This is a genomic window from Planococcus sp. BI3 (assembly GCF_056680115.1).
This window is the reverse complement of sequence record NZ_CM155266.1, coordinates 574927-632597: the sequence shown is the minus strand read 5'-3', so window position 1 is coordinate 632597 and position 57671 is coordinate 574927. Positions and strand designations below refer to the sequence as shown.

Annotated in this window: 54 protein-coding genes (2 of these 54 only partly in view); 20 read left to right on the top strand and 34 right to left on the bottom strand. The window is 43.8% G+C overall.

What is annotated here, in order from left to right; genetic code table 11:
- Nucleotides 1-515, top strand: the 3' portion of a protein-coding gene (locus AC1MEO_RS03180; RefSeq protein ID WP_480334276.1) for a proline dehydrogenase family protein. The gene continues 457 nt to the left of window position 1, outside the view; only the last 515 of its 972 coding nucleotides appear in the window; the start codon falls outside the window, past its left edge; it ends in the stop codon at nucleotides 513-515.
- An 86-nt stretch (nucleotides 516-601) separates the two neighbouring features.
- Entirely contained in the window at nucleotides 602-910 is a 309-nt protein-coding gene (locus AC1MEO_RS03175; protein WP_480334275.1) for a monooxygenase, read from the top strand.
- A gap of 67 nt (nucleotides 911-977) precedes the next feature.
- Here the strand turns inward: AC1MEO_RS03175 and AC1MEO_RS03170 are convergent, their stop codons facing one another.
- From AC1MEO_RS03170 to AC1MEO_RS03110, 13 genes are all read right to left on the bottom strand, one after another.
- Nucleotides 978-1529: a DUF488 domain-containing protein gene (locus tag AC1MEO_RS03170; RefSeq protein ID WP_480334273.1), complete on the bottom strand. Its 552-nt coding sequence runs from the start codon at nucleotides 1527-1529 to the stop codon at nucleotides 978-980.
- A gap of 80 nt (nucleotides 1530-1609) precedes the next feature.
- On the bottom strand, nucleotides 1610-2413 hold the full coding sequence (locus AC1MEO_RS03165; RefSeq protein WP_480334272.1) for a metallophosphoesterase: 804 nt from the start codon (nucleotides 2411-2413) through the stop codon (nucleotides 1610-1612).
- Nucleotides 2414-2436: 23 nt separating this feature from the next.
- On the bottom strand, nucleotides 2437-2979 hold the full coding sequence (locus AC1MEO_RS03160; RefSeq protein WP_480334270.1) for an NADPH-dependent FMN reductase: 543 nt from the start codon (nucleotides 2977-2979) through the stop codon (nucleotides 2437-2439).
- A 628-nt stretch (nucleotides 2980-3607) separates the two neighbouring features.
- Nucleotides 3608-4576 carry an NAD(P)-dependent alcohol dehydrogenase gene (locus AC1MEO_RS03155; RefSeq protein WP_480334269.1) on the bottom strand — a complete coding sequence of 323 codons (969 nt, stop codon included), beginning with the start codon at nucleotides 4574-4576 and terminating at the stop codon, nucleotides 3608-3610.
- 29 nt (nucleotides 4577-4605) lie between these two features.
- Nucleotides 4606-5325 (bottom strand): DUF4386 domain-containing protein, encoded by a 720-nt coding sequence (locus AC1MEO_RS03150; protein WP_480334268.1) that lies wholly within the window; start codon nucleotides 5323-5325, stop codon nucleotides 4606-4608.
- A gap of 493 nt (nucleotides 5326-5818) precedes the next feature.
- Nucleotides 5819-6889 (bottom strand): ABC transporter ATP-binding protein, encoded by a 1071-nt coding sequence (locus AC1MEO_RS03145; protein WP_480334267.1) that lies wholly within the window; start codon nucleotides 6887-6889, stop codon nucleotides 5819-5821.
- Nucleotides 6886-8628 (bottom strand): ABC transporter permease, encoded by a 1743-nt coding sequence (locus tag AC1MEO_RS03140; protein ID WP_480334265.1) that lies wholly within the window; start codon nucleotides 8626-8628, stop codon nucleotides 6886-6888. Before AC1MEO_RS03140 ends, AC1MEO_RS03145 begins: the two co-directional genes overlap by 4 nt.
- 35 nt (nucleotides 8629-8663) lie before the next feature.
- Nucleotides 8664-9692, bottom strand: a complete 1029-nt coding sequence (locus AC1MEO_RS03135) for an ABC transporter substrate-binding protein (protein ID WP_480334262.1) — start codon at nucleotides 9690-9692, stop codon at nucleotides 8664-8666.
- Between the two features lie 555 nt (nucleotides 9693-10247).
- Complete coding sequence (locus AC1MEO_RS03130; protein WP_480334260.1) at nucleotides 10248-11192, bottom strand: Ltp family lipoprotein; 945 nt, start codon at nucleotides 11190-11192, stop codon at nucleotides 10248-10250.
- A gap of 234 nt (nucleotides 11193-11426) precedes the next feature.
- Nucleotides 11427-11717, bottom strand: a complete 291-nt coding sequence (locus AC1MEO_RS03125; protein WP_480334258.1) for a hypothetical protein — start codon at nucleotides 11715-11717, stop codon at nucleotides 11427-11429.
- 121 nt (nucleotides 11718-11838) lie between these two features.
- Nucleotides 11839-12438 carry a DUF5412 domain-containing protein gene (locus tag AC1MEO_RS03120; protein WP_480334256.1) on the bottom strand — a complete coding sequence of 200 codons (600 nt, stop codon included), beginning with the start codon at nucleotides 12436-12438 and terminating at the stop codon, nucleotides 11839-11841.
- Nucleotides 12384-12707: an IDEAL domain-containing protein gene (locus AC1MEO_RS03115; protein ID WP_480334255.1), complete on the bottom strand. Its 324-nt coding sequence runs from the start codon at nucleotides 12705-12707 to the stop codon at nucleotides 12384-12386. The genes AC1MEO_RS03120 and AC1MEO_RS03115 overlap by 55 nt, the downstream gene beginning before the upstream one ends.
- Before the next feature lie 458 nt (nucleotides 12708-13165).
- Nucleotides 13166-14149 carry a beta-ketoacyl-ACP synthase 3 gene (locus tag AC1MEO_RS03110; protein WP_480336011.1) on the bottom strand — a complete coding sequence of 328 codons (984 nt, stop codon included), beginning with the start codon at nucleotides 14147-14149 and terminating at the stop codon, nucleotides 13166-13168.
- A gap of 766 nt (nucleotides 14150-14915) precedes the next feature.
- Between AC1MEO_RS03110 and AC1MEO_RS03105 the strand changes: the two genes are divergently transcribed.
- Entirely contained in the window at nucleotides 14916-15650 is a 735-nt protein-coding gene (locus tag AC1MEO_RS03105) for a Bax inhibitor-1/YccA family protein (protein ID WP_480334253.1), read from the top strand.
- A gap of 97 nt (nucleotides 15651-15747) precedes the next feature.
- Here the strand turns inward: AC1MEO_RS03105 and AC1MEO_RS03100 are convergent, their stop codons facing one another.
- The 3 genes from AC1MEO_RS03100 to AC1MEO_RS03090 all read right to left on the bottom strand — a co-directional run bounded on the left by AC1MEO_RS03100 (nucleotide 15748) and on the right by AC1MEO_RS03090 (nucleotide 18024).
- A complete protein-coding gene (locus tag AC1MEO_RS03100; RefSeq protein WP_480334251.1) occupies nucleotides 15748-15900 on the bottom strand; it encodes a hypothetical protein in 153 nt (50 codons plus the stop codon).
- A 213-nt stretch (nucleotides 15901-16113) separates the two neighbouring features.
- Nucleotides 16114-16521, bottom strand: a complete 408-nt coding sequence (locus AC1MEO_RS03095; RefSeq protein WP_480334250.1) for a hypothetical protein — start codon at nucleotides 16519-16521, stop codon at nucleotides 16114-16116.
- A gap of 720 nt (nucleotides 16522-17241) precedes the next feature.
- Entirely contained in the window at nucleotides 17242-18024 is a 783-nt protein-coding gene (locus tag AC1MEO_RS03090) for a DUF4240 domain-containing protein (protein WP_480334248.1), read from the bottom strand.
- 305 nt (nucleotides 18025-18329) lie between these two features.
- Between AC1MEO_RS03090 and AC1MEO_RS03085 the strand changes: the two genes are divergently transcribed.
- The 3 genes from AC1MEO_RS03085 to AC1MEO_RS03075 all read left to right on the top strand — a co-directional run bounded on the left by AC1MEO_RS03085 (nucleotide 18330) and on the right by AC1MEO_RS03075 (nucleotide 21485).
- The gene (locus tag AC1MEO_RS03085) at nucleotides 18330-19925 is read left to right on the top strand and encodes an ABC transporter substrate-binding protein (protein ID WP_480334247.1); all 1596 of its coding nucleotides are present in this window, start codon (nucleotides 18330-18332) and stop codon (nucleotides 19923-19925) included.
- A gap of 212 nt (nucleotides 19926-20137) precedes the next feature.
- On the top strand, nucleotides 20138-20461 hold the full coding sequence (locus AC1MEO_RS03080; RefSeq protein WP_480334246.1) for a PadR family transcriptional regulator: 324 nt from the start codon (nucleotides 20138-20140) through the stop codon (nucleotides 20459-20461).
- Nucleotides 20454-21485 carry a DUF4097 family beta strand repeat-containing protein gene (locus tag AC1MEO_RS03075; protein ID WP_480334245.1) on the top strand — a complete coding sequence of 344 codons (1032 nt, stop codon included), beginning with the start codon at nucleotides 20454-20456 and terminating at the stop codon, nucleotides 21483-21485. Before AC1MEO_RS03080 ends, AC1MEO_RS03075 begins: the two co-directional genes overlap by 8 nt.
- Nucleotides 21486-21628: 143 nt before the next feature.
- Here the strand turns inward: AC1MEO_RS03075 and AC1MEO_RS03070 are convergent, their stop codons facing one another.
- Together AC1MEO_RS03070 and AC1MEO_RS03065 are read right to left on the bottom strand one after the other, a co-directional pair.
- Nucleotides 21629-22105 (bottom strand): cupin domain-containing protein, encoded by a 477-nt coding sequence (locus AC1MEO_RS03070; protein ID WP_480334244.1) that lies wholly within the window; start codon nucleotides 22103-22105, stop codon nucleotides 21629-21631.
- A gap of 100 nt (nucleotides 22106-22205) precedes the next feature.
- Nucleotides 22206-22682, bottom strand: coding sequence for a cupin domain-containing protein (locus tag AC1MEO_RS03065; RefSeq protein ID WP_480334243.1), 477 nt, complete (start codon nucleotides 22680-22682; stop codon nucleotides 22206-22208).
- Nucleotides 22683-23006: 324 nt separating this feature from the next.
- On the opposite strand from AC1MEO_RS03065, the gene AC1MEO_RS03060 reads away from it, so the two are divergent.
- Nucleotides 23007-23699: an AIM24 family protein gene (locus tag AC1MEO_RS03060; protein ID WP_480334242.1), complete on the top strand. Its 693-nt coding sequence runs from the start codon at nucleotides 23007-23009 to the stop codon at nucleotides 23697-23699.
- Nucleotides 23700-23712: 13 nt separating this feature from the next.
- Here AC1MEO_RS03060 and AC1MEO_RS03055 read toward each other — a convergent pair whose 3' ends face one another.
- Together AC1MEO_RS03055 and AC1MEO_RS03050 are read right to left on the bottom strand one after the other, a co-directional pair.
- The gene (locus tag AC1MEO_RS03055; protein WP_480334241.1) at nucleotides 23713-25014 is read right to left on the bottom strand and encodes a TolB family protein; all 1302 of its coding nucleotides are present in this window, start codon (nucleotides 25012-25014) and stop codon (nucleotides 23713-23715) included.
- Nucleotides 25015-25189: 175 nt separating this feature from the next.
- The gene (locus AC1MEO_RS03050; RefSeq protein WP_480334240.1) at nucleotides 25190-26029 is read right to left on the bottom strand and encodes a nucleotidyltransferase domain-containing protein; all 840 of its coding nucleotides are present in this window, start codon (nucleotides 26027-26029) and stop codon (nucleotides 25190-25192) included.
- A gap of 445 nt (nucleotides 26030-26474) precedes the next feature.
- Here AC1MEO_RS03050 and AC1MEO_RS03045 point away from each other — a divergent pair, with 445 nt between their 5' ends.
- The 5 genes from AC1MEO_RS03045 to AC1MEO_RS03025 all read left to right on the top strand — a co-directional run bounded on the left by AC1MEO_RS03045 (nucleotide 26475) and on the right by AC1MEO_RS03025 (nucleotide 31407).
- Nucleotides 26475-27149: a response regulator transcription factor gene (locus AC1MEO_RS03045; RefSeq protein ID WP_480334239.1), complete on the top strand. Its 675-nt coding sequence runs from the start codon at nucleotides 26475-26477 to the stop codon at nucleotides 27147-27149.
- Nucleotides 27146-28516 (top strand): sensor histidine kinase, encoded by a 1371-nt coding sequence (locus AC1MEO_RS03040; protein ID WP_480334238.1) that lies wholly within the window; start codon nucleotides 27146-27148, stop codon nucleotides 28514-28516. The genes AC1MEO_RS03045 and AC1MEO_RS03040 overlap by 4 nt, the downstream gene beginning before the upstream one ends.
- 118 nt (nucleotides 28517-28634) lie before the next feature.
- Entirely contained in the window at nucleotides 28635-29669 is a 1035-nt protein-coding gene (locus tag AC1MEO_RS03035; RefSeq protein ID WP_480334237.1) for an ABC transporter permease, read from the top strand.
- A gap of 1 nt (nucleotide 29670) precedes the next feature.
- Complete coding sequence (locus AC1MEO_RS03030; protein ID WP_480334236.1) at nucleotides 29671-30348, top strand: ABC transporter ATP-binding protein; 678 nt, start codon at nucleotides 29671-29673, stop codon at nucleotides 30346-30348.
- A gap of 495 nt (nucleotides 30349-30843) precedes the next feature.
- Nucleotides 30844-31407: a cysteine hydrolase family protein gene (locus AC1MEO_RS03025; protein ID WP_480334234.1), complete on the top strand. Its 564-nt coding sequence runs from the start codon at nucleotides 30844-30846 to the stop codon at nucleotides 31405-31407.
- A gap of 65 nt (nucleotides 31408-31472) precedes the next feature.
- On the opposite strand, the gene AC1MEO_RS03020 is transcribed toward AC1MEO_RS03025, so the two are convergent.
- The 4 genes from AC1MEO_RS03020 to AC1MEO_RS03005 all read right to left on the bottom strand — a co-directional run bounded on the left by AC1MEO_RS03020 (nucleotide 31473) and on the right by AC1MEO_RS03005 (nucleotide 35307).
- Complete coding sequence (locus AC1MEO_RS03020) at nucleotides 31473-32546, bottom strand: NAD(P)-dependent alcohol dehydrogenase (RefSeq protein ID WP_480334233.1); 1074 nt, start codon at nucleotides 32544-32546, stop codon at nucleotides 31473-31475.
- Between the two features lie 424 nt (nucleotides 32547-32970).
- Nucleotides 32971-33396, bottom strand: a complete 426-nt coding sequence (locus AC1MEO_RS03015) for a DUF4064 domain-containing protein (RefSeq protein ID WP_480334232.1) — start codon at nucleotides 33394-33396, stop codon at nucleotides 32971-32973.
- A 41-nt stretch (nucleotides 33397-33437) separates the two neighbouring features.
- Nucleotides 33438-34394: an ABC transporter permease gene (locus tag AC1MEO_RS03010; protein ID WP_480334231.1), complete on the bottom strand. Its 957-nt coding sequence runs from the start codon at nucleotides 34392-34394 to the stop codon at nucleotides 33438-33440.
- Nucleotides 34387-35307, bottom strand: a complete 921-nt coding sequence (locus AC1MEO_RS03005) for an ABC transporter ATP-binding protein (RefSeq protein ID WP_480334230.1) — start codon at nucleotides 35305-35307, stop codon at nucleotides 34387-34389. Before AC1MEO_RS03005 ends, AC1MEO_RS03010 begins: the two co-directional genes overlap by 8 nt.
- 264 nt (nucleotides 35308-35571) lie before the next feature.
- Between AC1MEO_RS03005 and AC1MEO_RS03000 the strand changes: the two genes are divergently transcribed.
- Nucleotides 35572-36291 carry a MerR family transcriptional regulator gene (locus AC1MEO_RS03000; protein ID WP_480334229.1) on the top strand — a complete coding sequence of 240 codons (720 nt, stop codon included), beginning with the start codon at nucleotides 35572-35574 and terminating at the stop codon, nucleotides 36289-36291.
- On the opposite strand, the gene AC1MEO_RS02995 is transcribed toward AC1MEO_RS03000, so the two are convergent.
- On the bottom strand, nucleotides 36283-38304 hold the full coding sequence (locus AC1MEO_RS02995; RefSeq protein ID WP_480334228.1) for a HelD family protein: 2022 nt from the start codon (nucleotides 38302-38304) through the stop codon (nucleotides 36283-36285). The genes AC1MEO_RS03000 and AC1MEO_RS02995 overlap by 9 nt on opposite strands.
- A 250-nt stretch (nucleotides 38305-38554) precedes the next feature.
- The gene (locus tag AC1MEO_RS02990) at nucleotides 38555-40633 is read right to left on the bottom strand and encodes a sensor domain-containing protein (RefSeq protein ID WP_480334227.1); all 2079 of its coding nucleotides are present in this window, start codon (nucleotides 40631-40633) and stop codon (nucleotides 38555-38557) included.
- A 1126-nt stretch (nucleotides 40634-41759) separates the two neighbouring features.
- On the opposite strand from AC1MEO_RS02990, the gene AC1MEO_RS02985 reads away from it, so the two are divergent.
- The 3 genes from AC1MEO_RS02985 (at nucleotide 41760) to AC1MEO_RS02975 (ending at nucleotide 43660) form a co-directional block, all read left to right on the top strand.
- Nucleotides 41760-42437, top strand: a complete 678-nt coding sequence (locus AC1MEO_RS02985; RefSeq protein ID WP_480334226.1) for an NAD(P)H-dependent oxidoreductase — start codon at nucleotides 41760-41762, stop codon at nucleotides 42435-42437.
- Nucleotides 42438-42782: 345 nt separating this feature from the next.
- Nucleotides 42783-43049, top strand: coding sequence for a SunI/YnzG family protein (locus AC1MEO_RS02980; protein WP_480334225.1), 267 nt, complete (start codon nucleotides 42783-42785; stop codon nucleotides 43047-43049).
- Nucleotides 43050-43288: 239 nt separating this feature from the next.
- Entirely contained in the window at nucleotides 43289-43660 is a 372-nt protein-coding gene (locus AC1MEO_RS02975) for a hypothetical protein (RefSeq protein ID WP_480334224.1), read from the top strand.
- A 349-nt stretch (nucleotides 43661-44009) separates the two neighbouring features.
- Here AC1MEO_RS02975 and AC1MEO_RS02970 read toward each other — a convergent pair whose 3' ends face one another.
- The 4 genes from AC1MEO_RS02970 to AC1MEO_RS02955 all read right to left on the bottom strand — a co-directional run bounded on the left by AC1MEO_RS02970 (nucleotide 44010) and on the right by AC1MEO_RS02955 (nucleotide 48972).
- The gene (locus tag AC1MEO_RS02970) at nucleotides 44010-44975 is read right to left on the bottom strand and encodes a carbohydrate kinase family protein (protein ID WP_480334222.1); all 966 of its coding nucleotides are present in this window, start codon (nucleotides 44973-44975) and stop codon (nucleotides 44010-44012) included.
- A gap of 32 nt (nucleotides 44976-45007) precedes the next feature.
- A complete protein-coding gene (locus AC1MEO_RS02965) occupies nucleotides 45008-46477 on the bottom strand; it encodes a glycoside hydrolase family 32 protein (RefSeq protein ID WP_480334221.1) in 1470 nt (489 codons plus the stop codon).
- Between the two features lie 461 nt (nucleotides 46478-46938).
- Complete coding sequence (locus tag AC1MEO_RS02960; RefSeq protein ID WP_480334220.1) at nucleotides 46939-47925, bottom strand: aldo/keto reductase; 987 nt, start codon at nucleotides 47923-47925, stop codon at nucleotides 46939-46941.
- A gap of 189 nt (nucleotides 47926-48114) precedes the next feature.
- Nucleotides 48115-48972, bottom strand: coding sequence for an SRPBCC family protein (locus AC1MEO_RS02955; protein ID WP_480334219.1), 858 nt, complete (start codon nucleotides 48970-48972; stop codon nucleotides 48115-48117).
- A gap of 277 nt (nucleotides 48973-49249) precedes the next feature.
- Between AC1MEO_RS02955 and arr the strand changes: the two genes are divergently transcribed.
- Nucleotides 49250-49666 carry an NAD(+)--rifampin ADP-ribosyltransferase gene (gene arr / locus AC1MEO_RS02950; protein ID WP_480334217.1) on the top strand — a complete coding sequence of 139 codons (417 nt, stop codon included), beginning with the start codon at nucleotides 49250-49252 and terminating at the stop codon, nucleotides 49664-49666.
- 101 nt (nucleotides 49667-49767) lie between these two features.
- On the opposite strand, the gene AC1MEO_RS02945 is transcribed toward arr, so the two are convergent.
- The 4 genes from AC1MEO_RS02945 to AC1MEO_RS02930 form a co-directional block, all read right to left on the bottom strand.
- The gene (locus AC1MEO_RS02945; RefSeq protein ID WP_480336009.1) at nucleotides 49768-50619 is read right to left on the bottom strand and encodes a glycerophosphodiester phosphodiesterase; all 852 of its coding nucleotides are present in this window, start codon (nucleotides 50617-50619) and stop codon (nucleotides 49768-49770) included.
- Between the two features lie 352 nt (nucleotides 50620-50971).
- A complete protein-coding gene (locus AC1MEO_RS02940; protein WP_480334216.1) occupies nucleotides 50972-52048 on the bottom strand; it encodes a stage II sporulation protein P in 1077 nt (358 codons plus the stop codon).
- A 78-nt stretch (nucleotides 52049-52126) separates the two neighbouring features.
- The gene (locus tag AC1MEO_RS02935; RefSeq protein ID WP_480334215.1) at nucleotides 52127-53536 is read right to left on the bottom strand and encodes a murein hydrolase activator EnvC family protein; all 1410 of its coding nucleotides are present in this window, start codon (nucleotides 53534-53536) and stop codon (nucleotides 52127-52129) included.
- A gap of 568 nt (nucleotides 53537-54104) precedes the next feature.
- On the bottom strand, nucleotides 54105-54437 hold the full coding sequence (locus AC1MEO_RS02930; RefSeq protein ID WP_480334213.1) for a hypothetical protein: 333 nt from the start codon (nucleotides 54435-54437) through the stop codon (nucleotides 54105-54107).
- Between the two features lie 709 nt (nucleotides 54438-55146).
- On the opposite strand from AC1MEO_RS02930, the gene AC1MEO_RS02925 reads away from it, so the two are divergent.
- From AC1MEO_RS02925 to AC1MEO_RS02915, 3 genes are all read left to right on the top strand, one after another.
- Nucleotides 55147-56598, top strand: coding sequence for a UDP-N-acetylmuramoyl-L-alanyl-D-glutamate--2,6-diaminopimelate ligase (locus AC1MEO_RS02925; RefSeq protein ID WP_480334211.1), 1452 nt, complete (start codon nucleotides 55147-55149; stop codon nucleotides 56596-56598).
- Nucleotides 56599-56631: 33 nt separating this feature from the next.
- A complete protein-coding gene (locus tag AC1MEO_RS02920; RefSeq protein WP_480334209.1) occupies nucleotides 56632-57006 on the top strand; it encodes a hypothetical protein in 375 nt (124 codons plus the stop codon).
- A 488-nt stretch (nucleotides 57007-57494) separates the two neighbouring features.
- A protein-coding gene (locus AC1MEO_RS02915; protein WP_480334207.1) for a multicopper oxidase family protein crosses the window boundary here: on the top strand, nucleotides 57495-57671 show its start. Its footprint extends 1338 nt past the window's final position; the window shows 177 of its 1515 coding nt (coding positions 1-177); its start codon is at nucleotides 57495-57497; its stop codon lies beyond the right edge, outside the window.

The following is a 57671-nucleotide window of genomic DNA, read 5'->3' as shown; positions in this document are numbered from 1 at the left end:
ATATCGGCACGGTCATCCAATCCTATTTCATCAGAGCTGAAGACGATATCAAGAAATACAGCAATTACCGCCTGCGCATTGTCAAAGGTGCTTACAAGGAGCCCGAAGAAGTTGCTTACCAAAGCAAAGAAGAAATCGATGCAAACTTTATCGAGTTGATTGAATACCATTTATTGAATGGCAAGTTCACTTCCATTGCGACACATGACCATAATGTCATCGAACATGTAAAGCAATTCGTGGTTGACCACAACATCCCTAATGACAAATTCGAATTTCAGATGCTGTATGGCTTCCGTAAAGAAATGCAGTTGGAACTGGCGGAACAGGGCTATAATTTCTGTACTTATATTCCTTTTGGTACAGATTGGTATGGCTATTTCATGCGCAGATTGGCCGAGCGCCCTCAAAACTTGAACCTGGTCGTTAAACAAGTCTTCACCAAAAAGACCAATGCAGCAATCGGCATGGTGGCCGGTGCATTCCTGCTTGGCCGTCTGAGCAAAAAATTGTAACCCCTTAAATAATGGCTGTATGATAAAGAAGAGCTGAAATTCAAGAGCTCAGATTGATCAAATCTCCATCAGAAAGGAATTACAATATGGCTTATGTATTGCAGGTAGACTTCCCTATGGACGGTCCTTTTGGAACTCAAATGGCGGAAGCATTCAAAGAACTAGCCCAAAGCATCAATGAAGAAGCAGGATTCATCTGGAAGATTTGGACAGAAAATCCTGAAGCCAAAGAAGCAGGCGGTATTTATTTATTTGAGACAGCAGAAACAGCAGAAAAATATCTGCACATGCACTCTGCCCGGTTAGCGGGTTTTGGCATCTCTAAAGTCAACGGAAAAATCTTCGCGGTCAATTCAGCTTTAACAGAGATCAACCACGGAACAACAGCGAAATAAGTAAAACCTGCAAGCCATTTGATGGCTTGCAGGTTTTTTTAGCAATTAAAGTCATTTCGGCTTTTCTTTACCCATCCGCAGGATAAGTCACCGTGCCATCGTCGTCCACGGATGCCTTGGCTCCCCACATGCCCAGTTCATGCTCAACGATGTCAACCACTCCTTTTTTGCCATCGATAATGTGCAACACACGGTGGCCATTCGCGGTCAGGCAATTGCTGATCAGCAAACGGTGGCACCGCGAAGGATGGCGTTCCGAGCAACAATAGGCAGTTCGTTGGGCCGCTGCTTTTTCCAGCAGTTCGGTGATGCCTTCTTGAAACTCTTCCATCAGCGTAAAGTCCGCATAGTTATGAAAGGATTGGTTACGCCAGCCGGCATTCCTGTCATCCTGGACATCCTTCGACTTTCGGCGCCTGCCGCTCAGTTTAGAAAAATGCTTATAAGCAATCCCTTCGGCTTCAAGCCAAACCGGAAATTCATCCTTTGAAAACTGCGGCCATTTCCGGCTGCCCGGGAATGCCCGAACATCTGCCAGAAGCTCGATGCCGGCTTCTTTCAACATCGCGCCGAAAACATCCTGTGGATGGCTGGAATGGCCGATGGTATAGATATCCATTTAGAAAAACCGCCTCCCCAATTCGTTCTTTCTTCCCTATTCCTTTGGCTAGAAGCAATTAAACATGGAGAGGCGATGCATCAGATTTCGATGACTTTTATCGCGGAACCGATTTCTTCTTGTGCTGAATCATGGACCCATTCATGCGGAAAATAGCCAAGCGGATTGCAGATGCAGTCGATGCCTTTGTAGTCCTCGTGATACCTGGTATGGATATGGCCAAAAATTATTTTTTTCACGCCATATTTTTCAGCCAGCTCCCCGACGCCTTTACTTCCCATCATGGCATTGAAGAAATCCCAAGCCGGGTCATTTTTAACTTGGACAAACCGTTCAAACGGCACAAAGTGGCTGACCAGGATGATGTTCTTTTCCTGATGCTCCACCAGCCAGTTTTCCAGCTGCGACAAATACCGTTCGGTGACAGCCCCATCATCCGCCGGCCAATGCGCATGGACTTTGTCCGGCCAGGTGAAGTCGTTGAATTTCCCAGCTGAAAACTGCTCTTTGCTGAAACCATCGACGCCGAATGTATAATCGTACCAGCCGCCATCACCGATTACGACCCAGTCTTTATTCAGGTGAACCGGCCCATTCCCAAGATTCCCCTTGAATTCCAGCAGTTTTTTGTATGCTTCCGTGGAATCTTCATGGTACAAATCGTGGTTGCCGTGGACATAGAGAATTTGGATTCCGGGCAAGTCGTTTTGCAGCCTGTTTAAGAGTGCCAGGCTCTTTTCGGGACCTGAAGCCATATCGCCACTGATGAGTAAAACATCTGGCGTATACTGAACCAGCCATTCCTTCAGCAACCCCAAAATATCAGCGCCAGACTTTTTTCGGTTCAAGCCTTCGTGTATATCAGATAAGATGGCGATCCTCAACTGTCATTTCCCCTTTCAGCCGATTAACTAAAACGTTTCATCCACTGCTCGAAATTATCTACTACCGTATCCAGGAAAGCCACAGTCGCTTCGTCTGTGATATTCCCGGCTTCATCCATTTTTGTATGGACCGCACCGACATAGACTTCATTGCCGATCAGCACAGGTGATTGCAGCCCTGGCGCAAAAAGGATATCACGCAAATGCATCTGGGCTTTGACCGTCCCCAAATTTCCCATAGAAGCGCCCATAATCCACGAAGGTTTGCCGATCATCACTTTATCGACGCGCGACAGCCAGTCAATGGCATTGCCCAATACGCCCGGAATGGTCGAGTTGTATTCAGGCGTCACCCACAAAACAGCATCCGCCTTTTTCACGGTGGTCTTAAAATCCGTGATTTCCTGCGGCTCATTGTTCTCGATATCCTGACTGTATAAGGGCAAGACGCTCAAATCCAGGATCTTCATCTCAAAACGGCTGCCGTAGCGCTTCTGGACAAACTCCGCCAATTTCCTGTTGAACGATTCTTTCCGTACGCTTCCTACAATAACTGCAACTTTCATTTCTTTTCCTCCTCATTGGCTTTTATAAATATCCATACCAGCCTTCAGTATAGACTATTCAGTCAATAATGGCAGTGAAGGAGCATTTCCATAAGCAGTACGCCGGCCACTGCTGCCAGGTTCCAGTGCCAGGCAAAAAGGCCAAATGCAGCTAACGATGCATTCAGCCTCACCTGTTCTTTCATTTTGAAACTATATAAGTTGAACTAAGGATTTATTTTAGTCGATACTCCGCAAAACAGCTTCGCTTTCGGGCCCGCAGGATGCGGGTCATGCAGGTGGCGCGACAGGACGTCGCGGTGCCAGCTGCCAAGGGCTCCCGCCCAATCCTCCTCGTCCGCTGCGCTCCCTGCGGTGTATCGGTCGAATCGCTAAGCCGCAGGAGTCTTCGCTGTTTTGCTCCATATCTTTGAGAGTTCTCAAGCACCGGTGCGGCTCAGGATGAGGTGGGGCAGTAAGGTGAGTGTTATTCTCGGCTTATCGTGTGAATCAAGGTGTGCCAGAAGAATTTGGTCCACCTTTGCGACAGAGCTTCGGAGGAGCATTGCTCTCTTCTCTTCCATAACTGCCGAATTGGCCTATAAATGTTACTCTTTCAGTTCAACTTACATAGCTATTCATTTTTTTACTACTTTAATGATTCGAATGTTATAACCACACTCCCCCGTTTATGTCCTTTTTCTACATATCCATGAGCTTCCGCGGCTCGTTCCGAGGGATAGCTCCTATCTATTACTGACTTGATTTTTCCAGCCTCAATCAAATCCTTCAGAAAAAGCAAATCTTTTTTTCGCATCGGTGCTACTCCACCTTTGATTTTTTTGCCGCTTTTTGCTGAGGTCGACATCATCTGAGCAAATTGCAGCAGTCCGGCTACTGACGTAAGATAGATTCCATTTTCCTTGAGGGAGTTTTTGCATTGTGAAAATAGTGTTTTGCCTACTGTGTCAAAAATAATATCATAAGTCTCCCCCGTTTCGGTAAAATTTTTCACATTGTAGTCGATAACTTGATCTGCTCCCAAAGACTTCACAAGTTCTAGATTTCTCGCACTGCAAACCGCAGTTACTTCTGCTCCGAAATATTTGGCGAGCTGTACTGCGTATGTGCCAAGAGCACCGGAGGCACCATAAATAAGCACTTTTTGCCCGTCGTGTATTCCCCCTTTATCCCGAAGAAAATACAAGGATGTTGTTGCGCCGAAAGGCACTGATGCCGCTTCCTCAAATGTCATATTATCCGGTTTTATCGCGATTGCTCCACTTTCTTTAATACATACATACTCTGCATTGGCACCGAGTTTTGTGCCGGTTCCGCAAAATACAAAATCCCCTTTTTTAAACGCCTTTACATCTTTCCCTACCGCTTCAACCTCGCCAGCCAACTCAGATCCCAATATTCCGATTCTGGGTTTTTTAAGACCATAAAAAAACCTGACAGCAAACGGGTCAGCCCTTCTCACTTTGCAGTCTCCCGAGGTTACTGTAGCCGCATATACTTTGATCAGTACCTCATCATCTTTTGGGATAGGTTTTCTTACTTCACTAAGCTTCAGTACTTCCGGTGGTCCATATCTGGTATGAACAATCGCTTTCATGAAAAAAATCTCCTTTCATTGTCAGCACCTCAAGGGTTCATTTCAGGTATTTTCTTGCTTTTCACCAATAGCCAGATAGCTAATGCTAGTTCCCCGATCGCTCCCGGAATGGCTACGATGAGTATGAACATGGTTTCGAAATCAGAGTAGTTTGACAGAATAATTTTAGCGAAGCTGTCGATCAGGTAACCCAGACCAGCCAGTATCACCAAAATTCCAAGAAGTTTTGGCATAAATCCCGATTTGAAGACCAAATAACCGATGAGGAGCAAATGAACACCGAAAAACACGAGCCCAATAAGCCACCCGTTTCTAAAAGCGTCAATCAGCAGCATTACTTGAGCATGCAATTGATTTGTTTCCAGCAGCATCAAGTAACTTGCTTCATTTATCAGCCCCAGAACACTCACAAAATTAAAAATAGAAGCTGTAAAAATTGCGGTGTAGGTCAACCTGAACAATGCCGCCAACAACGCAAAACTTTTATTTACCCGTCTCAGCAAAATGTAAAGTCCCCATGAAATGATTACATCTAAAACAAGGATTATGACAAAACTGGCGATTGCCAATCGGAATAATAATTCATTGTCAGTGAGATTAGTTACTGTCGCCGCTGCGTCACCTGGTATGATAAAGCTTTCAATCACAAAAAAATTCGCAAATAGAGCTAACAAAGCCATAAGCAGCAAACCGAATCCTATAACTTTGGCATAAAATTGTGGAGTTTTTTCAGTAATACCCGTATACATTTCAATTCCTCCAATTATCACGTTGAATTCAGAAAAGGAACAGCAAATGACAACAATCCATCAGGCTTTGGAAGCTTTATTAGAATTTCCGTTTTCCCTCCTCCATTGAAAATAAACTTGCAATCATCATTTTTTCATAAGCAGCTGCAGAAGCTAACACGGGGTTTGTCGTAAATGCGGAATGAGTTGAGGAAACAAACAGGGAAAGCCATAAAATAATATGCATAGCTCGGAACAATAATTTATCATCAGAATAATCAGATATATTAAGGCTATCTTATACCTAAACCCTTTTTTGAGCAATTTTATTTAACTTTTGTCCTGTCATACCTTTTACAACTTTGAATGCCTTCACTTCTAGCCAATGATTAACCTAAATATTTCACATCCCATTCAACATAACTGCAATAAAAAACGCCCGCAAGGCTAATGAGCACCTTCCGAACGTTTTAGCTTTGTGTTTTATGATTCACTGATCCCTAATCGAAATAAATCAACGTGAAATCAAAGACCCTTCCTGAACCCGTGCATTCTTCAAAGAGATGCCGACAAGATCACCTGTTTGGAAGCGCGATGCAAATACCGATTCGTGGATGGTCCAAGTCTCTTCTCCAACTTCCACCGTATAATGGATTTCATGGCCCTGATACTGGACAAACGATACTATCCCTTGCAAGCCATCCGTTTCTGCAGGCATCAGCAGGAACTGTTCCGGCCGAACCGGATAGATGCCGCTTTCCTTGAAGCTGTCTGCCACACCCAGATCCGGCCAAATATTGTTTGAGTCGATGGCCGGGACGAATCGGTCGTTTTGCCAGTGCCCTTTCACCAAATTGCATTTGCCGACAAACGTTGCCACAAATTCCGTCTCCGGACGTGTATACAGGACTTCCGGCGGCGCAATCTGTTCGATGCGCCCCTGGTTCATGACGACGATCTTATCCGCGATGGCAAGCGCTTCGCCCTGGTCATGCGTGACAAACACAATGGAAGCTTTCGTTTCCCGGTGCAGCTTTTGGATTTCCTTGCGCATCTCCATCCGCAGCTCGACATCCAGCGCACTCAGCGGCTCGTCCATCAGCAGCAGGTTCGGCAGCGGCGCAATGGCCCGTGCCAGCGCCACACGCTGCTTCTGGCCGCCTGACAGTTCTGACGGGTAGCGGTCAGCCAAGGCATCCAAGCCGACCAGCTTCAACACTTCCCCGATCCGCTCCTGCAGCTCCTTTTTGCCTTCTTTGATTTTATTTGGATGGTAGCTGAGCGGGAATTTGACGTGCTCTGCGACCGTCATATGCGGCCACAGGGCGAATGACTGGAACACCATGCCGATATTGCGCTTTTCAGGCGGCAGGACGCGTTTTGTCGATGCCAGGACCAGGTCGTCCATGGCGATGGTCCCTTCTGTCGGTCCCATAAAGCCCGCCAGCAGCTTTAATAAAGTCGTTTTTCCGCAGCCGGAAGGACCCAGTACCGCAATAAATTCGCCGTCGCCGATTTCCAGGTCGATCGAATGCAGTGCGGTGAACGAGCCATATTTTTTTGATACATTATTCACTTTGATCATTTGGTTTTCAGCACCTTTCTGTCCCATAGCTTGCCGAGCAGCATAAACCCTCCGCCGCCGAGCAGGATGCCCAGCACCAGCACTGTTGAAAATGCGGTCGAGTAGGTGGAATAGCCCGCCTGCTCGTAGCCGAAGATCACCACACCGACCGTTTCAGAGCCGGATGACCACAACAAACTGGAGACCGTCAATTCAGTGAGCGCCATCAGGAACACCAGCAGCGCCCCGCTGAGAATTCCCGGAAACAGCAAGGGCAATAAAATCCGACGCCATTTGACCCAACCGGCAGCGCCTGAAGTCCGCGCCGCTTCTTCCATCGACGGGTCGATCTGCAGGAATGCCGTATAACTGCCTCTGACCTGCAGCACCAAGAAGCGCGTGGCATAGGCGATGAACAGAATCCACACCGTGCCGTAAATGCCTGGATTCCATCCTGGAACCGGCTCCAGCCACATGAAGATCATGCACAGCGCAAATACGGTACCAGGCAGCGCAAACGGAATGGTCATGAACAATTCTGCCGTTTTTGTGCTCCAGTCTGGATACTTAAAACGCAGATACGCCATCGCTGTACCGAGCACCAAACAGACCAGCATGGTGAAAAAAGCCAACTGCAGGCTGTTCGATAATGCCGATAAGGGCTTGGAATCGGTCAAAAAGACGTATTCATAATTCCGCAGCGACAAGTTCCCCAGCTTGAACGGAACGCCGTAAGCTGAGATGAGCGACAATGCCCCCATCGTGATCAGCGGCATCAAACTCGTCACCAGCAGGAAAATCCACAGTGAAACTTCCAGCAGTTTTTGCTTGCCCGCCGATAAGTAGATGCGCGGCGTCGAATCACTTCTATTCGTTTCATTGACGCGGCTGCGGCGCAGCAGGAACCATTGGAAAACCGTCCCGATCAGCGCAATGACGCCGAGAATGACCGACAGCACAGCTGCCCGCGAAAATGCGGAAGGGCCGAATCCCACGACCTGCTCGTAAATATACGTGCTTAAGACACGGATATTTGCAGGTGTCCCGAGAAATGCCGGAATTCCGAAATTATCCAAGTTCGACAGAAAGGCGATCAGCCCGCCGCTGGCAATGCCCGGCAGCGCCAGTGGCAGCACCACTTTCCAGAATGCCTGTTTTTTCGACAGGCCGCTTGTCGCTGCCGCTTCTTCCAGTTCACGCGGGATTTTCCGGAACACATTGACTGTAAACAAATACACCAACGGATAATGTGAAATCCCAAGCAGCAAGATGATTCCGCCGATGCTGTACAGGTTCGGTGCTTCCAAACTTCCCGGCAGCCAGGCAAGCATGGCGTTCACCGGACCAGAGGCGCTGAAAAACTGCGTCCAGGCCAATGTCGTTATATAGGAAGGGATAACGAACGGCAGGAAGATAAAGAGCTGCATCGCCCTTTTTCCGCTCAGCTGGACATAAGCGACTATCCAGGAAAACAGGACGCCCAGCACCAATGCCAGAACCGTTGAGCCCGCTACAATAATGAGCGTGTTCTGTACCGTTTTCCAGGTCGCCGGCTCTCGGAGGACCTCTGTGTAGTATTGCAGCGTCAGCGAACCGTCCGCAATAAAACTTAGCCAGACAAGCCGCAGCACCGGCAGCAGGAAAAACACAAAAATTACCAGCAGTCCGATTCCTTTATACAGATTTTTTTTTTGAAAAAAGAGAGAAAAAGAGGAATTCCTCTCTTTTCTCTCTTCAACCATTGGCTGTTTTACTGTCATATCCGTAACTCCTCACATCAGAATCCAAGCCCGTTTTATTGGCCGAAAATCCGTCCGAATTCTGCTTTGTCTTCATCACGCGTTTCCAATAGTTCAACCGCTTCGGCATCCAGAATGGTCATCTCGTCCAGCGTCTTCAAGCCTTCCGGTGCTTCCACTCCTTCGCGGATCGGTGTATAGCCAAGCTCTGAGGCTAATTGCTGCCCTTCTTCAGAAAGGATGAAATCAACAAACGCTTTGGAGGCTTCTTCATTTTCTGTGTTGGCCATGATGCCCACCGGCTCGGTGATGACCGGAACGCCTTCTTCCGGATAAACCAATTCGACCGGAGAACCGTCAGTTTTCGCACGTGCCGCCAAATAATCAACGATCATGCCATAATTCTTCTCACCCGTCGCAACGCTTTCCAATACTGCCCCGTTGCCCTGCGTAATCGTAATGTCATTGGCGCGAAGCGATTCGTAGAACTCCCAGCCTAAACCGTCCTGGCGCGTTATCACGCCCAGATTATAGGCAGCGGCGCCAGAATATAAGGGGCTCGGCATGACTGCCTGTCCGCTCGTTGCTTCATCAGTCAGAATGCTCCAGCTGGTCGGAAGTTCTGTCACTTCATTGGTATTGACAATCAGGCCGGTCGCCATGATTTTGGTGCCGGCATAAGTGCCGTCGGGATCGACGAATGCTTCATCGATGGCTTCTGCTTCAGGCGACTCGTAAGCCAGCAGCAGCTCTTCCGCCTTGAAGTTCTCAAAAGTTACAGAATCTGCAACCAATAGGACGTCCGCCTGGATATTGCCGCCTTGGTTTTCCGCCTGGATTTTTGAGACGACTTCTTCCGTACCGGAGCGGAAAATACTGATATCGACTTCCGGGTTCTGTTCTTTAAATGCATCCACCAACGCCTGTGCATCCGCATCCGGCTGGGACGTATAGAAATCCAAAGTGCCGGAAATCCCTGCACCACTTTCTGCAGGTTGTGTTTCCGTCGCGACGTCCTCGCCGCCGCATGCTGCTAAAAATGCAGCCAGACCCAACGATGCCGAACCAAAAAAGATTTTTTTCATCCCGATTCCTCCTCGATTTTTGTAACGGCCTTTTGGCACTTATTATGTAAGACTCTCGGTAAGTATAGAGCCCGATTATGAAGCCATTGTTAAGCTGGTATTAAGAAATATTATTTCGTGTTGGTAGAGCGCTTTCATTTAATTTCGGTAGTTCCTACTGCGAATGGGTTTGCTGGAAGACTACCACGAAAAGAACAATGAATTCGTCACTAATGATTCGCAAAAACCTGACCAGTGCTTCGAAAGAGAAGTATTAGGTTTCAACTGGACCTTAGGCGCTAAAACAAACTACTCGTTCACTCAACTCAATTTGTTTGAGCAACCTCTGATTCGTCTATATTACCACAACTACCTAACCTACGAAAAGGTTGGAGAAGTGTTGGGCTACCGCCAATACATGACAAGGAAGAAGCGGAAAGAACTTAAAAATAAATTAAAGTTGTTAGTCAAACATGCACCCGTTGATTAATAGGGAAAATTAAAAACAGCACCGGTGAATCGTTCGAAACTTTTGAAAAAGTTCCAGGATTCACTTGTGCTGTTTTATCAATTTCCTTAGAGCCCTACAGAATCAGCGCCATAACTAGCATCTTCGTAACTAAATCCTTCGTATTGAAGTTGTTCAATCAAACCGCTTCTCGAAAAAGAGGTGAATTCTAAATAGTTCTGGGCAGTGTATGCGGCTTGCTCTGTCCAGTTAACACTGATGTTTTCTACAGCATAAGCAGCATCTTCGTAACTAAATCCTTCATAGACTAATTGGTCAATTAAACCGCTCTTTGAGAATGCGGTAAAGTCTAAATAGTTTTGAGCCATTGAAACCGCTTGAGACTGAGATCCTGACTGTGCGTTTGCTTCAGCAATCGCCGCTTCTTCTTCCGCAGCTGCTTGCGCTGCAGCTTTATCTTCCTCCGCGTGCGCGATAGCAGCCGCTTCTTCTTTCTCTTTGGCGACTGCCGCAGCTTCCTCTTCAGCCTTCGCTTTAGCTACTGCTTCTTCCTCGGCTTTCACTTTGGCTGCTGCCTCTTCTTCGGCTTTTGCTACAGCAGCCGCTTCTTCTTCCGCTTCTGCTTTGGCTGCTGCTTTGGCTGCTGCTTCTTCTTCCGCTTTTATTTTTGATTTTTCGGCAGCGGCAACTTTCTCATTCTTCTTCCGAACTTTCGCCACTGCTTCATCTACTCTGGCACTTACCTCTTCGGGGTCCTCTTTTGTTTCTTTTTTTGTTTCTACAACTTCTTCAGCAACTACAGGCGTTTCAACAGAGGCGTTCTCCTCAACTGTTCCCGCCAATATCATCGAAAAAATTAAAGACAATACCGAAAAAGGAATCACAACAACAGCTACTCTTTTTCTGGTTCTTTCGCTTTCAGGGATCCACCATACTATAAGGTCGGGTTTAATTAAACCCAAGACTAAGGCAACTAGGGACAATGCGAATAATGAAAATAAAACCATGAACATTTTATACTCTCCTTTAATGTGTTTTTGTGTGAAATTCAACCTAAGACATAAGAACTATCATTATTGTAAGTGTTGACATGAGTAAAAACAATTCCATTAAAAAAATTTTGTTTGCTAGGCAGTGATTGGTATAGGGAGGCTTGTCGCAATCTGCTCGATTTCATTGGTTATTCTTCTTAGCCCTTGCCATTCACCCTTTCTTTTTGTCTATACAAAAAAGCCTACGCCTGACTCTGGTGTAGATAACTACACCTAGATTCAGTACAAAGGCTTTTAAACTAATGCTTCTTTGCATTCGTCTTCATAAAATAGTTCGAACCATTGTTCCTCTGGCATTGGTGAATGACAGTTGTTGCGGAAATCACAACAATGGCACATGATGTCCAGAACGTTTCCTTCTTTCTCCAGCAACTCTTTGCGGTCAACAAAGTCCAAGATGTAAATATTTATATACTGGTTAGTACCCCATATAGCAATTATAATTTGTCCGGCTGGCGAGGTCAAATATAAGTTGAAGTAATATTCAGTTTTATAGACGAAAGATGCTTCTTGTTTCTTCCACAAAATCATACTTCATACAGCACTTATCTATCAAAGCACGTCGAACACCATGCTAAAAATACCGGCTTTCTGCACAGCTATCAACAGGTGTCTTGCAGATGCTTTTCTTTCAACACCACACAAATTATTTTTCATTCCTAAAGTCGTACTTTTCATCAGGCAGCGTTATTCGATGTCCATTAATCTCAACCGTATCTACGTCAATCCATTCTATAACTGCAGCATCTTCCCTGTAATTCCAATAGATGTTTTGATCCTTTCTATTTTCATTATTGAACGCTACTTCTCCCCGGACAGCATAAGCCACCGTCGCACCGCCATTTGTAACATAGGCACGAACGGTATAGAAACCGTCCGGTGAAACGGACTCTGTTAGTAATTCGCCTTCAGGCAGCCGCTGCATATCGAAAAACGCCCAGTAAATGCCATAGCCTAAAAGCGCCGCAATGATTGTAAAACTTCCAACCGCTATCATGATGCCTCTTCTCATATCCAACACCTCTTCAAATACAACGCTGGTAAATGAAAGAAGTTCATTTTCTTCCATAAAATTAATGGAGATGGATTTGCTACCTGCAAAAAAACAAAAAAATAGCACCTCTTCCGCATTTTCAGGTGTTAAAACCTTGCGGATGGGTACTATTTCATATTTATCACTAATATATTCGTCTAATTGACTGTTTCTTTTTTGGCATTCAATTGAGCGGATAGCTCCTGGAACCACTCTTTGTCATCGGTGGCCAGTGCCAGGTCGATCAGGAAGCTCAATTGTGCGGCATCTTTCTTATCCGACTCCGGAATGCTTTCCACTTGGTGCACTGACATAGGAATGGTCATGCCAATCATTTCTTCATTATCGCTTTCCACCACCGTGACGTTCACGGCTTCTTTAAGGACATTCATGGAATCGATGAAACCGATAATCAGCTCGTCGTGGCGGGATTTGCCTTTCACCCAATCACTTGTTTTCAAAATCGTTTTATTCGTACCCATATCTATGCACCTTCTTTACATTATTTATCATTCAATTGATATCAATCCAAAACCATTATTGCGGCTTACTCTCCTGTTTCCCTAAACGGACACCGGCAAACTCAATCTGCAGAATTCCAACGTTTTTTTCATTGCAGCTCGGCTCTAGGCAATTTCATAGTTAGAGAAAAATGCCACTGGCATAAAACCTTGGGAACTTGCTGCTAAGTCCAATTCTACGGCTCTGCACACACGATTACAATTTATTTGCCTCATATTCGAGATAACTAAGAGTCAGGCATATTGTGAAAATTTACTAGAGCGTCCAGAAACTATTATCACTGATTTATGGAGCCTTTATTTATGCAGTTCATAGAAAAACACCTCCCCAGTGTCGAACGTGCAACGACAATGGAGAGGTGTTCGGGCTTGCCTTGTACTAGTGGATCATCCCAGCTTTTGTTTACAGGATCCCATCATTAAATCGACCAGTTAACCAACATTCCCGCATGCGTCAAACCCCCGCCGAATCCGTATAGCAGCAAGCTGTCGCCCGGTTTGATCTTGCCTTCTTGCACCCCTTTATCCAATGACAAAGGAATTGAAGCGGCAGACGTATTGCCGTAATATTCAAGACTGTAGATCGTCTTTTCCAATGGAAAGGCATTCCTGCTGCAGATCGACTCGATAATCCGCAGATTCGCGCTGTGCGGCACAAACCAATCTACCTCGTCCATTCCGAATCCAGCTTTTTCCATCAAAGCCTTCATCCCTTTTGGAACGGTATTGACCGCCCATTTATAGACTTCACGGCCGTTTTGATTTACAAATCCGTTGACCGCCAATTCATTGCCGAACATTTGAGTCGAGAGATCCGTGCAGTAAAGATTATGCGCCAACTCCCCATTCGTCCCCATGTAAAATTCGATAAAGCTTGGCTTTTCTTCATCATACTCCACAAGAACTGCTCCACCACCGTCGCCAAATAAAATGCAGGTCGATCGGTCACTGTAATCCAGGATTTTGGAGAAGGTTTCCGCTCCAATCACTAAGATTTTCTTGTTCAAACCGGAAGTAATTAAACCATTCGCCACATGCAGGCCGTACGCGAATCCGGAACAGGCCGCATTCAAGTCGATGGCACCGGTATTCTTGATGCCCAGCTTTGCCTGCACTAATGCGGAAACACTCGGCGTTTTAAAGTCGGGTGTCATCGTACAGACGATGATCATATCCACATCGGCAAGCGATTTATCATAGCGTTCCATTAAGTTCTCAGCAGCTTTGACGCTGACATCACTGGTAAATTCATTATCGGCAGCAATCCGGCGTTCTCTTATCCCTGTTCGTTGAACGATCCATTCATCGTTGGTTTCCACTAATTCCTCTAAATCGTGATTGGTCAGCCTCTTTTCAGGTACATATGATCCGATGGCTGTAATTCTGGCTTTTGAAATGTTCAGTTGAATCTCCCCTTTATGATGTTCTCGCCCTATTCTACCATCAACTATTAGGATTAGGTACTAATTTAGGGAGTTTAGAAGATTTTATTACTAACTTGTTTATTCGAGCATTAACAGCTTAAGCTGAACCCTTCAAAGATAGATTCTTTCCATAGATTGATAGATAGTTGTTGAAACTCTATTTATGAGTTTTTTTAAAAAAGAAAACGTGGAAACCATCGCCTTTATTAAAGTGAAAAATCCATTCCTTTTGGCTATAACCTTGGCAAGAACAAAGAACATCCTGCCAACGCCGAAAATGGTAGAAATCCCGAGTTATTTCAACAGCTGATTAGACAAAAGCTGGCCAGTAGTGATACTTTTGATAATCTCGCAGCAATAATCCAGGAAATACGATCACTGACAGAGTTCGCCCATCGTTTTGTACACAATCTATAATCCATTCCAATTGACGGATTACTTCCACCAAATTTCCGATCTTCATCTGCCGCAGATTAATGCCACATTTGCAGAAATCGCTCGCTGAAATCGAATTGGAAGCTTTTTTCTTGGATACAGTCAAAAATTAATACGACCCAAAAACAGCAGCCCTTGAAAATGAGGACCGCTGTTTTTATTTGCAATCAAGCGACAGCAAATGTTTTATCATATATTTCTTTTGGTTGAAAGGATATAATGGAATCTACTGCGTCAAGAGAATTTTCAATTAGCGGGGTTCTTGATCCTGCTTCTTATTAAAGCAGAAAAAAGTTGTGGAGGGAAAAAGTTGAGAAGTGGAAATCCAAGTTTGAAAGCCGACTCATTCAAAAATTTTAAAGAGACCGATACCGGCCAGAAGATGACCATCCAAGGCACGGTCAACAAAACATTTATTTTGCTCTTATTGCTGCTGGCAACATTCGTCTATTCCTGGAATCAGTTTGTCAACAGCCCGGACAGTGTCTTGCCGCTCATTCTTGTGGGGGCTATTGGCGGTCTTATTATCGGCTTGGTCACCATCTTCGTACCGAAAATCTCTCCGTTTACCGCGCCTGTCTATGCGTTGCTGCAAGGATTATTCCTCGGTGCGGTATCCGCCCAGTACGAAGCCCAATATGGCGGCATTGTCTTCCAGGCCGTGCTGATTACCATCGGTGTGCTGCTGAGTTTATTGCTCATTTATAAATCCGGCCTCATCAAAGTGACGCAAAACTTCCGCCTCGGCATTGCTGCTGCGACAGGCGCCATCTTCGTGGTGTACCTGATTTCCTTTATCGGCGGATTTTTCGGCTTTGAAATCCCGCATCTCCATGAATCCACACCGCTTGGCATTGGCATCAGTGTGGTCATCGTCATTATTGCTGCGCTGAATCTGGTATTGGACTTCGACTTTATTGAAAATGCGGCCGAAAAACAAGTTCCGAAATACTTTGAATGGTACGGGGCATTCGGCTTGCTCGTGACATTGGTTTGGCTTTATCTCGAAATTCTTCGCCTGCTGTCCAAAATACGGAGCAGATGAAAAAAAACGTCCTTCGGGGCGTTTTTTTATTTTCGGGACAAAAAAGCCGCATCCTGAAAACCGGAACGGTTTCAGGATGCGGCGATTTCACCTATTGTTATTTCAAAGCATTTTGAGTCTTCCCTGCTTTAGGGGAAGTCTCTTTTTCCAGTTTATACTGCTTATAGCCATTGATATGCTCTTTATAAATTTCCAAATACGTTTTCGTAGTGCGGTCCATTCTTTTTTCTTCCTTCATCATTACAGTCATCTTATCCATCCTCCTCGGTAGTGTTCTTCCTAAACATGGTTTATATGCTTGCAGTCCTAAGACTTTGAACACAGGTTCTTTTCCTAATTACTTTTTCAGGATTCTTCAGGGCATGAATTTCTCACTGCTGGATTCCCGGTGATAAGTGGCACTAGCTGCCCCATCATCACTTCTCCCTTTTAAACCAAGCCATAGCGTAAATTCCTCTATTCCTTACATTTTCCCAAGCACGCCAAGTGACTCGGAAAGCCGCTCAGCAAAATCTTCGAAAGGTTCCTGGGAGGCTAGTCGAAGGCAATACATTCCGCGCTCCTGTGATAGCTGCTGCGAATAGCATGTGGGAAACGGAATGCGATGCTCGATAAGTGCCTGTGTAAAAACCGGCAGTTCCTCGTGAAGCAAAAAGACTTCCGCCCGGTTAGACTCTTTCCGGCCATTGTTCAATACTCGACTGGAAACATCCAGGTCCAACGACCAGTTGACATTTATATCCGATCTCTTTTCCACCTGGATCGTCCGTATCTTCCTTAACCTCCACCCTTGTTCGATGGACTCCATTGCTTCAGCCCGAAAATCATTCGTCTTCTCATCCCTTAATGTCAGTAGATCTGTTCCACTCATTTCAACCACCCCTTAAACTCTTCCACTGAATTGTATTGCACAATTGCTTTTAACTAATAAAATAATTGGGAAATAGCAATATCGTTTTGTTGCATAAAACTTTTTCCCCTTTAATCCAGGAAATGAATATTCTGAATATTAAATAAATAATAAACCCCTTTAATACTTGAAGGTTGATTCTTTTTTCTTCTTTTGAATTAAAAAACACAATTAAATTGCTGGTTACTAATACAATAAGCCTATTATATATGCTAATAAATGTAAAGGTATATACAATATTCTTTTAATTCAGATAAATTAAATGTTATCTCAATATATTTCAGTCGAATTCAACATGTATTAAAATAAATGGAACCGAATCTTTATTCTTATCTATTTAACAAAAGAGAGCATATTTATTCTTTTGGAATCCCTTGGTTAAATATGTGGGAATTCGTGTGCAGGAGTTTGAAGAATCAGTATCACAAGAGGATGTACAGGAAAATATATTGGTCATCAACTGTATGCCACCCCTTATCTCTTCCATTGCAAAAAGAGAAGGCGCATGAATCCTCACGCCTTCTCTTTTTCAGGAATCCATAGTTCAAGCATAAATTTGTCAGTAATTGCATAAGAAATAAGTTTTCTATTTCGGCAATGTTTTACTAAAATAAGGAAAAAGTTGTTTTTCTTCTGAATATCCGATCCATTTTTTTACACTTTGGAGAGCATAGTGGATTTTCACCTTAAAGGCGCCTCTCCATACACTTTCCACAACATCGGAAACTTTCTTGTTAATCCTTCTTCGTCCCCTTCATTCCAGTCCAACTCCATGTCGGGTTGCTCATAGTGGTTTACCGACAGCTTCCCATACATATCCAGGTATGCCTCGTGATCCAAACCGGTCTTTTTTCCAAATGCCCGGCTGGCAGCATAAAGTAAATCTTCGAACTTTGGCACATCCTCCTCGAGTTCTGCCAAATAAGGAATAATGCTTTCTGGATCGCGAATGGCTTCTTCATACGCTTGTTTTCCAAGATACAGGAGCCACGCCCGGAAATAATCGAAAGAATCGTCGGAACAACCGCCCATAATGATAAAGGCTGCCGCCCATAGGTCCGATGTGTAGGATTTGCAATACTGTTTGTTGAAATGCGCATCAAACCGGATAATGTCCTCTACTGATTTTCTCGCCAACTTGCCAACCAGCCATTCTGCCTGCTCCTCCAAATCGTCTCTTTTGTAATGCGCCATGTCCAGCAGTCCCCAAAACCGGCCTTCCGTCATCCCGCTCCCCTCCATTTCTTCTTCCTGCTTGTCATGCTCCTGGTAGCCTTTTTTCAACTTCGATTCAATCAGCCGGTTCGCTTCTTTCAGACAATGCTCTTCAGAAGAGAATTCTTTCGTGTTTATAGAGCCCCGAGTGCCGATTCTCCCGTAAGATACGATGAAAATATTGCCCTGGGCTTTTATTTTCCAAAACTTATTAGAGTAGACGGTAATGCAAACCAGTGATTTTTCCATTTGAGTTCCCTCTTTTATCTGAATTTTCGTCGATGCTATTCCTCCGCCTTATTGACAAACTATTTAGTATTATTACAAAAATTAACCTTTTTACTTTATACTAGTATATATGGCAATTATAAATGCTCTATTTACAGTTCAAGAAAGGAGGCTTGTTTTTCTTCCGAAAAAAGCATTTATTTCTTCCATGATTTATTATTTTAACCCGATGCTTGTACATATGTATCGAAATTACACTGAATTTTAGCTGTTCAGTCTCTTTTGCGTTAAACAGCAGTACCTATCCCATGATAAGGAGTGATCCAATGAATTTAAGATCCCGGACATTATTATTAACCTTTTCCACTATGCTTCCGCTCTTCTTGGCAGCCTGTTCAAGTGAAGAATCCAACGACACAGAATCTTCCAGCGCTCAAGACACCCTCATTTTCGCCCGTGGCGGTGATGCCGTATCCCTGGATCCATCAGAAGTGACGGATAACGAATCTGAAAACGTCGCTCAAAGCATCTTGGAGACACTGACGACATTTGCAGAAGGGGAAACGGTGGTGGAACCAATGCTTGCGACCGAATGGACCGAATCCGAAGACGGCCTCACTTACACGTTCACCCTTCAAGAAGGGGTTAAGTTTCATGACGGCACGGATTTCAATGCGGACGCTGTTGCCTTCAATTTTAACCGTTGGATGAATGGTGGCGGAGACAAATTCCCGATGTATGGAACCGTATTCGGTGGCTACCAAGGCGATGAAGCCCATAATATCGCAGCGGTTACTGCACTGGATGAATCCACAGTCGAAATCAACTTGAAAAATCCTCAGCCGACGCTGTTGAAGGATCTTGCACTCACTCCCCTCTCTATTTCAAGCCCGGCAGCGATTGAAGAGTCGGGTGAAGATTATAGAAGCAATCCGGTCGGCACTGGCCCGTTCATCTTCCAGGAATGGCAGCCGAACGAACGTATTGTCCTAGAGAAAAATGATGACTACCGATTGGATGGACTTCCCAAACTCGAACAGGTGATTTTCCGTACAATTCCGGATAATTCCTCACGGCTCAATGCGTTGTTGAGCGGTGAAGTGGATCTCATCACCGGCCTCGATTCAGAGTCCTATTCGCAAGTTGAAGAAAATCCGGAGCTAGAGCTGTATTCGCGCCCTCCCCTCAATCTCGGGTATTTGGGTATGACTTTGACACATGAGCCTTTCGACGATCCACTTGTCCGCCAGGCGCTCAGCCATGCGGTGAATAAAGAGGCGATGGTCGAAGCGTTCTTCGGTGAAGGGGCGATTGCAGCAAAAAATGTAATCCCTCCGGCTGTCGAAGGTTATAACGATGACATCGAACCGTATGCATACGATCCGGAAAGAGCCAAAGAACTGCTTGCAGAAGCAGGACTCCCGGATGGCTTTGAAATGGAGCTTTATGCTATGCCTGTATCCCGGCCCTATATGCCGGACGGTGCAAAAGTGGCGGAATATCTCCAGTCCAATTTTGCAGCTATCGGCGTTGAAGCGGAGATCGTCACTTTTGAATGGGCGACTTATATCGAAAAAGCAATCAACGGAGAAGCCGACACATTCCTGCTCGGCTGGACAGGCATGAACGGCGACGCCGATAACTTCATTTATACACTGTTGCACGGCGACAATGTCGGATCCACCAACTCGACGCAATACGATAACCCCGAATTGAATGCGATTCTGGATGAAGCAAGAACCATTACCGACCAGGAAGCACGCAATGAACTATACAGAGAAGCGCAGGTCATCCTGCACGAAGATCCACCAATTATCCCGCTCGTCCATACGTCGCCGTCTCTGGCAGGCAAAGAAAATATCACCGGCTTTGACCCGCATCCAACCGGACGTGTGATTACGACGGAAATTGAATTTGAATAAAAGAAATGCTTTTTGAACTGAATTAGTCAGGATGGCCCCAATTCATAGCTTGAATTGGGGCCACCTTTTTATTTCTGAGAGATACTCCCTATCAATTTTAAAATCACCTAATTATTCCACCCCACTACCTTGCATTGAACACTAGCTGATGATATATTGTTCATTAACCACTACTATTTATTAAACAATAGCTAGGGAAGGAGTGTTCATAAGTGAATATCCAATTTAAAAAAGGGGCGCTGAATTTATGCGTGCTGGTGCTGCTGGATAAACAGGACCGCTACGGCTATGAGCTGGTGCAGAAAATTTCACACCGCATCGCGATTTCTGAAGGTGCGGTCTACCCCCTTCTCCGCCGCCTGACCAAGGAAGGCTATTTCACCACCTATTTACAGGAATCGAGCGAAGGTCCGCCACGAAAATATTACTCGCTTACTGAACTCGGGAGGACCTACCTGCAGGAACAGCTCGAAGAATGGAAAAGCTTCACAGATGGGGTCAATAAACTAATCGAAGAGGGTGTGCAAAATGACTGAAAACCAATTTCTCCAAGAACTTGAAACGGCTTTGAAACAGCTGCCACAAGAAGAGCTGAACGATATTCTACAAGACATCAGGGAATATTTTGCGAACGGCAAAGCTGACGGCAAAACAGATAGTGAAATCGCAGCTGAACTCGGCTCGCCGAAGGCCATCGCGAACGAACTGATCGAGTCTTTTGATTTCAGCCAAACAGATTTAACTGCAGCCGCCATAGTGCTGACAAAAGATGAATTCGATAAAGTCGACATCCAACTCGATAACGGCACCCTAGTCATCACACCTTCCGAAGACGGCAAAATGCACACGGACATCAAAGATAAAAGCTATCGGCAGCAGCTTTCCGTCGATATCCTCGACCGTACACTGGTCATCACCTTAAAAGAAGAACCAAGAAAATGGGGCATCTTCAGTTTTACGGCAAACATGAAATCCCCGATGCTCACCGTACAACTGCCTGCTAAAGTTTATGAAAAAATCGAAATTGCATCAGACCATGGCAGCATTACCGGCGAGCGTCTCCAAAGCACGCAGTTCCATGTGGAAACGGATAATGGGCGCATCAAGCTCGAACACATGAGCGCGGATGAATGCGTTGCCCAGTCAGACAACGGGGATATTGAGCTGAAGTCCATCCAGGGAAAAAAATTGAGAGCCAAAACAGACAATGGCCAGCTCAAGTTGAAGGATATTCAGGCAAGTGAAGTGCATGCCACTTCCGACAATGGCGCCATCATCATGAGGGAAATCGGAGGCAATGTCCGCGCCAAGACAGATAACGGACGCATCCACTTGTTGACTGCCGATATCGACCGGAATATTGCGCTGGAAACAGACAATGGCCCGATCCTTCTCGAAACGCAGACTGAGCCAAAAAATGCGACGATCCGCGCTGAAGTGGGTTGGGGGCTGATTTCCGTATTCGGCCGGAAGAACAGAAAAAGCATTTTCGGAAACGGAGATCATTCGGTGGACCTGCAGTCAGATAATGGGACGATTACGGTTCAACTGGCGGATTAAGGAGCTTGATTCGGCAAAGAAATAGCCGGGTTAAATGGTAAGGAAATAGTATGGAATAGCAAAGAGGACCATTAAAGTGGTCCTCTTTGCTTTTTAGCCTCTCTTTTTATCCCATCGTGCAGAATTAGCCGCATTGCCTTGTTTTACCCCAGAATTTCGATGCCGTATTTCTGTGCAGTCGCCACAAATTTGTCCATATCAAACTCAACTGGATCTGTCGGCAGTTTATACTCGTCGGCTGCTGCCCCCATCTCAATGAAGAACTGTTCCACTCCAGCCGGCGTAAACATAAACAGCACTTTAGCAGGGGAAGATCCTTCAACTGTGAATTTGTGTTTGATGTGGCGCGGCACATAAACAAATGTTCCCGGTATTCCTTTGATGGTTTTTTCCCCAACGATGAATGTCAAATCGCCTTCCAGCACATAATACATGTCCTCTTCATTGCTTTTGGCGTGCAGCGGTGTTTCATACCCCGGCGGGAGCAACCCTTCTATCAAACTGAAAACGCCATTCGTTTCATCGCCGCTTGCTTTTACTTCCATTAACGTGCCGTTAAACCAATAGGCATCGCCTTCTCCGTGCGCAAACGAAAAAGCGTTATTCATTTGCTGTACCACTTTCATTACCTCCCGTTTTTGGGGACCAAATAAAGCATACGGCATTTTCTGCATATGATCAGCTACAGTATTCATTAAACGGAGCGGGATGGATTCTAGCTTATCCCAGAATTTCGATGCCGTACCTCTGGGAAGCCGCCATCATTTTTTCAATGTCAGGCTTTAGTGTGGCCGGTGGCAATTTACGCTCATCTGCTGCCACACCGGATTCAATGTAAAATTGTTCCCCTCCGGCAGGCGTCAATAAGGTCAAGGTCCTCGCCGGCTCGCCGCCCACAACTTTAAACTTATGCGGCACGTTGCGCGATGCGTAGATAAAGGTGCCGGCTTTTCCCGTCATCGTTTTATCCCCGATGGTGTATGTCACTTCACCCGCTAAAATATAGAGGGATTCTTCTTCATTTCGATGAAGATGCAGCGGCGTTTCATATCCCGCTGGGTGCAGTCCTTCAATCAAACAAAAAACATCGTTTGTTTCTTCACCGGATGCTTTGATTTCCATCAGATTGCCGTCAAACCAATAGGCTTTTCCTTCTTTATGCGCAAACGAAAATACATGATCCAATTGCGGTTCCATTTTCAGTCCCTCCAAAACTTATTCTCATGAAACCCAGTGTCAGGCAAGTCTTTTCTGAAAAGCGTTTGAGTACACAGTAAATCGGCAATAGGCATAGCAACAGAAAAATCAGCAAGAGCTTGTTCCGGTGTCTATGCAGTTCGTTAGTGGCCCCCTTCCCTGTTTTAAAGTCTAAAACGGACGCTTCTTTTATTATGTATCAAGTTTTTTTCACCATAAATTATACTCCCTTTTATCACAAATATCTATTTTTTAATAATATTTTGAACGATAAGGATTGCTGTTTGTAAGCATTTTAAACGTAGTATACGAGGAGGTATTTTTATGTCGAAGTATTCCATCCATCAATTTGTACAAAAAACACAGCAAGACGAAAGCGCACGCGAATTTTTCGAGCTGGAGACGGATCGTCTCTTGGAAGTCAACCTGGATGGACTGGTTTGGGCAAAAGCCGGGTCCATGATTTCCTATGAAGGAAATATCAAATTCGAACGGGAAGGCATGCTTGAGCACGGACTGGGGAAATTCGTCAAGAAAGCCTTTAGTGGCGAAGGCGCACAGCTGATGAAGGCAAACGGAAACGGGAAACTTTATATCGCGGATCGCGGCAAGAAAATCACCATTCTGGATCTGGAAGGCGAAAGCATCTTCATCAACGGCAATGACTTGCTCGCGTTCCAGGACGGCCTGGAATGGGACATCAAACTCATGCGCCGTGTCGCTGGCATGATGGCTGGAGGCCTATTTAACGTACGCCTGGAAGGGCACGGGCTTGTCGCGTTCACATCTCATTACGAGCCGCTCACTTTGCTCGTCACCCCTGACAGGCCCGTTTTCACTGACCCCAACGCAACCGTTGCCTGGTCGGGTAGCCTGGAACCTGATTTCGTGACGGATATCCAGCTGAAAAGCCTGTTTGGCCGAGGCAGCGGAGAATCGGTGCAGATGAAGTTTTCCGGCAACGGCTTTGTCGTCGTGCAGCCTTTTGAGGAGGTTTATCACGTACAGCAGGGTTGATTTCAATTAAAATTCACTTTCCCCATTGTCTACGGTAACTATATGCGAAAGCAAAGATGATCACTGTACAACCAGCCAGCCCTGCAGACAAAGCAAACAATCCTATGGCCGCCCATGGATTAAAAACAGCAGCCGCAAAACTGCTGGCGAAAACGAGGCCGGTCAGAATGGCGCTTACCTTAAGCGGGAGATACCTTTTCTTCAATAAGGAATGGGAATAGGCAGTCCACAAACCGAATAGCAGCAGATAAAGGCCCGCAACAATTATAGGATGTGTGAACCAGCGGGCTATAGCGGATGGCTGGAACGCATTTTTCGGTTCAGGAAAATCCAATTGCAAATCCGCTATTTCCCCGCTGTCGAAATCAACTGTCATTGCCTCATAGACCGCCGGCTCATCTGGCCAATTCGGCTGTTTTAAAAAGGCAACTCGGTTTTCATGATGAAAAAAAGAAGGAGATGTAACCGAAGCCTGAAAGTCCGTCAATCTTTTCGTTTCTCCCGTTAATGTGTCCGTCAAAAAAAGTTCGTATTCATAGAGAGACCCGGATTTTCTCGATTTTTCTGAAACGGCTGTATACGCCAACAGTCCATTATTGCCTGAGAAATCCGGAGCGTATAGGTCATTCTTTAGGTACTCCGGAAAATAAGCACGATCTGTCCCTGCTTCGATCGAATAGGCCATCAGCCGTTGAACCCCGTCAAACTCCGTGTAATAAAGCTTGGTTCCATCAGCGGAAACCGAAATTCCATCCATTGCAAAAGAATCTTTGTCCGTTAATTTAAGGGAATTTCCGCCTTCTGCAGCAATAGAAAACAAATCGGCTCCGTTTTCCTTCTCTCCCTCAGGCTTTAAAAAATCCGCTGCTGGAATCGCTATATAATAAATGGTCCGGCCGTCTGGTGAAAAAGCCGCGTCGGATACATGTGCATCCAACCCAGTCAATTGGATGGGCCCATCTCCAGTTTCCACATTCCAATAATGAAGAGACTGAATACCGCTGTTATTAGCCGCCAAATAAAGAATTCCTTCGCCATCCGGTGAAAATTTCGGCATGCGATGGTCCTGGCCTTCCGGTTCTGTCACTTTCTCCACTTTCCCGTTTAGCAGGCTGCCTTTGTAAATAGCTTCTCTTCCATTTTCATATGAAGAAAACATAACCCATGCATCATCAGGCGAGACGGAAAGGGTTGCACCCAAACCCGAATGATTTTCATACGGATTATGGTCATTCAATACATAGTAGATGAAGGACGCCACGAAAAGAAAAGCCACAATGCCGATGATTATCAAGAGAACACGATGATTTTTCATTGAATCGCCTCCTCCGGTTATTTTTTTCGTGCTGGCAAAAACCATTGAGATAACAGCTCGGCAAAGATTATGCCGACTGTGAAAAAAGGCGGTTATATAAGTTGAACTAAAGAAATCAGCTGTTATCCCCTGTATTGATAACAGCGCCGTTAAAACATTAGTTCAACTTATATAGCTAAGTAATCATTTCCATTATTTTTTGGAAGTGTTTTTCGTTGGCATCTATGCCAGTCTTTTCACTTAGATGCCGATTCAATCTGAGAACTTCAGGAACCATGGATGTCACTGTTACCAAGACTTCATCCGGCTCTCTCCTGCATCGCCACTCTTCTAAAAGAGACAGCTGCCCATTATTCAGTATGCTTCTTTTCCCTTCAACTTTTGACCAGCTGCCATAAGAAGCATCAAAGTGTTCATCCATTTCCATATACCAGCCAGAAACTACTAGCCAACGCATCCTATCTATATTAAATTCAGCGTGAAGCATCTCCCTTCTCATGAAGGCACGGTACGTCTCATGAGCAAACGCAAGAATCTTCCCTTTCCAGAACTCCACTTCATCCGTCGAAATTTTATAAGAGATATCAGATGACTCTTTTATGGCCGGACTTATTAGGCAGTCGGGATCGTGAAGTACTTCTACTCCTTTTAGCCAGATGGACGGCATAATTTCATCCGGAGCATGATACCAGCTATCCATTTTGACAAAACAATCATAATGCGTCACCACTACAGGACCTTTTGGATCCGCATTTTCATGAAACAGCACGTTGCCCCATTTCTCTGCTCTGACACATTTCTCCTCAATGAATTCAGTTCTCTTTTCGGGCTTTACAATTGTGTGCAGGTCTATATCCGAGTAATCGTCAAAGTTCTGTTTCGCTAATGATCCTGCCAAGTAAATGGCGAGAACATTCGCATCTGCCATTAAATCCTTCAAAGCGTTCTGCAAGAGAACTGCTCGATGTTTTGGCAAAGAGTCATCTCTTTTTGAATGTCTATCTTTGGATTCCAAGCACAACAACTCATTCCTATAATTTCTCTTACCTTCCATTATCATACTTTCGCTATCCGCTCAGAAATCCCTCTTTTTACCTGCCAAGCAGGCCTCTTACTTGAAATTTTAAAGCAATCATATTTTAAACCATTCGCAAAATGGGTCTTCTGAAATAAGGGATCCGTTCTGGTTATGCGATCTGAATCGATATTGCTTTTTAACATAGGTAGTAATAGGCCGGGGGAAAATTGCACATGTTCTCTTCAAAATAGCAGTTTTAAAGTTGAGAAGCCCAAGCAATCCTGTAAAGACAAAGTTGTTGTGGGGTTCTTGTATGGCGTCTTAGTCATGAAAATAAAACAGCAAGAATGGGGTTGAGTTGGTTTCTTTTCCGCCGATTCATTGCCTCTTCGATTGGTAAGCTTTATAGTCTACTTATTGCAAGCACTTGAGGAGGATGAACATGACACGGATACTCGCAGTAGATGACGACATGCATATGCTGCATTTTGTTTCAGCCGAACTTCGCCAAAATGGGTACGAAGTAATCGAAGCCGGATCAGGAGAACAAGCTTTAGTTTGCTTACAATCAAAGACGGTGGATTTGGCGATCGTGGATGTCATGATGCCGGGCATTGATGGATTTGAACTTACGCAAATATTGCGGAAAGACTATGACCTTCCCGTCATCTTGCTTACGGCGCGGCATCACATCGAAGACAAAGAGCGCGGATTTTTAGCCGGTTCGGACGATTACCTGGTCAAACCTTTCGAATCAAAGGAATTGCTGTACCGCGTCAAGGCCATTTTGCGGAGGTATGATCATCCCACTGAAGATACGTTGACTATCGGATCTTTAACTATTGATTCTAAAAGCTACGAAGTCCGGTCAAGTCAAGGAATGCTACTGATCCCGCTCAAGGAATTTGAATTGCTGTCATTGCTGGCTTCCAAGCCCAGACAAGTGTTGAGCCGGGATTTGATGATTGAGCGGATTTGGGGCATTGATTTCCAAGGAGATGAGCAGACAGTGAATGTCCACATTAAACGGCTTCGCCAACGCTTAGGCCGTTTTGCTCCCGATGTGCAGATTGTCACCGTAAGAGGCGTAGGCTATAAACTCGAGGTGAACCCATGAGCCTTTACGTCAAATTAATTTGGTTTACTTTTGCGACAATGCTCGTCAGCAGCATCATCTCCTTTTTTGCGATGAACACTTATTACCACCAAAACTTAAAAACAGAAAATAACGACAAAAATTTGGCGATCGCCGCTTCAATTGCCGAGTATGTGGAAGGTGTTGCACCCGATCAACTTGAAGCGACATTGCGTTTGCTGGGGGATGCCGGGTACCAGCTGTATGTTACAGATGGCGACACTGTAGATCGATACGGCAGCGAGTTCCGGAACGAATCGATTGATGAAGCGGATATTCAGCAAGTTCTCCAGGGAGACGCCTTTAACGGCATACGTGATTTCCCACGGGAAACGTTTGTCACCGGATTTTTCGCCAACGAGCTGGAAAATTCTGTCGGTGTATCGCTGGAAATGAACGGTGAAAACCATGCACTCTTTTTGCGGCCGGATATTAAACTTCTTTTCCAGGAACTTCGCTTCTTATTCGGCGGATTGGCAGTCGGCATCATTTTGTTGAGTTTTATCGGCATGCTGCTGGTTGCGCGTTTATTGATCCAGCCGATCACCAAATTAACGGAAGCGACAGAAAAAATGGGCACGGAAAGCTTTGACGTTCCTCTTGCGATCCATCGAAGAGATGAAATCGGCCGTCTGGCAGATCAATTTGTCACAATGCGCAACCGGGTTGAGCAATCAACTTTAAAACGCAAAGAATTTGTCCACAATATATCCCATGATATCCAATCACCCCTGCATACGATTCAAAGTTATTTGTCTCTCCTTCAAAAGGATGACAGCAGCGAAGCAGAAAAAACACAATATGCTGCCATCATCCAGGAAGAAACGACGCGCTTGTCTTTATTGACCAATCAATTGCTGACCTTGGCGTCATTCGATAAAGAGACGATTGATCCCGTAGAGGAAATCGCCGTAGACGAACAACTACGGAATACCCTGTCCCATTTGCGCTTCGCCTTTGATGAAAAAGAGCTTGGGGTATCAGCTCAATTGGAAGCGGTCAAAGCCAAAGGAAACGCTGTCCTTCTTCAAACGGTCTGGGAAAATCTGTTGACCAATGCGATCAAATACAGTGAGCCGGGTGGCGCCATCGAACTTCAGTTAAGCGCTACAGCAACCGAGATGGTCGTGCGGGTACGGGATGAGGGCATCGGCATGGACCAGGAGGAAACGGCCCGTGCGTTTGACCGTTTTTACCGTGCGGACCAGGCGCGGGTGCGTTCATTGAAAGGGTCAGGGTTGGGATTGGCCATTGTTAAAGAAGTCGTCGAGTTGCATAAAGGGACGATTAGAGTCAAAAGTATTCCTACAGTCGGAACAACTGTAGAAGTGAAACTGCCACTTTCGTAAAACGCACCTCTTTTTTGGTTTCTTAGTTGATTTTCCTTTTGAAATGTAATGGCTTGTTCATCTTCCGTTCATCTTAGCCCCTTAAACTAAGGGTATTAAAGAAATCGGAGGCCTATAGATGAACATTGCATGGAAAGAAATTAAAAAAAGTAAAGTGAAATTTATGATTCTGGGTTCGATTGTGTTTCTGGTCAGTTTTTTGACATTCATTATTTCCGGACTCGCAAACGGCTTGTCCCAGGACAACGCCGCATTGATCAAAGATTTGCCGGATGGACAATTTTATATGGATCAAGATGCGGAAGAAACGTACAACCTTTCGCTGATCGACCCCGTTGTCCAAGAAGCGGTTTTAAAGGAACAAGAAGAAGCGGTTGCCCTGTCCATCCAAATGGGATTTTTGAATGATGAAGAAGACAAGCAACGCAGTGTGGCCTTCGTCACGTCAACAGACTCCAAACTGTTTGAAAATGTCCAAGCAGGCGAAATTGTCCTGGACCGTTCTTTGGAAGAAGCAGGCTTAAAAGTCGGCGATACGCTGACCAACAACCAATTCAGCGGCGAATTTGTCGTGAAGGGCTTTGTTGATCAGCAAAAGTACAGCCACGCCCCTGTCGCTTTCATCAATATGGAAAACTACAAAGAGATGTACCGGGTAAATGAGATGCAATTGATTTTCATTTCTTCAGGAGATGAATTCCCAGTCATCGAAGAGCTGCAATCATTTACGAACAGCGAGTTCCTCAATACGATTCCCAGCTACAGCGCGGAACAACTGTCCCTCAACATGATTGTCTGGTTTCTTGTCGTCATCAGCGGATTGTTGTTCGCCATTTTCTTCTACATGATGAACGTGCAAAAAATCGGATTGTATGGAATTCTTAAAGCAATCGGCGTGAAGACGAGTACCTTATTCCAAATGATGTGGACGCAGATGCTCTTTATCACCTTCATTGCACTGGCGTTATCGATTGCACTCAGCCAGAGCTTCAACTTTATCGCACCAGAAGGAATGCCTTTCAGCTTAACCGCAGCCACAACGATCCAATTATCCATCGTTTTCCTCGTCATTGGTTTTGTCGGAGCTACCCTGTCAGGCATCCAAATCAAAAAAGTTGAACCGCTGCAAGCGATTCAACAAGGAGAGGTGTAAGATGACCATTTTCACAATCAATGAACTGAGAAAAACGTTTACTACCGGTGAAGTGGCAGAAGAAATATTAAAAGGAATCGATTTGACGCTCCAACAAGGAGAGATTACAGCACTCGTAGGCGCCTCCGGATCCGGCAAAAGCACGCTGCTGACAATCGCCGCCGGCCTCCAGCCGGCTTCAAATGGCAAAATTCTATTTAATGGAAGGAATATGACCGACATGAGCCAGGAACAGATCCGGAAGATCCGGGCCAGCGAGTTCGGCTTTGTCTTTCAGTCTGCGCATCTTGTCCCGTTCCTAACGGTAGAGGAGCAGCTGACTTTGATGCTTGAAGTATCGGAAACGACATTAAAAAAAGCGCAGCAACAAAAGGAAATTGCGGATATCCTGAAACTGATCGGCATGGAACATCGAAAAGCTGCCTACCCCGCTTCATTATCGGGTGGCGAAAGACAGCGGGTAGCGATTGCCCGTGCCATCATCCACAAACCGAAAATCCTCTTTGCGGACGAACCGACGGCCAGCCTGGATTCAAAACGGTCAAAAGATGTCATGGAGCTGATCCGCGACTTGACGAAAACGATGAAGATCACGACGTTGATGGTTACCCACGATGAGGAAATGCTGGCCTATGCCGACCATGTCATCACGATGAAAGATGGCTTGGCCGTGAAATGAGAAGCGATATTCTTTAGATTTCTCTCTTGAAGCAATTGCCATCCTAACCGTATTGGAAATGAATGCTGCACAGGAAAAGAGGGAAAGATGCTTGCCACAGCGTCTTTCCCTCTTTTGCATCCTTTGCATCTGATGCTGCTAAACTAAATTTCTTCAATTGTTGATAACACTGATTTGGCATGTTTTTTCGCTATATCTCTTCTTTCTTGGGCAGTTAACTTGTAGAATTGTTGATCGTTGGGCAATAAACTCACACTATGCAACTTGAATTTAATGTACTTGAAAAGGTTCCGGTTAATATACCGGAACCTTTCTGTTTATAAAAATCATGCCCCATTCTACCGGCAAAAACGTTTTCTTAGAAACCAGCCGGAATAATTTCTTTGATTGCCAGCAGACTACATCGTCAACTGATTTCATGCCAAAGTATTCGATAAAAACGATGATTACGTATATCATGAGCTTGTAGGAAAAATTCATGAATGGGGTGGGAAAATGAGTACAGCTTTAATCGTTGTCGATATTCAAAATGACTACTTTCCAAATGGAAAAATGGAATTGAGCAATCCAGAAAACGCAGCTGCCAATGCGGCTAAAGTTCTTGAATGGTTCAGACAAAATCACAAAGACCATGTTTTCCATGTTCAACATATCGCAAGCAATCCAGCTTTGGGCTTCTTCCTTCCAGATACGCAAGGGGCGGAAATACATGAAGCGGTTCAGCCAATGGAACACGAAAGCATCATTGTCAAAAACTTCCCGAACAGCTTTCTGCAAACGGAATTAGAAAGCCAATTAAAAGAAAAAGGCATCACCAAGGTTGTAGTGGCCGGCATGATGACACATATGTGCATCGATGCTACTGTGCGTGCTGCGGTGGATCTGGGTTATGAAACAACATTGATCGAAGATGCCTGTGCGACGAGAGAATTAACGTATCAAGACAAAGTCGTTCCAGCAGAGCAGGTTCATTATGCGTTTGTCGGCGCACTCCAAGGGATGTATGCGGATGTCACAACGACAGAAGATTTTTTGCAACAGAAAGCCGCAACCCTGTAAACATGCTGATTTCAATAAAAAATGGAAACTTGTTTTTTTACAAGTTTCCATTTTTTATATAGAATTCAGTAATTAATTTTTAGAACCGGTTTAATGACTGACCCATTCTCTGATTCTTCAAAAGCCTTATTGATTTCATCAAATCCAAAGAATTTCACCATTCGATCGTAAGGAAATTGTCCATTCTTATAGTAAGAAATCATTTCCGGAATGAAAGTTTGTGGACTTGCATCGCCTTGACTGGTTCCTGCAATACTGCCGCCTTTTAATGCCAATGCTTCCAACGGTATAGAAAGGTTAAAATCAGTAACGACAGTAACTATTTTTCCAAAAGTATCCAATGAATCGATGGCCTGTGCAATCACCACATCGACTCCGGTCGTATCAAGGACATGCTGCACCCCTGCACCTGTAATTTCTTTGATCTTTTCTGCAACATCGACACCCTTGCCACTTTTTATAGTAGCGGTTGCCCCCAACTCTTCCGCCAGTTCCAAGCGATTTTCATGGAGGTCAATTCCAATAATGTTCTTGCAGCCTGCAATTTTAGCAGCCATGATCGCACTTAATCCTACGGCCCCGACACCAAATACCGCAATAGAACTGCCTGCTTCTGGCTTCAGCACATTTAATACACTGCTAGCTCCGGTTTGTAGGCCACAACCTAGTGGAGCCGCCAAAGCTAAGTCCATATCCTTATCAATCTTCACAACATTTCTTTGGTTGACGAGTGAGTATGTTGCAAATGAAGATTGCCCGAAGAATCTGGAAACCAATGTATTGGTATCTTGATCGATGTGGCTATTTAAATTAAGTTCACCATAATGTCTGCAATGTGCAGGGTGATCGGCTAAACAATTATCACATTCTCCGCAACTTGCAAATGAGACAACCACGTGATCTCCTTTTTGAAGTTCAGTAACTTCAGCCCCTACCTCTTCTACAACTCCTGCGCCTTCATGGCCAAGAACTGCGGGCGGATCGACCATCCCGGTGTCTCTCCCTGAAACATCCGTATGGCAGATCCCGGATGCTGCTACTTTTATTAAAACATCTCCCGAACCAAGTTCCGGCAATTCAATATCAGTCATTTCAAACGCTCTTCCCATTCCCGGTGTGACTGCCGCTTTAATTTTCATAATGCTAACCTCTCCTTTTGTAAAGTTTGTCTCTGCTTACTTCACACATAAGCCTGGAGATTAATGGGTTGCCGTTCTTTTAATTTACGTTTGCCTGTTTCCCTGCCCACAAAGTAGTGATTTCGGATGCAATGTAGTATTCGCAGAAGCGCAAGAATCAAGTGAAATAAGAATCAGCTCCAACCTCTTCACTTCCCGCAATCCACGATTTTCAAACTTTCTATAAAGTGGATACCGCATCGGTTTATTCTCCAAATAGTCTTAGGAGTATTCAACTTCATAAGTGTTAGTTCGTCTAATTCTACTTTTTTCATATTAATCGAGTGTACTTCTTTTTTCTGGATAAAGTGAAAACCCCCAGCCTTCTTGTTAAGACAAGAGGACCAGGGGTTCTTTCATTTTAGGGCAACTTCCTTTTTGTAAATTACATTTCCAAAGTTCTTTGCGGCTTGCGCACGAAGCACATGATACCGGCAATCAGATAGAAAAGACCGGCCAGGATTCCAGCGCCCGCTGTAACGATTGAGACGATTACCGCAGTCGCGATGAAGACGATGCCCGCGATGATCGGTTTTTTATTGCCTTTCAGCAAGACCATTGCTACAATTCCTAACACGATTGCTGCAACTGACGCCAAAAGCAATACCCAACCGCCTGTACCAAGCAAATCCATCCCCATTTCAAATTCTGCCATGCTGAATTCGGTGTTTGGATCGCCGGTTCCGGTCATTGCTTCTTCCATTAAAACTCTATTATCCTGCATCCACATCAGGAAGCCGCCAATTGCTGCTGAAAATGCGAAGCCCAATGCCCCGATAATTCCTAATACTATTTCCGCTGTACGTTTCATTTTTATTCCTCCTACTAATTTTTCCATTTCAAATAAAACTCTTAATTCCCTGTAACGTCCCGTTTTGTAAATGCTACCCATGCTGCACCTATAAAGATGACGAAGTAAACCACCAGCACCACGATTGAGAAAGTCAGCGACATCCCCGGAATCATCGGCTCCATGCCATTCATGTATTGGTTCAGGTTCGTGTTGGCGAACAGAATGTATTTTGACCATTCGTATTGCGACAGGAAAGCCACAATTGCGTTGCCGGCCATCATCAGGAAGATCGCCAGGCCGATTGCCATTCCACTGCTTCTGAAAATAGCGGAAATCATGAATGCGAAAGTTGCCATCATCACGAGTGTCACAAGGCTGAAGCCATAAGATTTCACAATTTCACCCAACACATCATTTTGCACATAACCAGGCATCATATCCTGTACGACCAACGGATTCAAACCGTTCAGCCCGAACAATAATGCGCCGACAATCCACGAGGAAAGCAGCAGGAACACGAGTAACGTAGAGGCAAATATCAGCACTGACAGGTATTTGGACAATAGAATCTTTGTCCGTGATATCGGCCGGATCAGCAATAATTTGATTGTGCCCCATTTAAACTCATTCGAGATAATACCTGCCGCCACAATGATGGTGAACAAGCTGATGACTGACGTAAGGAAGCTGTTTTCCAGCACATATTCCCAGCCGTCATAGGGCTGCGGCTTGATATTGTTTTCGAGACGGTAGTTATTTTCGGCTATGTACATCTCATTTGTAAATCCAATAAACTCATCTTCTTCCATTTCCGCCGTCATCTGTGCATTTTCTTCCTGCAATTCAGTCTGCCAGTTGTTTCCGTATTCCTTGAAATCGGATTCGCCCCCAAGGAATTTCGTAATAAGCCCGCCGCCGACCGCAATGACCAACAGTACTGCAAACATCACCAATGTCCCTTTTTTGGCATATAATTTTATCTGTTCATTCCAGATTAAGTTCAGTAAGTTACTCAATGGTATTCTCTCCAATCAGGTCAAAGAATTTATCTTCCAGCGTCGCCTGCAGGACGCGTACACCGTAAATGCTGATGCCCAGCTCCATCAGGTTTTTCAGGATTTGCGGAATCTCTTCCCGTTTGACCGACATGGAAAGTTCTTTGCTGCCAACTCCCACTTTATTGCCTAAATGGCTGTCGAGGTAGGCTTTGGCAGTATCCAACGGCTCTACTTCGATATAAACTTCTTTCAGATCTTCTTCGTTTACGGCGCCTTTCACTTCTTCGATGGCAATCAATTCGCCGTTTTTGATGACGCCGATCCGGTCACACATCAATTCGATTTCAGTCAATAAATGGCTGGAAACGATGACCGCCACATTTTCTTTTTCAGCAAGATTGCGTATGTATTTCCGGATTTCACGGATACCTGAAGGATCCAGCCCGTTTGTAGGTTCATCCAAAATCAGAATCGATGGTCTATGTAATAAAGCTTGCGCAATTCCGAGGCGTTGACGCATACCGAGTGAGTAGCGGCCCGCTTTTTCGTGAATTGCATTTTCCAGTCCCACGAGAGCTGTCACTTCTTTTATACGATCTTCTGTGACGCCTTCGACCATTCGCGCATATTGCTTGAGATTTTTCCAGCCACTGAGGAAGGGATACATTTCAGGATTTTCAACGATGGCGCCCACATGCTGGATGGCACCTTTGAAATCCGTTTTGATGCTTTTTCCTTCAATCAGCACATCGCCTTCTGTGATGTCGATCAATCCGACCATCATCCGGATCGTGGTCGTCTTGCCCGCTCCGTTCGGCCCCAGAAATCCGAACACTTCACCCGCTCTGATTTCAAAATCCAGTCCTTTGATAATCGGCTTGTTGCCGATTGTCTTTTTTAAATTCACCAATTGCATTGCCGGCTTTGACATGATTGTGCACCTCCGTATTTTACTTTCCCACTCCTCTATTACGATAGAAAAGGAATTAAGTTCCCAATAATGGTAATTATTTTAAAAACTTAAGGTTTTACGGATTTAAGAAAGCATCAAAGACATAACGCTAAAGTTACTTTCGGAGATAAAAAGAGAGAAACCGCCTTACACAGTTTGGTACTCCCCCAAAGTTACGCAGAGTCTCAGCCATAATAGAAGATGGTATACTGATTAAAAACCTATAGTTCTGGAGAGAGTCAAATGTATACGAGCGAAATCGCAAAAAATGTGGGTGTACACCCCAATACCGTCAGGCTGTATGAAGAATGGCGGTATATATCACCAGTCGCCCGCCAAGCCAATGGCTACAGAGTTTTTTCCGAAATTCATCTGCTTCAAATGACAATTGCCCGGCTTGCTTTTAAACAGGAATTCATACAGAATAACCTGCGCAAAAAAGCGACAAAGATTGTCCGGTTGAGTGGACAGGAAGCATTTTCCGATAGCTTATGTGCTGCGGAAGCTTACTTTCTTTTTTTGCGAAGCGAGTACCGTTACACAATAAAAGCCATCGAAACCGTTGATCGGCTGCTTCAAAACCAGCCGTTTACCGACAACGTATATTCTCACCAGGAAGCCGCAGAAACTCTTCAGTTGACGCAGGAAACCCTGCGGAATTGGGAACGCAATGATTTGTATACGGTTCCCCGCACTTCCCAAAACCGGAGAATCTATGCAGAATCGGACATTCAAAAATTGTTGATCATCCGGACTTTGCGTACTGCCCATCTTTCCATCACCAGCATTGCCCACCTATTCCGCGAACTGGAATTGCCTGTCGACAACGATGTGTTTGCCATCATCAGTTCGGCCAAGTTTACTGAGGATTTTTCACACGTCACTGACGACTTGGTCAATAATTTAAAAATCGCCATGAAGGATGTCGAATCCATCATGACGATTTTAAAGAAATTACAGTAAAGGCGACGGTTCTTTCGAATCAACCATCAATGTCAATTGATGCATTGCCCGTGTCGCCGTAATATAGAGAAGCCCTCGCTCAAATTCCGTGGCATAATTTTCTGCATTCACAAAAGGAACAATCACCGAATCAAACTCCAAGCCTTTTGCATATTGAATCGTGGTCAAAAGGAGCCCACTTTCAAACTTTACTGTTTCCCCGTCCAGTACCATGAACGAAATGGCTAAATTGTTTCTCAAGCAGATAAGGTCCTGCTCTCTCTTGCAAATGATCGCCGTGGACTTATATTCATTGGCCGCATATTTTCGAATCAACTCATACATTTCTTCAAGCGACTCATAGGCAAGTTCTGCCGGTTCATCACCATGGCGGGCAATCGGCTCTAGATCTCCTGTGCGCATAAACTTCTTCGAGTACATTGCTATTTCGTAAGATGAACGGTAGGTCTTGGTCAATTCCACGTACTCGGTGTTCTTGAAAATCGTTTGGAACGCCTGTTTCGAAATGGTTTCATACGGCAGCAGCGCCTGGCTGAAGTCCCCAAGAATTGTCCGTTTGCAGCTGAACACTTTTGATAAGACTTCGTATTGAATGGGCGTGTAATCCTGCATCTCATCCAGCACAAAATGTTGCACGAGTTCATAGTTTTTGATGCCTTTAAAATAATAGTGGACATAAAGATAAGGATACACGTCATTGAATTCAAACTTATTCTTTGAGAATATAAACATGTCCGGACCAAGTTGTCCGATAAAGTTGCGGTAAATCTCCAATGGCGTCGAATAGAGCAGACGTTTTTTTAAGCGCTTCATCACTTCATTTCGGCTTGGCAATTTCCCTTCGCCGCCACGTTTGGACTTTAAGACTTCCATCATATCATCAACCATGGACTCCAAGCGGTTCATGACTGGCTCTTTTCGGTATTGGAGAAAACGCCCCTGCAAATAATCAGCTGTAAATTCCGTCCCTGCTACCTGAATAGCTTCATGGTTTAACAGGTTCGCATCCAATTCCACCAAAAACTGTTGGAGTTTTTGGTGGAATGCAGCATTTCCTTTGAATTTTGCACGTGCCGTTAAAGCGCTGGATTGATCTTGCAGAATTGCCGTTGTTTCTTTTTCGAACGAAGTAAATCCAAGGGGTGACGCTAACAGATTCACGGTCAGTTCGTCGATTGTGAAAGAGCGGATAGGTTGTTCGCCAAGCTCAGGGAGTACTGACGAGATGTAATCCCCAAAAACCTTATTGGGCGACAGAATAAAGATCCGCTCTACCCGCAAGCTCTCCCGGAATTTATACAGATAATAAGCGATGCGGTGGAGAGCAACGGCTGTTTTCCCGGAACCTGCTACGCCTTGGATGATGACATTATGCGCGGTTTCATTTCGTACGATTTTATTCTGCTCACGCTGGATCGATGTCACAATGGTCTTCATCTTATCATTCGAGTGTGTGCTCAATGCCTGCAACAGCGATTCGTCTTGAATCGTCAAGGAGCTGTCCATAACGTATTGCAGCGCTGAATTCTCGATTTTAATTTGTCGTTTTCCAATAAGCTCACCATCAAAAAGGCGTTCCATCGCACGATAATGAGCTTCGCCAAGTTCAAACTCATAATACATATTACAAACCGGTGCTCGCCAGTCATAAATAAGCTGTGTGCCGTCATCACCTTGAAATCCGAAACGCCCGATGTAAAAACGTTCAACGTCCTCCAGCTCTTCGCCCTCGTATACAAAATCGAACCGGCCGAAATACGGCGAGTCGATCAATTTTTTCACCTGTTCACGTTCCATTACCTGCATGTATCCTTGTTTATCAATCATGCTCAGTGTTTGTTGATGATCGTATACTTCAAACTTGTCCAATTCACTTTTGTAGTCAATCATATATTTCTGCAATTCTTTAAAACCTTGATCTTGTGTTGTGATGCCAGCTGACAATTTTTCTGATGCACGATCCAAGCTTGCCAACGTTTTATCCAAATACACTAGTTCCTGTTCCTTAGCCAAGACGTCCCCTCCTTCAAACAGCAATGCTTAGTCTACCAGACAAATTCTGGCTGGTGTCTAAGTGGAGGGTTGGATTCCGGTTAGATTGTTTGGATCTTCAAAACTTCATTCGGTTTTGTTGCTCTTCATTTATATATAGAACCGTCCGTAAAAGTATCGCTTTGCGCCCTCATCAGGAAGTTAAGCAATCATGAACAGTCCATGATTGCGTTTATCTAAAAAACGAAATTTACAGCTGCAGATGAAAAGATTACCGTTGGGAATGAATGTACTTTAACAGTTCAGAAAAAGACAGGGGCTTACTGAAGAAATAGCCTTGGCCCTTTTCACATTTGTAGCTTTTCAACAACTCCGTTTGTTCCTGCGTCTCGATCCCTTCTGCGAGGACTTCCAACTTCAGATCATGGACGCTTTGTATAATTCCTCGGATCAGCGTCTTCTTCGATTCATTCATTTCCATGCCATTCACGAAGGAACGGTCTATTTTCAAACAGTTGATTGGCAGCCTTGTCAAATAACTCAGCGAAGAATAGCCGGTTCCAAAGTCATCCAGGGAAATTTTCACTCCCACCGCTTGCAGTTGCTCCAACTTCGCTATCGTTCCCTCGATGTCATAAGTGACCACACTTTCAGTGATTTCCAAATTCAAGCGTTCTGCCGGGAAAGCGGTTCTTTCAATCAAGGCTTTTATTTTCCCGACAAATGAATCTTGCAGCAATTGCCTCATGGAAATATTGACATTTAACATGATCGGCAATGCCAGTTTTTGCATATCGTGAATGGCCCTTTCCAATACCCAGTCGCCGATCCCAATAATGTGGCCACTTTTTTCTGCCAGGGGAATAAGTTCTTTCGGGGAGATGTGGCCAAATTCCGGGTGTTCCCAGCGAATAAGGGCCTCGACACCCTCGAGTTCTCCTGAATCGAGCCACACCTTAGGCTGGTACACCAACTGGTATTGCTTGTACTCGACTTCCTGCTGCAAGGCATTCGTCAGTTTATGGGTTCTCAGGGCATCTGCCAACATACTTGGGCTGTAGATAGTAAAGTTTTGCTGCCGGTTTTCATTCCGCCTAGACTGGGACATCGCAATAGTAGCGAAGCGAAGCAGCGACTCGGCACTGTCAGTATGCTCCGGAAAAAGACTGATTCCGATAGTGGGCGCATCCTTTACTTCACTGGAAAGTGCCAGCGGAACGTCTCTTATCAATTTTTGCGCCAAACTCTTAATGCCGGCTATATCCTCGTATGGCAGCAATGCCACAAACTCATTATCTCCGTACCTCGCGATAAAACCGTTGCCAGGCACCAATTCTTCTATTTTACTGCCGGCTTCTTTGATGACTTCATCTCCTGCATGGCGGCCGAACAAATCCGTTATGACCTTGTATTGATCCAAGTTTATGAACAGCAACGCCGCTTTCGTTCCCTGTTCTTTCGCCGATTTCAGAAAAGGACTCATTTTTTCATAAAAAAGAGTCTGGTTTGGAAGACCTGTCAGCACATCGTAATAAGCCAGGCGGTTCGCCAATTCCAATGCCTGCTTTTTCTCCGTTATATCCAACAGTGTTCCCATCAGTGCTGGCTTTCCTTTGTAGGCGATAACAGAAGAACGCAATTCAACGGTGCGCTTTGTCTGGTCTTTTTTGACAATGGCAAGTTCCAGTCTCCCTTTTTCTTTCCCACTCAAGAAGGTTTCAATTTTTTTCAAGACCAAATCGATGCTTTCTTGGTCCAAAATCTGATCGTAATCCATGCCAATCAATTCGTCTACACTGTAGCCGGTGATCTCTTCCATCTGCTGGGTGGCATATTGGTAGGTCCCGTTCTGCAAGATATAAACCGCTTGTGCGCTCTGCTCCAACAATGTCTGGTATTGGGCCGCTGCTTCCGCCATTTCGGCTTCTTTCTGGACAATGTCCGTAATGTCTTGTGTGACCCCGTTATAGCAGATGACTTCCTGATGAGAATCAAAGACCGGGCTCCCCTTCGTTTTGACCCAAATAATCGATCCGTCTTTTTTATTCGCTTTGTATTCAAAAGTGAAAGAAGCTTGACTCGTTATGTGAAGCTTCACCTTTTCCACAAGCACTTTGTTTCCATGGCAGAAGAACTTTCTAAAGAAATCCGGGTGGGACAATTCGTCGGGAGAATAACCAAAGAGCTTTTTCAGTCCTTCGGTTACAATCCATTCCCCTGTCCGGAGGTCATAAGACCAAAAGAAAAGATGGATACCTTCTGCCAAAAACCCCAGATTTTCTTGCTGTGTGCGCATAAAAAAAGAATGAAGACTCTTCATTTCCATAAATTTGCTTCGAATATCATTCATTCAACATCCTCCTCTAACGGGTAAATTTGGAATCTTTTCCGAAAAGTTATGAAGGAAAGAGTCTTACGCCGTTTCCCTTCATTCGATTACAGTATGTCCAAATGTGTAGAATAAGTTTCCAACTTCCGTTAAATCCTGATATGCAAACGCGGATATATCCAAAAATTTACGATTTCGAATCTTATAAGATGTCCAGGATCGGGTAATAAAAACACGGGCTTTTCATGCTAATCTCCCTTGATAATCGAGTAGACGTTTTTTTAACTGGGTCCGTTACAGTAATTGGGATGAAATTTTATTGCCTTGCTTTCTTTTGCTCTTAATTACCGGCACCATTTTAAGGATCTGCTTCAGTAAATCCAAAAGGAGCCACGATAAAGGGGCAGGCTCCTTTATATTATTTTCACAATAGCTTTATATAAGTTGAGCTAATGATCTATTTCAGTCGATATTCCGCAAAACAGCTCCGAAGACATTAGCCGTAGCTTGCGAGGAAAATGTCTTTGCGACGTAGTGCGCAGTACGAAGGAGCACGATTTTTAAAGCTACGCTATGGATAGGGATGGAGTCTTCGCTGTTTTGCTCCATATCTCTGAGAGTTCTCCGGCGCCGGTGCAGCTCGGGACGAGTTTGGGAACTAAGGTGAGTGTTCTTCTCGGCTTATCGTGTGAACCAAGGTGCGCCAGAAGAGTTTGGTCCACCTTTACGACAAAGCTTACGGAGTAGCATTGCTCTCTTCTCTTCAATAGCCGCCGAATAGGCCTATAAATGTTGCTTCTTTAGTCAACTTATATAGTTCCTATAATATATGGATCTACTTTCATCGCTTCCATATTTATCGCTCCTTTTTCTATAAATAAACAACAATTTAGCTTGTTTGTTGTTCGAGCGATAAAACAGCGAACACGATGATTGATAACAAATGTACTTTCCTATAGTGTCTAATGTGCAACATCTGTTGTCTAAGAGAGAGATGTGATCTTTCACGTTTTTGCTGTTTGACAACTGCATACATAGGCCAAGCTCTTCAAAAACAAGAAAAATATCATCTCACTTTTTTCTTATTGACGAAAATGCGAGGAAAGGCTTGCTTGCCTAAATACAATTAAGAAGGAAGTTTTTGGACATGACACAAAAAGCAGTAAAAAGACAAGAAATTCTGGATGCGTTCCATTTTAGACGTGCTATAAAAACCTTTGATCCATCAAAAAAAATCTCAGAGGAAGACTTTCATGTAATCTTAGAAGCAGCCCGACTTTCACCAAGTTCAATTGGCTATGAACCTTGGAAATTCCTCATTATTCAAAACCAGGAATTCAGAGAGGAGCTAAAAGAGATTTCTCCAGGCGCCCAAGGAACACTGCCCACTGCAAGCCATTTCGTTATCATTCTTGCAAGAACAATCAAGGATACGAAGTACGACTCAGAATATGCGAAAAATCAATCGCTTAATGGGGGACTCCCTGCTGAAATGTATGATCAAATCAAAGATGCGTATAAAGAATTCCAAGAAAATCAGCAAAACCTCCTGGTAAATGAGCGTACAATGTTGGATTGGGCTGGAAAGTCAACCTATATTCCCTTCGCCAATATGATGACTGTCGCAGCTTTGCTGGGAATTGACTCGTGTCCAATAGAAGGGTTCCATTATGATAAGGTACAAAAACTTCTTCAGGAAAAAAACTTACTGGAGGATGGTCATTTAGCTATATCGGCTATGGTTGCGTTCGGCTACCGGGCAGATGAACCTAAATTACCTGCAGCAAGAAAAGACATGAAGGATATTGTGCAGTGGATTCATTAATGATTTTAAACGGGGAAAATTTTTAAAAAAATAACAGATGCCATTTTTAAATGAGCATCCGTATTGTTGTACAGCTTGGAGATCCTTAACTGTTTGTGTACAAACTTTACGATCCTCGGACATTCATTGAGAACTGTAGGTACCAATCTACAGTTCTTTTTTTATGGACTGAGCTGTTGTATCGCCAAAACGAGCAGCTGACTACGATAAACAAGGTTTTATCATTTAGTCCCTCATATATAACCTATTATGTATGTAAGAAGCATGCCGGTTGAGTTAGTGCATCAAGGGTTTAATTTATCTTAATATGTTAAAATAAGTTAATTACTAGGAAGGCGGGATATTTTGTTTGAGGTATTTGTAAAAAAAGTAAATTCTGATATCGTGATTAGATGGTTATTGACAAAGATAACAATTCCAATAGCTGATATTTCAGCAGTTACCACAGATGACACGTATAGCGGAAAAGAAAAACAGGCTATAAGAATTGGAATGCCCTATGGCACAACAGATCGAGTAGTTATCATCACTAAGGAAAACACCTATATTTTGTTTACGACCAACTATATAGCGATACAAAAAAACCTAAACTCGTACATCCATTCATTGTAATAAATGGTCCGTTAAAAACGGCTTGCATTTTTGCGCATTCGATTTTTTTAACAAACCAACCTCTCGCTTAGCTAAAACTTTTGACTGAAAGCAACAAGAAATCAAGATTTTGAATGTAACTTACTTTTTATTAAGCTACATTCACATTGATAAATTAAGACTGCTGCTTGTGTTGGGAAGCACCGTTTGTTTTTCTTACTGCCAGTTATGAAATTATCCTGTTTATAGGGGTGGATGAAATGCCGGAATTTCCAACGGAACTAGACTTTTTGTCTTTATTTGCATGTGAACCCAGCGTATTGGACAACTCGAAAGATTATCCGTTTTACTACAACGAAGCAACCTATCGATTTTCTAATGGGGATGATGACTTCATCATTAAACTTTCTCCCTCATATGGAGAAGTAAAAATTCAAGTCATCAAATCCAATTTGAACCGATTGGTTTCACTAATCGATTTAAAAAGAGTCCAAAAGCTTGAAATTACAGCAGATACAAAAGAACATGCAAGCATACTTCTGACGATCATAAATGAAGACAGCCAACAAACAATTGAAATTGATTTCAAGCCTTACTTCAAACAGATTTTCAAAGACCATTTAAGCAGATAAAACAAGAGAGCAAAGATCTGATTGATTTTGCACAATCACAGTCTCTTAAGGTCCATGAGTTTGCATGGGAAATCCCGATAGAACGTGCAGGATTCCAGCAAAATGCACTTTACCTGATTCGCCCTGATGGATACGTTGCTTTAGCAAATTCAGAGCAAGGGGTCATTGCGTTAAAAGACTATCTGAATGAACTTAAAATATCTCCTTTTAATGCAGAGTGATTTGTAATTACTGAGGAAAGCTTTAAGACTGGTGATGAAATAAACCCCAAACTGGGACACTTTTTAAGCGTCTCCCATTTGGGGTTCTGTTAAGTCTGCTCTTTCTCTTTTTAAAAATAAAAGTTTTTTTATTTTATTAATTGCAAGACTTGATCTTTCGTGGGAAGCGAAGGGATGGCTCCTTTTCCAGTGGTAACCAGAGCTCCGCTGGCATTTGCAAAAGCCAGTATTTCCTGATGATGCTCACTTACTATAGCTTCCAGATTGTCTTGTCCTGTATTCAGATTCAACAGTCCATACAGGAAACCGCCGACGAACGCGTCTCCCGCCCCCGTCGTGTCCTCCACTTTCACAGAATATCCCGCGGATGAATATTTTTTGTTCTGAACGTAAAGGTCTGCGCCTTTTGCAGCTTTCGTCAACACCACTACCTTTACATCTCCTGTGAACAAAGACGCAATTGCTTTTTGTTCATCCGCTGTCCCTGTAATAAACTCCAGTTCATCATCGGAGATTTTGACAATATGCGCCATCGGAATAAATTCCAGTATGGTCTTCCGGCATTCCTGCGGATCGTCCCACAGAGGCAGACGTACATTTGGATCAAAACTAATAATCCCACCACGCGCCTTGGCTGCTCCAATCGCTTTCACATGCGCGTGTTTCATCGGACTCTCGACTAAATCCACAGAACAAAAGTGCAAAAAATCCCCTTGATGGAACCAGTCGGTATCTATTTCTGATTCAGCAAGAAGCAGATCTGCAGAAGGATTTCTGTAAAATGAAAAATCGCGTTCCCCATCCTCGCGTAATGATACAAAGGCAAGGCCGGTATTCGCTTCCTTTGTTCTTACAATCTTATCGGTCCTTACGCCGGCCTTTATCAGTTGTTCCAGAAGAAAATCACCAAAGGCATCTTCCCCTAATTTGGTGATCAGTGAAGCAGTTCCGCCAAACTTTGCAACAGCAGCTGCTACATTTGCAGGAGCACCACCAGGAGCTCGCGTAAAAGAATCGACATCTTTTAATGCGAGTCCTTTTTGGTGGGGGATAAAATCTATTAATATTTCGCCAATAGAAAACAAATTTCCCATTCAGCACATCTCCCTCTTCGAACGTTCCTCTATTAATAGTCCCACTTTACTGCTTTAAACGTTACAGAACCGCCTGTTGCATAAAACCGGATTTCCTTGCTTCTTATATCGGGAAAAATCCGCGAGGTAAAAACTTCTTCTCCATCGTTCACAAAAATTTCTACTGATGAAGAATCAACGAACAGATGAAACTTGCGAACATCTCCAACAATCTGGCATTTTCTTTCTGTTCCATACTTGCTTCCAATCACTTTGCCTGATAGAGTGCGGTCCAGTATCACTTTCCCCTGGACTGCATCGTATTTGATCACTGTTTTTTCTTCTTCACCAGCTCGGAATTCTATGCCATATTCCAAGGCATCTCCTCGTTCAAACTCACAAACCAGCTCATAAGTGGTCCCTGAGAATCCATCATACATTTTCTTTTCATCCCAAATTGTATCTTCTGCTACGACTTTGTTCTTACGGAGTGACTCCAGTTCCGGAACAGGTTTTTGAATAATTTTTCCATCACGAAGCGATAATTCTCTAAGGATGGTCAAGCAGTTTGCCCATCCATTCATATCGGTGGGGTACTCGATTTCAGGCAAACCCATCCAGGCTACCATAAGACGCCTGCCACTCGGATCCTTCATTGTATGCGGGGCATAAAAGTCAAAACCACGGTCAAGTTCGATAAAAATTCCGTGAATCAATTCCTTTTGTTGCAGATCGATCTTCTCACCCAACACATAACCCGCTTGATAGATATTTTGATAAAGATCCCCCACGGGCTCCAGTCCTTGCGGTGAGAAAATCAGGATACCCTGATTTTCCATTTCAAAATAATCCGGGCATTCCCACATAAAACCGAAGTCATCCAAGTTTGTGGCCAGTTCTCCTTCAAACTTCCATTCCAACAAATCAGATGAACTTAACAGACAGACACACCCTGTTTTATCGGTTCTTTGTGCTCCTATTACCGCATAAAACTTTTCTTCCTCTTTCCATAATTTCGGATCGCGGAAATGCTCCGTATATCCCGCAGGAACTTTATCAAGAACTGATTTTTTCGATTTTATAATATTTCCTTCTTCATCCATCATGGCTATGCATAGATAAGGGTGCCGCACGAGATTCTCGTCCCGTGTATTGCCTGTGTATAACAAATATAAGTTTCCGTTATACTCAACAGCACTTCCCGAATATGCACCATGGCTATCAAAATATTCGTCCGGTTTAATGGCAATTCCGACATTCGTCCAGTTTACGAGGTCTGCAGATTTGGTATGATACCAATACTTCAAGCCATGAAAAGGCCCTAACGGATGCCATTGATAATACAAATGATATTCACCGTTATAAAAACAGAAACCGTTCGGATCATTGAGAAGCCCAGAAACCGGTTGGATATGAAACGTTTGCCGCCAGGTACAGCTATTAACCCTTAAAATCAAGTTGTCTATATCTTCTTGGCTGACCTGATCGAGTCGGATGTAACTTTTTTCTCTTGGTAATGTCATTTTAAACTATGCTCCTTTTTAAAAAGCAAAATCTTTCGTTGCAACATATTCAGAAAACTTTGCTTATCTAAGAAACCCTTCCCCCTGCCAAAAGCCTTTTATGGAACCGATTCCATAAAAGGCTTTGAAAATTTACTTTTCTTCCTGTTTTCTGTGATTCTTCGAAGTGTTTTCCTCCATTTTTTTTTGCGGAATCGGTTCCATCCCCCCCTTAAATGTAAACGCTTTCATAACTAAATTATATTACCACCCAAATTTATTGTCAACGATGCCCCTCTGCAATATACAAGAAGTTGAACATTTTAAAACCTTTAGAAAACCGTTCGTGAAAGTGTCAAAATACGTTACGAACGGTTGCCATTTCGGAGGAGAAAAAAGTCAGTATAAGTGTTGAAATCTACGCAAAAAAAGGTCCTGGCAATTTAACCAGAACCTTCTTTTTACACTATGAGAATAACGCTTTATTTTCCTGGCAAAATCGCTTTAGAAGAAACCAGCCCCGTCTCCACCAGCTCTTCCCAAAAAGCAGCGGGAATAGTGGCCTTCATTGCCTGCAGATCTTCTTTGATGCGGTCGGGTCGCGTCGAACCCGTCACCACCGCTTTTACCGCAGGATGTGCTGTTGAAAACTGCAGGGCGGCATCTTTCAAGTTCACGCCGTGGTTGTGTGCAACGTCTGTGAAGCGACTGACTCTCTTCTTGATCTCCGGTGTGATTTCCTGGTAATCAAAATAGTCGCCGCCGAGCAATGCACCCGAGTTGAATGCTGAGCCAATGATGAGCCCGCCATCCTTTTCCTGCGCCAGCCGCATCATCCGCTCCAATGCACGTTCATGTTGAAGCAGCGTGTATTGTGTCGCAGACAAGCTCAGATCCGGATGTGCCTCCTCCAGTTCAAGCGCCACTTCGATCGGCGTGGTGGTGTTCACGCCAAGCCCCCACGCTTTGATGACCCCTTCATCTCTGAGGCGGTCCAGCACTTTGAACGCACCTTTCCGTGCTTCGTCGAACTTTGTGACCCATTCATCTCCCAGAAAATCCGGCGAGATATCATGCACAAAAACCATATCCAAACGGTCCGTTTTCAGGCGTTTCAGGCTGTCTTCGATCGATTGGAGTGTTCCATCTTCTGTGTAGTCCGTCTGGATTTTATTCTTGCGGCCATTCTCAAACAGCCCCTCTTTTGCTTCCTCTTCATCCAGCACAATCCGGCCGACCTTCGAACTCAACAGGAAATCATCGCGTTTATAGGAAGACAATACTTCACCCAGCCGGATTTCAGCCAAGCCGGCTCCGTAAAATGGCGCCGTATCAAAATAGCGGATCCCTTCTTCCCATGCAGACTGGATCGTCTGCATCGCTTCGCCTTCCGGTACCGCCCTGAACATATTGCCGAGTGGCGCTGTGCCGAGTCCTAGTTTGTTTTTTATGGTCAATTCATTTTTCATTTATGGACACCTCTTCTGAAGTAGATTTAGTACATATCATCTATAAGTATCTACCCGCTGGGAAATCGGCTAAACTGGGTCAGTGCTTTTGCGCGCCAAATCAAAAAAATAGCCCCTGAAAGTTTTCACTTTACAAGGGCTATTTTATAAGCTGCTTGGGTCTTTTTTTTGCGGTGCAAGGACTCTACATTAGCGGGCCAAATTTTTCAGAATGCTTTGCCACCCTTGGCGCTGAAGGTGCAAATTGTTTTGCTGTTCTGCCTCAAAGCGTTCTTCGATCAAGCAGCCATAAGGCTTCTCAAAGATATCGATACGCACTTTTCGCCCATCCCCCAACACAAAATACAATTTTTCAGCAGGTTCAATTTCCGTATAAGTACCCCAAAAATCAAAAGACTCACTGCCATCTTTAGCAGCCATTTCGTAGTGAAATTCGCCCCCGATCGCTAATTTATTTTCAGCGTTTGGACAATGCCAATCATCGCTCGCATAATTCCAAGACATTACTTTCTCAGGCGTGACCAGCTTTTCCCAAATCACCTCGGGACGATTGCGCGACTTTTCGCGGAGGGTTATCACCTTCCCTACGTCTCCACTGGTTTCAAGACGAATCGCCATACGGTCAAAAGCTTTTTCCCAGCTGCCCTTAAACTCTTCGGCTACTTCCTCCGGCAAATCTTGCTCAACTTCAAAAATACATGTGTTATCTGCCTGCGGAATAAATCTATAATTCTCGAAGGCCCCTGACCATTCCTGAGCCAAAGGGGAATCATAGTCATCGGCGCCATCTATCACCAAACCCACATGCTTGATCGAAATAAACTCTGGCCACTGGCTTTCTGCAATTTCTGACAACATGCCATTTTCCATCCCATCTTCATCTTCCGCCACAAAACGAATCGTGCTGCCCTTAGTCCACTCCCCATTAAACTCTGAGCCTGGAGAGAAAGTTTCCGTCCAAAAACGATAATGATCCGGATCGACCACAAGTTCCCAAAGCAGTTCTGGGTCGACATTAAAAGCCCTTTCAAGGTGAATTCTAATCATGATTTTCTCCCTTCTTTCCTATGATGGTCGCACATTTGGATTTCTCACAACAGTAATTCCTCAATGGTTTCTGATTACCCTCTGTCCGCCCTAAGCGGCAACTAAATTCGAGAAATTGGGCTTTAGTTAGTTAACTTATGTAATAAAAAAGCTTATCCGATATCATTCCTTATACTAAATTATACTACCAATTAAAAATAATTCACAGACTACTCTTTCCGGAATTCCTAGCCTATACTTTTATATAACCACACTAGCCTAAAGGAGGGATTTCGGTATGAATGACAAGAAGGATGTTTTGGATCCAGGCCCTTTCTTCCATGGAACAAAAGCACAACTAAGCATCGGAGATCTATTGGAAGCCCAATATCTATCCAATTACCAAGACAAAAAATCCAATTATATCTACTTCACAGCATCGCTGGAAGCGGCAAAATGGGGTGCTGAACTGGCCGCATCCGATCTAAAAGAAAGAATCTATGTTGTAGAACCAACGGGTGATTTTGAAAATGACCCGAACCTTACCGACAAAAGATTTCCCGGAAAGCCAACCCGCTCCTACAGATCCCAATCACCGCTGAAAATCGTCGCAGAACTGGCTTCCTGGGAAAGGCATTCAGATGAGGAAATCAATCACATGCTTACCTCTTTAAAAGAAATGCGTGAACAAGGAAAGGCGATTATACTTGATTGATTTTTTATTGGAGTGTGGTTATTCACTCTAATCATTTATAGCTAAATAAGACAGGCCGAGGGTTCTTATGAGAATCCTCGGCCTGTTTTTATACTATGGAATTATGAATTTTTTACCGGATGATGATAAACATGTTCCGGATAATCGGTAATGATGCCATCTACGTTTAAATCAAATAACCGTAAAGCTTGTTCTTGTGAACGTGAAGTGTATGGATAGATGTCCATCCCCGCTTCATGGACGTCACTGACCAGCTCATCCGTTACAATGTTCATCGTTGGATTGAAATAATCAGCGTAAGTTGCAAACTGGGCTAGTTGTTCTTCCGTTACATCTGCCCAACTTCCTCCTGTCAGAACGCCATGAGAAAGATTCGGCAACAGCGCTTTCGATTTTTTCATGGATTCGTGGTTGAAGGATTGGATGATGATTTTATTATTATTCGGTAGACTCATGTTTCGTTCGATTAATGCATCCGCAATCTTCTCTTCCACTCCCGGATTAAGTTCCGGTGCCTTCAATTCGATTAAAACACCAACTTTCCCGCGGAACGCATCCAACACTTCCTCAAAAGTAGGAACCCGCTCGCCAACAAAAGCTTCGCCGAACCAGCTGCCGGCATCCAACTGCCTAATTTCCGCTAAGGTTAAATCGCCCACTTTGCCGGTTCCGTTGGTTGTACGATTTACGGTGGTGTCATGAATAACGACAAGCTCTCCATCTTTTGTCATTTGGACATCGATTTCGATATAGTCTGCTTTCATTTCAACGCCTTTTTGGAAAGCTTCCATCGTATTTTCAGGTGCATGTCCAGAAGCTCCGCGATGTGCGATGTTCACCATTTCTTGTTGTTCCTGTTTCGATATCACCTTACCTGCTTCTCCCTGTTCAGCTGCAAGTCCAGATCCGGCAAAACTCGTCATCGCAAGGCTTGCTGCTAAAATAACCATCATCCTTTTCACTTAACCACTCCTTATGTATTTGATAACTCAAGTGTAAGCAATGAATATATGGCAGGTGTGAATAGAGCATTAAGAAAGGTTAAGATAATGTAAATTAACGGAAATATTATTTATATTCCCTAATATCCCCATATTTTTTATTTTCTTTTTGTATATTATCTAAAAAAAGGCTATAATATACCCTTTTCATTCTAACGATCAATCCTCCGAATTATTATTTCGTTGCTTTTACCTGAAGAAAATATTCATTCAGCTTTTCTTCCATCGCGGCTTTGTTTTCATCGAATTGTTTAGGACAATGGCCATTGCCGCCTGAAGGTAGACTTAATCCATTTTTAGCTGTTTACTTTTCTCCATGCCAATAATAATCGCTTAAGACCTCTGCCAACACTTCGACTGTCCGCTGAAGTTCTTCTGCCGTATTATCGACTCCGCCAATTTCAACAATGACTGCGTTGGGAGACAAATTCTGGTTATAGACACCGTTCCCTTGAGCACTGTCTTTTTCAAGTATTCCTTTTGACAATCCGGGATATTCAAGTTCAAGCTGTTGATGCAAATCTTCCGTGAATGTCAGATTCTTTTCGAAGTCTTTATGGCCTGTTCCAACTACAAATAACAGCTGCGCATATTCCTCTTTATTCATTTCGATAGTGGTGGAATCTTTACGCAATGAATCCCGATGTATATCCAGAAAAATTTCCATTTCCCTATTTTCTTTTTGGGCAGCCTTCATATGTTCTCCCGAAACAGCGTAAGAACTGCCATAGTCTAGCCCTTTCGATTCCAATTCTTGAACGATGTCAGTAGAATTGACTAATGTTCCTATGCCTCTCCGTTCCAAGGCTTTTCCCAACATCTCACCAACCAACGTAATATTGGCTTTGGAATGATAGGCTTTTTCTGGTTGATCGGTCTTTTTTAAATAAGGCAAAAATGCTTCTCTGCTATGGGAGTGATAAATGTAAATGATCTTTCTCCCAAAAGTCGAGTGCCCTGTGTTTAGTTGATCTAAAGATATTGTATTTTCAAATCTATCTTCAGCATTCACTAGTGAAAGTTCCCTGTCTTTGAACAGATCTTTCATGGCAGGTTGAAATTCATCTCTTGTTAGCTGCTCACTCTGTAATGTGGATCCCTCTTCGGGATTAAGACTATGGTTTGGAGAACTAATTGCTCTATCTTCTGGCTTAAGAAGTTGAAATAGAAAACTGGATAGAGTCAAATCGGATGCTGCCTGGGATTTCGAATCATCTGGTTCAAAATTTCCATGGTTTTCCCCGTCTATATTGACGTATATAAACGCCAAAGCAATGATTAGTAAACAAGTTGAGATAAAAAGTGCCCAATGGTATAGACGAGTTAATCCAGAAACTTTCTTTTTTCTTTTTTTAGTATTTGCTTGAGTCTTTGACCACATGAGTTAATCTCCCTTAAATTAAAATGGTATAGAAGAAAAAACAATCGGCATAGTAGAAAATGCTGATTGTTTAAAGGATTATCTAATATACTGAGCTGGATCTACCGCATTCGAACGTGCACCGTTCCAGGGTCCTACATGAACTTCAAAATGCAGATGGGTTCCTGTGGAACGTCCCGTATTCCCCATGCCTCCGACTTGTTGACCTGGTGAAACAGATTGTCCAACCGCAACATTGATGGAACTCATATGAGCATAGACCGTCGCATGTGTTTGTCCATTAATCGAATGAGTAAGAATCACGACATTTCCATATCCCCCCATTACACCGGCAAAGGATACAAAACCCTGTGCAGCTGCCATGATAGGTGTGCCGGTTACATTCGCAATATCGTACCCTAAATGCGTTTCAGCCCCGTCGCCAATGTCCCGTCCGCCAAATCCCGATGTGTGCCGGCCCGCTGCCGGTCTACTAAATGGAGAACTTGTTGAAGCAGCAGGGGCTGTATAGTTAGATTCCGTCTTTTCGGCTTGTATTATTATATTTGAAGCATTCGTTTTTTCAGTCTTTTGTGATGCAATTGCCGCTTTGCGATCTGCAGCCGCACGTTCTTCCTCCACTTGCTTTTTAGCGGTTACTTCTCGCTGTTTTTCAGCTTCAGCCGCTGCGTGACGTTGGCGTTCTTCTTCCGCTATCCTGGCTAATTCAGCAAGACGAGTTTGCTCAGCTGCGATTTGTTGTTCCAAATCAACACTGATTTCTATTTCTTCTTCAAACCGATCTTCCAGTTCGGATTTTGCACTTGCTAATCGGTTCTGTTCCACAGTCAGCTCTTTTACTAACTCCTGTTGCTTATTCTTTTGGCCAGCAAGTGAATTTTGAAGCTCTTGAAGTTCTGCTTGGCGTTCTTTTTGTTCGGTGAGCTTTGTCTCCACTTCGGTTTTTTGTTCAGCTAAAAGCTCTTTGTCTTGCGCTTGTTGCAACATAATTTCTCGATCTGCTTCAATTAATGTATTTACCGCAGAGAAGCGATCGATAAAATCAATAAAGCTATTTGCCCCAAGCAAAACATCTATGTAATCCACTGACCCGCCGCTTTTTTGAATGGCACGGGCACGTTCCTTAAGTAACTGTGTTCGCTCAGCAATTTTATCTTCAAGTACTTTAATTGATTTTTTCACCTCATCAATGTCACTTCTAGTTTGATCGATTTCTTCCTGAGCTCTAACAATTTTGAATTCAGTTTCTTTAATTTTATTATCCAGTTCCGTGATTTTCGTCATGATTCCGGTTAACTTCGTTTGATTTTCGCTGATTGCATGTGATTTTTCGTTGATTCCAGCATCTAGTTCACTCTTTTTTTGTTGCGTCTCCTGTTGCTTTTTTTCAAGTTCGCTTAATGTCTCTGCATTCGTTGTTGGCAAGTACATAGTGAAGGCTAATACAGTTGAAACACCCGTCACCATCCATTTCGATTTCAAGTTCACTTACAAATTCTCCTTCCGGATATTCAGTCTTTAGTTGTTGCCAATAGGTGATATCTCCTCAATTCTTTCTTAAAACTGTCGTTGCTATGTATTTGTTAATACACTCCAGCTTACAAGTTGCTTAAATTTCATTAAATTACCATAGCCATCCAAAAATAAGCGCCATTTTACTTACAAAAGATAAGTGCATTTCAAAACTCTTCATACATTAAGGGAAACTTGTGGAGAAACTATCGAGATTAAGCTTAATATGAAAATGTACCTGCTTTGTGTTGCCTTAAGAAAAGCCACCCCACTATGACCACCTCTTTAAACTGCCTTACATTGTTTTGATAATTGTCGTGATTTTCTAGAACAGACGTCTTTTATTTGATTTAACACAGACAGCTGCACCTTGTCTGAAAGGTTTTTATGAGCGTCATACAGTCTGTGCTTCCACTTATGAATAAAAGCATCTTCTGCTAATAAATAGCTGAAGATGCTTTTTGAATGGCTGAGTCTGAAAAAATATTTGATAAAACTTATTCACCTATCTGTATACTGGCTTTCATTCGATTCTTATACTTTATTAAAATCCAATATAATCGATTAATTGAAAGTCGTTTAAAGTAATTCGATCCCCGCATCCTCTGCACGTAAAACTTAATTCGAAATCGACAGTTTCTGCTATCGTGTTCCTTGTTATCCCATCTTCCAGGATTTCTTTTCTTTCCTCATTTGAGATGGCCTTGCCCAATTTGTTGATAAAATCTTCTTGAAAGTTCTCAATTACTTCGTTCTTCCAGCTCACGCCAACGAAAAATTTTTGATTTACTGTTCGGATACCCACCTCAGCATCTTTACTGCGAGGGAGAAGCTCCGCAACTGTACTGCAGTTCTCACATATGATTTGAATTTTCATTTCATCCCTCCTAAAGCTAGATCGTTTCTTGAATGCCTCTGCAAGCAAATTCAATTAGTGGATGGCCGCCGGTTAAAAATGGCCATCCCTATTACGCCCGGGTCTTGATAGCTGTGACGGTTTTGGTCATGGCCCCTATTTTTTTCGTGCGAATTTCCCATTTGGATTGTGGCTGCGTCGTGAAGGTTGTCCTGTTCAGTTCAACTTCACTGTTACTGAGGACTGTTTTGGTTCTGATCTTTTCATAATGCCTCTCCTCATATAGAAGGATATTTCCAAGTAACGAAAGTTAACGACTTTAAAACGGTTGAATAAATTAGTTAACTTTTAGTTTATAAAATCTTTTTCGAGAAATTGTGGAGAAAACACAAAAAAATAACCCAAACTCCAATTAATTTAATGAAAACAGGGTTTGGATCATCCTAATTTATAATTTTTTCTTCGTAATCGGAAGACATTCAAAACAACAGGCACTGAACTGTTAAATCAAACCGCTGAAAAAGAGTGAAAACGAAGCAATGTTCCATCCCCTCGCATGATGTGCTTCCATAACTATATGCCGCTTATAAAACCATCTTCTTCTTTTATTTTCATTACAAAGAAGTGAAATTTTTTCAGCTTTTTTATCTATCCTCTTCTGCACACCTTCTCCATAGATTTCATTTAAAATAGACGAATCCAGATAGTCATTGTGAGGTTAGACAAGCAAATGAAATTACACCAACTGTTAGATGGACTTGACTTAAAAAAGAAGTTAGAAAATACGGCTGCAGATTTACTGATTCATGGACTCGCGGATAATTCGAAAGATGTTGATAGAGGCGATCTATTCGTCGCTATTAAAGGACTAGGCAGTGATGGTCATGATTATATAGATGATGCGATTGCAAAAGGTGCTGCCGTGATCGTAGGAGAACAGCCTTCTGCAGATCTCTCAATCCCATATATTCAAGTGGCAAACAGCAGAAAAGCACTCGGAATAATTGCAAATAATTTCTATGGTGACCCCTCCAAGCAGAAAGTGATGATTGGAATTACCGGCACCAATGGAAAAACCACGACAAGTTATATGCTAAAGCATCTATTGGAAAGCAACGGAAAGACCTGTTCCGTAATCGGCACGATACACAATATTATAAACGGTGAGCGTACTCCCAGTTCCAATACAACTCCAAGCTCACTCCTATTAAACAAACTCATCGCTCTCAGTAACGATGAGGTCATGATCATGGAGGTATCATCCCATGGTTTGGCTCAGCACCGTCTAGAAGGCATTGCTTTTGATTATTGCTTATTTACAAACCTTCATCCTGAACACCTTGATTATCACCGCTCAATGGAGGACTATTTCCAAGCTAAATTGTTGCTGTTTAAGCAGTTGAATCCAGCTGGAAAAGTTATAGCTAACACAGATAATCCTTGGGGAGAAAAGTTGACGGATGCTTTGCAAAACGAAGGGAAATTAGTTTATCAGATTGGAAAATCCGATAAAAGTCAGCTTCGCATTATAGATTTCGACTTACAAAACTCCATCGTATCTTTTAGAGAAAATAATGAATGCATCGCTGCATTTTCCTCAATCCCCGGGATACACAATATGTACAACACGTTAATGGCATATGGGACAGCAAAGCTGATGGGATTAAGCAAGGAAAGTATTCTTCAATCACTTCGTGAATTCGAGGGAGTCGATGGCAGGTTCGAAGTTTCGAAACAGGCAAACGGCGCGACAATTATAGTGGACTATGCTCATACACCAGATGCGATTGTTCACTGCCTAACGACTGCAAAACAATGCGGTGCCAACAGAATTATTCATATTTTCGGATTCCGGGGAGACAGAGATTCCAGTAAGAGAGATGAGATGCTGACCCTAACAGCTGAATTGAGTGATCAATATATATTAACTTCGGATGACTTAAATTCGGTGTCCAGCAAAGAGATGTTAGAGACTTGTACACAGTTAAATGACAACTATGGAAATGAAAAAGGGCGTATCATCTTCGATCGCACCTTAGCCGTTGAAAAGGCGATTCAGGAAAGCCGAATGGGCGATTGGATTTTGATTACTGGGAAAGGACATGAGAAATATCAGCAAGACTTCCAGTTGCCGACTAAAACTGACCGGGAAACAATTGAATTTATATCAAAGCCGCAATAAATAACGACAAAAGATGGGGTGGGAAATATGTGCATGTCGAATAATGAAATTGAACGGCAAGCTTATATCATGAGTGAAAAAATCAGAAGACACTCCATCTATAAACCGATTTCAATAGAATTTATCGGAAAGAAACATATTGAACTCCAAAATCAACCGTTAGAGGATATCCCGTTCAAAGAAGACCTTCCATTAGTCTGCAAAGTGATTTTAGAAGATGGAGAAGGCATGCGCTTCGATATTGAACCAACTGAAATCGGCTTAAGCTACGCTAAAGGGGAAATCACTTTTACGGAATACAAACAACTGCAAAATAAAGAAAACAACTTGTTCATAGGGTATCTCATAGCTCTGTCAAGCGGGTTTCTTCTAATAAGCTGGGTTGTTTTAAGGTTATTTTTTATGTAAAAAACAAACTCGGCAATTCCATCTTTCGCCAACATACAAAGCACTGAAAAGAGTTTTTCCCTAAAGGCTTGTTCTATTAAAGAGGCACTCTTCAAAGAAAGAGAAGCACATCCATTCTGATTTTGCATAAAGGTGAAGCAAATTCTTCTGGCATACCTTGGTTCACACGATAAGACGAGAAGAACACTCACCTTAGTGCCCAAACTCGTCCTGAGCTGCACCGGCGCCAGAGAACTCTCATAGATATGGAGCAAAATAGCGAAGACTCCTGCGGCTTAGCGATTCGACCGATACACCGCAGGGAGCGCAGCGGACGAGGAGGATTGGGCGGGAGCCCTTGGCAGCTGGCATCGCGACGTCCTGTCGCGCCACCTGCATGACCCGCATCCTGCGGGCCCGAAAGCGGAGCTGTTTTGCGGAGTATCGACTAAAATAAATCATTAGCTCAACTTATATAGAAATATTTGCAATGAAAGGAAGTGACAGAAGTGAAAAAAATTATAGTAGGTTCATTCGCCCTCAGTTTCATCCTACTCGGCTGCAGCAACTATGATAACACCAACTCCTCGATGAACAACGGCCACATGGACGGGGGTCAGGGCGGCATGGACCAAGAAGACGTGAATGAGAGAAGCATGGGTGGTATGGGTGGTGGCATGATGAAC

Coding starts and splice junctions, on each gene's coding strand:
- AC1MEO_RS03155 (WP_480334269.1), bottom strand. CDS start 4,576: ATGAAAGCGATTGTTCATACCAGATATGGACCACCGGAAGTACTGAAG.
- AC1MEO_RS02940 (WP_480334216.1), bottom strand. CDS start 52,048: ATGTGGTCAAAGACTCAAGCAAATACTAAAAAAAGAAAAAAGAAAGTT.
- AC1MEO_RS02925 (WP_480334211.1), top strand. CDS start 55,147: ATGAAATTACACCAACTGTTAGATGGACTTGACTTAAAAAAGAAGTTA.
- arr (WP_480334217.1), top strand. CDS start 49,250: ATGAATGACAAGAAGGATGTTTTGGATCCAGGCCCTTTCTTCCATGGA.
- AC1MEO_RS03090 (WP_480334248.1), bottom strand. CDS start 18,024: ATGGAAAAATCACTGGTTTGCATTACCGTCTACTCTAATAAGTTTTGG.
- AC1MEO_RS03150 (WP_480334268.1), bottom strand. CDS start 5,325: ATGTATACGGGTATTACTGAAAAAACTCCACAATTTTATGCCAAAGTT.
- AC1MEO_RS02970 (WP_480334222.1), bottom strand. CDS start 44,975: ATGGGAAATTTGTTTTCTATTGGCGAAATATTAATAGATTTTATCCCC.
- AC1MEO_RS03075 (WP_480334245.1), top strand. CDS start 20,454: ATGACTGAAAACCAATTTCTCCAAGAACTTGAAACGGCTTTGAAACAG.
- AC1MEO_RS02985 (WP_480334226.1), top strand. CDS start 41,760: ATGACACAAAAAGCAGTAAAAAGACAAGAAATTCTGGATGCGTTCCAT.
- AC1MEO_RS03145 (WP_480334267.1), bottom strand. CDS start 6,889: ATGATCAAAGTGAATAATGTATCAAAAAAATATGGCTCGTTCACCGCA.
- AC1MEO_RS03115 (WP_480334255.1), bottom strand. CDS start 12,707: ATGGGTACGAATAAAACGATTTTGAAAACAAGTGATTGGGTGAAAGGC.
- AC1MEO_RS03035 (WP_480334237.1), top strand. CDS start 28,635: ATGAACATTGCATGGAAAGAAATTAAAAAAAGTAAAGTGAAATTTATG.
- AC1MEO_RS03005 (WP_480334230.1), bottom strand. CDS start 35,307: ATGTCAAAGCCGGCAATGCAATTGGTGAATTTAAAAAAGACAATCGGC.
- AC1MEO_RS03095 (WP_480334250.1), bottom strand. CDS start 16,521: ATGAGTGGAACAGATCTACTGACATTAAGGGATGAGAAGACGAATGAT.
- AC1MEO_RS03085 (WP_480334247.1), top strand. CDS start 18,330: ATGAATTTAAGATCCCGGACATTATTATTAACCTTTTCCACTATGCTT.
- AC1MEO_RS03140 (WP_480334265.1), bottom strand. CDS start 8,628: ATGACAGTAAAACAGCCAATGGTTGAAGAGAGAAAAGAGAGGAATTCC.
- AC1MEO_RS02990 (WP_480334227.1), bottom strand. CDS start 40,633: ATGAATGATATTCGAAGCAAATTTATGGAAATGAAGAGTCTTCATTCT.
- AC1MEO_RS03160 (WP_480334270.1), bottom strand. CDS start 2,979: ATGAAAGTTGCAGTTATTGTAGGAAGCGTACGGAAAGAATCGTTCAAC.
- AC1MEO_RS03100 (WP_480334251.1), bottom strand. CDS start 15,900: ATGACTGTAATGATGAAGGAAGAAAAAAGAATGGACCGCACTACGAAA.
- AC1MEO_RS03045 (WP_480334239.1), top strand. CDS start 26,475: ATGACACGGATACTCGCAGTAGATGACGACATGCATATGCTGCATTTT.
- AC1MEO_RS03025 (WP_480334234.1), top strand. CDS start 30,844: ATGAGTACAGCTTTAATCGTTGTCGATATTCAAAATGACTACTTTCCA.
- AC1MEO_RS02945 (WP_480336009.1), bottom strand. CDS start 50,619: ATGATGGTTATTTTAGCAGCAAGCCTTGCGATGACGAGTTTTGCCGGA.
- AC1MEO_RS03020 (WP_480334233.1), bottom strand. CDS start 32,546: ATGAAAATTAAAGCGGCAGTCACACCGGGAATGGGAAGAGCGTTTGAA.
- AC1MEO_RS03015 (WP_480334232.1), bottom strand. CDS start 33,396: ATGAAACGTACAGCGGAAATAGTATTAGGAATTATCGGGGCATTGGGC.
- AC1MEO_RS03000 (WP_480334229.1), top strand. CDS start 35,572: ATGTATACGAGCGAAATCGCAAAAAATGTGGGTGTACACCCCAATACC.
- AC1MEO_RS02920 (WP_480334209.1), top strand. CDS start 56,632: ATGTCGAATAATGAAATTGAACGGCAAGCTTATATCATGAGTGAAAAA.
- AC1MEO_RS02930 (WP_480334213.1), bottom strand. CDS start 54,437: ATGAAAATTCAAATCATATGTGAGAACTGCAGTACAGTTGCGGAGCTT.
- AC1MEO_RS02965 (WP_480334221.1), bottom strand. CDS start 46,477: ATGACATTACCAAGAGAAAAAAGTTACATCCGACTCGATCAGGTCAGC.
- AC1MEO_RS03065 (WP_480334243.1), bottom strand. CDS start 22,682: ATGGAACCGCAATTGGATCATGTATTTTCGTTTGCGCATAAAGAAGGA.
- AC1MEO_RS03030 (WP_480334236.1), top strand. CDS start 29,671: ATGACCATTTTCACAATCAATGAACTGAGAAAAACGTTTACTACCGGT.
- AC1MEO_RS02955 (WP_480334219.1), bottom strand. CDS start 48,972: ATGATTAGAATTCACCTTGAAAGGGCTTTTAATGTCGACCCAGAACTG.
- AC1MEO_RS03055 (WP_480334241.1), bottom strand. CDS start 25,014: ATGAAAAATCATCGTGTTCTCTTGATAATCATCGGCATTGTGGCTTTT.
- AC1MEO_RS03170 (WP_480334273.1), bottom strand. CDS start 1,529: ATGGATATCTATACCATCGGCCATTCCAGCCATCCACAGGATGTTTTC.
- AC1MEO_RS02960 (WP_480334220.1), bottom strand. CDS start 47,925: ATGAAAAATGAATTGACCATAAAAAACAAACTAGGACTCGGCACAGCG.
- AC1MEO_RS03060 (WP_480334242.1), top strand. CDS start 23,007: ATGTCGAAGTATTCCATCCATCAATTTGTACAAAAAACACAGCAAGAC.
- AC1MEO_RS03135 (WP_480334262.1), bottom strand. CDS start 9,692: ATGAAAAAAATCTTTTTTGGTTCGGCATCGTTGGGTCTGGCTGCATTT.
- AC1MEO_RS02975 (WP_480334224.1), top strand. CDS start 43,289: ATGCCGGAATTTCCAACGGAACTAGACTTTTTGTCTTTATTTGCATGT.
- AC1MEO_RS03175 (WP_480334275.1), top strand. CDS start 602: ATGGCTTATGTATTGCAGGTAGACTTCCCTATGGACGGTCCTTTTGGA.
- AC1MEO_RS03040 (WP_480334238.1), top strand. CDS start 27,146: ATGAGCCTTTACGTCAAATTAATTTGGTTTACTTTTGCGACAATGCTC.